This window comes from Bacillus sp. FJAT-26390 (assembly GCF_001682865.1).
GTDB lineage: Bacteria > Bacillota > Bacilli > Paenibacillales > Paenibacillaceae > Pristimantibacillus.
Map to the genome: position 1 here is coordinate 346027 of NZ_MAQX01000032.1, position 57671 is coordinate 403697.

A 57671-nucleotide genomic window follows, 5' to 3' on the forward strand; every position below is an offset into this window, starting at 1 on the left:
AATATCGATTACGTTGCTCGCGCTCTCATTCAGGGAGTTTCTCAGTACGAGAATCTGGTCGAAGTTGGAGTTAAGCACTCCGCTTACAGCAAGAATGAAGAGGATGGAGATCGTCGATTTGATGCTTGGCAAAGTGACATACCACATTTTCTGAAAACGTCCCGCCCCATCTATGGTTGCCGCTTCGTACAATTCCGGCGATACGCTGGCGATAGCCGCTAGATAGATAATCGCGGACCAGCCGAGCTCTTTCCAAATATCCGAAGTAATGATGATGCTCCAGAAGTAGCTTGGCTCTGCCAAATACGAGATCGGCTCTTTAATGAGATTAAGCGCAAGCAGCACATTGTTGATAACGCCTACATCCGCAAGCCAAGTTGTCAGAATGCCGCCGAGGATAACCCATGACAGGAAGTGCGGCAAATAGGATATCGTCTGAATCGCCTTTTTGAACCCGACAGAACGGATTTCGTTAAGAAACAAAGCAAAAATAATAGGCAATGGAAAGCCGATCGCCAGCTTAATCAAGCTGATGCCGAGTGTATTTCGCATTACGTCGATGAAGCTCTCGTCTTGGAAAAACTCCTTGAAATGCGTGAGGCCCACCCAAGGCGCTTCACCGATCGATTTCACAATATTAAATTCTTTGAAAGCGATGATAACGCCGTACATTGGGACATAGTTGAATATAATCATCCATATGACGCCGAGCAGCGCCATAATCTGGACATGCCTTTGGCTGTACAATTTCTTGAACCATTTGCTTCTCGCTGCTTTTGCGTCCGCAGCAGGCAGGGAAGCTGGTGCCGAACTTAGCTGTGTCTTCAAAATAATAACCCCCATGCTGATGAAAATCTGATGTAAGCCTTTGCAAACCCTATACGTTAATTGTAGATTGTTGTCCCTTATCCCGTAAGGCTTTAGATTTCGTATTCGGGTGACCATTTTTCGGTTTTGGGCTGATTCGCCGTTTTTCGGGCACAAAAAAAATGTGATGCCGGCAGAAGCTGCCAAACATCACATGATCGGTTCCATCCTTTATTCCGCGAAGGAAAATGTAATCCAGTCCAAATCCACTTGTCCGTGCAGAACGCGAATGATGACGCGGACCGCACCCTTAGCCGCTTCGACGTTATCCATCAGCAAGCTCTCCTGCCATTCTGCCCCGCTCACCTCGCGGGTTACCGGTTCATGCCCTTCCCATTCAATGGATAGGAGCGCTTCTCCCTCAGCGGCATGCAGCCTGACACGAAGATCGTACTTACGCGCTTCGACGCATAAAGCGTCGTAAGCGAGCCAATCACCTGCATACAGCTCTACGCATACGGTGTTATCCTCGGCCCATGGCTTGCCGCCTTCGGAATGATAGCTTGGCTTCTCCGCCTTGCCCGTAATCATCCGCATAGGAACGCCGTCGCTCGCCCGCAGTTCCAGCTTATTCTCTCTCTTTTGCACGATGCCGAAGCCCTTTCCTTCGCCCTGTCCGTAATACTCGGCAGGAATTTGGAGCGGAAGATGGCGCAGCAGCGAACGGGATATTTCAGGATATGCGTCGCAGTTTTCCAGCTTGAGATTGTCGAGATATTGATTCAAAATCCGCTCCGCAGTCTCCGCGTCCGGCTTAGCGCCGCCTTCCAAATAAGCCGTCAGCAAATGCCAGCCTTCCGGCATACGAATCGAGTACGGCGAATTCTACGTGCTCATCTTCTTCCATGTCCAGAAATTCCACGATATATCGTGGTCCTCGAACATTTGGAAAGCGCCGCTGTACCACTGCGCGTTATTTTCTCCGCCTTCGCCCATAAAGATCGGCACATTCCACTCTTCCCGCTTGTCCAAATACTTCTGGATGCTCTCCGTATCGGGATTGTTCCAGTACTTATGGAATTGCAGCATCAAATTATCATCAAACTTATCCGTAAATATGCTCCAGTCCGTTGACCAGTGCACGCCTTCAATAATAATCATATGGCGCTTGTCCACTTCACGGATCGCTGCCGTAATTTCCTTGTACAGCGGCTCTACCTGATCATTGTATTTGCTGAACCAATCGGGGAGCGGCTCATTAAAGAGGTCGTAGCCGGCGATGATCCAATCATCCTTGTAGCGCTCCGCGAACATTCGCCAAATCGCGATCGTCAGCTCTTGATTTCTGCGGTAGATAAATAGCTCAGGCTGGTCATTTTCGGAATCGTCGATGTTGGCACCCGTCTGCCCGCCCGGCGCTCCGTGCAAATCCAATATGACGTACAGCTTGTAGGTTCTGCACCATTCGATCACTTGGTGAATCCGCGCCAGCCTTTTCTCATTAAAGACCACGCCTTCTCCGTCCTCCAGAATACCGCGCGCATTGATCGGAAGCCGCACCGAGTTATAGCCCTGCCGTGCGACTTCACGGACATCTATCTCATCAACATAACGCTCCACGTACGTATCCCAGAACTGCGATGCCTTCTCTTCTCCGATTAACGCCGTTACCATGGCCTCGATCTTGCGCGGACGGTCGCCGCCTTCCGGGAACTTCCACATATAACCCTCCGGCAGCAGCCAGCTTCCGTAGCCTACGCCTCTCAGCACAATTTCCTTGCCGTCACCATTAATCACCTTTTTCCCGTCCGTTCGAATGAAACCGCTTACGTCATTATTGTCACTATGCACGCTCATAATCGGATTGCCTCCTTATATGTTGGTTTGTTTACTACTTCCAGCATTCCATCAAAATATAGCACAAGACAATAGCTTGCGGTGCGCAATCCGAAATACGGCGAATAAAACCGAAAGCAGAAGCTTTGATCATCCGAATCCTTCTTTGATAATAAGGGAAATTCATGATATATTTTCTAATATTTAGAGGCTGGCAGCTAATCTTATTGCAGTATCCAATCTATTCATGGAAGCGAGTGTTCCTTCTTGAAAAATAAAGCCGTCATACTAGGCTCAAACTTCTATACAGGGCTGAGCATTATTAGAGGTCTAGGCTCGAATGGCATCTATACGGTCGCCATGGATCATTCCAAAGAAAATACATACGGCGCTCAGTCTAAATATTTAAGCGAGCAACTCATTGTCCCTCATTACAAGAAGCAGAAGGAAGAGCTATTGCTTTATTTAATCAACTACGCCAAACAACAGGAAGTGAAGCCCGTCCTGTTCCCAAGCGTCGATCCTTATGTCGAATTTATTGATGCCAATCTCGATGAGCTCAAAAACTACTATCATATCAATATGACCGAGCAGGGCTTTTGGAGCAGCATCATGGATAAAGAATCTCTTCATATGCTCGCAACGAAGCACGGTGTAATAGTACCAGAATCGATTAGTCCAACCGAGGAGCGGTTCGAGGAACGTGTCGTCGCCGAAATTGGATTTCCATGCATCGTGAAGCCAACGGACTCTCCGTCCTTTGTATCCTTATTCCGCGCTAAAATATTTACATGCAACAACTTGGAGGAAATGAGGAGCGCTATCGAGAAGTCGGCTCAGGCCAAGCTTGAGGTTATTGTCCAGCGGATCATTCCCGGCTTCGACGATCATGTTTATACGTTTGACGCATACTTGGATCAAAGCTCCAAAGTAACCCACTGGGTCACCTGCCAAAAGCTAAGGCAGTTCCCGATCAACTTTGGCGCTTCATCCTTTACGAAGCAAAAATACGTAGAGGAGCTTTATCACATTGGAGCACCCTTCCTAGAGGCGATCGGCTACAAAGGCTTCGCAGAAATTGAATTTAAGAAGGATGCCGTGACGGGGAAGTACTACTTGCTCGAAATAAATGCTAGAACGACTACGCTGGATCCTCTTCTCCGAAAATGCGGCGTTGATTTCCCATTGCTCGCTTATAAGGAGCTTACCGGAACGCCGATTGGAAGCCATGCGGTTAGAGAGGACTTCGGCATCGCCTTTTGCTTTCTGTTCGAGGATCTTATCTCCTCTCGCGATTATGTGAAGGCGGGTCAGCTAGGCATCATGCAGATCGTAAAAACCCATTTCACCAAAAAAGCACCGGCGATTTGGAGCATCAGCGACCCTGCCCCTGCCTTCTACTTCTCATCCATCATTGGGAAGAAAATAATGAAGAAGCTGGCAGGCCGCTAGTCTTCCCCTTCTATTCATGAAGCCGACCGCGGAAGCTGCTCGGCGACTCCCCGGTCCAGCGCTTGAACTGCCTGCTGAAGTGAGCCATATTATGATAGCCAAGCTTTGCTGATATCGATTCGACGCTTGCGTCCGGGTCCATCAGCAGCAGCTTGGCTTTTTTAAGTATTAATTGGGATAAATATTGCCGCGGGGATACGCCATAGACATGGGTAAACATCCGATTGACCGACGACATGCTGTAGCCCACCGACGCCGCAATCGACCTAATGGTGTCCATCTCGTTATCCTTCTCCCCGCCGTTTGCCTCGCTCTCTACCGCCTGCTCCAGCTTAGCTGCAATCTGCGAGGCTGCTGCTGACTTGCGCGCTCCGGCAGCATCACGGTTCAGCTCCGATAAGGTACCGCTTAAGCCGGCGAACAGCTCAAACAATGCGGACAAAATACTCATGCGAGATTCAACCCGCCCCGCCGCCTCTTTAGAAGTTAACGCCATAATTTTATCCAGCGCGGGCTTTATCGCAACAGCCAGTTCGCTTCCAGACTCATGAAAGCAGCGGCTGTTACGGACCAGAAGCTCGCGGAAGGACCGTTCATCCACATCAAAATGCAAGCAATAATACGTCATTTCTTCGCCGCCGACCACTTTGCTCCCGTGATTATCCCCCGGGTTGAGCAGCATAAGATCACCTGAGTTTTGCACGTAAGCCACTCCATTGACCGTCATTTCCTGTACGCCTGACAACACAAGATTCACCTCGAAGAGCGGATGCTTATGGAGCGGATACTTCCAGTCAGGGTCAACGGTTCGCCAATGCGCCGCGAATACGCGAAAGGTGGAATCCATATCTGGCAGCATAAATTCCTTTCTTACGGGTTCTAGTTTTGCCGGCATAAACAAGCAGCCTCCTTCGTCATTTGCGAGCTTATATAAGATGATTGATTTGGGTAAATATCAACATGCTATGGATATGGGAACCGATCATTATCATTGCTATCATATTTTTATAATAACGTACATTCGTCTTCCAGAATGCCTTACATCATTTTTCACAAAGGAGAAAACATATGACCGCTATTCAAAATCCGATTTTGACAGGCTTTAATCCCGATCCGTGTATTTGCCGTGCAGGCGAGGACTATTACATTGCGGTTTCAACCTTCGAATGGTTTCCCGGCGTTGGGATCTACCACTCCAAAGACTTGAAAAACTGGAGACTCGCATCACGGCCTCTAAACAGGCTCAGCCAGCTCAATATGATGGGCAATCCGGATTCCGGCGGCATTTGGGCTCCTGCGCTATCATACAGCGACAATAAATTTTGGCTCATCTATACCGATGTTAAAGTAACCGAAGGACAATGGAAGGACTGCCATAACTATTTGGTCACCTGCGACACGATCGATGGCGAGTGGTCGGAGCCGATTCATGTCAACAGCTCGGGTTTTGACCCCTCCTTGTTCCATGATGAGGACGGCAGGAAATATTTTGTAAACATGATGTGGGATCACCGCGCCGGACATCACAATTTCAACGGCATCCTGCTCCAAGAATACAGCGTCAGCGAGCAGAAGCTGGTCGGCCAACCGGAAATTATTTTCAAAGGAACGGATGTTAGACTTACCGAAGCGCCTCACCTGTACAAAATCAATGGCTACTACTACTTGCTTACGGCTGAGGGCGGCACCAAATATGAACATCAAGCCACGATCGCAAGGTCCAAGCAGCTGCGTGGCCCCTATGAAGTTCATCCCGAAAATCCGTTGATCACCTCATTCCATGCACCGCGCATCCCGCTTCAGAAATCCGGTCATGCCTCTATCGTCCAGACGCATACCGATGAGTGGTTTTTGGTGCATTTGGTTGGACGGCCGCTTTCTATAGAAGGTGCACCTCTGCTGGATCCACGCGGCTACTGCCCGCTCGGCAGGGAGACAGCAATTCAGCGGGTTGAATGGCGAGATGAATGGCCATACGTTGTTGGCGGCAATCAGCCTTCGCTGGTTATTGAAGGGCCAAACCTTCCAGAGGTGCAATGGGATCCTGATTATCCGGTCAAAGATGACTTTGACAGCGGCACTTTAAATCCGCATTTCCAAAGCCTCCGCATTCCGCTTGGAAATCAGATCGTATCGCTGAGCGACAACCCTGGTCATCTGCGTCTATACGGCAAAGAATCGCTGACCTCCAAATTCACGCAAGCGTTTATCGCAAGGCGCTGGCAGCATTTTAACTTTACGGCAGAGACGAAGGTTGCTTTCCATCCAACGACCTTCCAGCAATCGGCTGGGCTAGTCAACTACTACAACACGCAAAACTGGACATCATGCCAGATATCGTGGAATGAAGAAAAGGGCAGAATGTTGCAGCTTGTCGCATGCGATAATTTCTCTTTCTCGGAGCCTCTTCGCGGCAATGAAATTGCTCTGCCGGATGATGCCGCTTACGTTTATCTGCGTGTAGATACGGAGAATACGTTGTATTATTACTCGTATTCGCTCGATGGAAATAGCTGGACCCGCCTTCCTGTAAACTTCGAGTCATATAAGCTCTCGGATGATTACATTCAGGGCGGCGGCTTCTTTACAGGCGCGTTCGTCGGCATGCAGTGCCAGGATACGTCCGGCCGCGGCTACCATGCAGACTTCGATTATTTCATCTATGAAAACCATTAATGAATGAAGAAAGTCCTCTTGGAAGGGTTCGGCTCTCCGGAGGACTTTCTTATTTTCTACCGCTTACGAACAAGAAAGAACCTCCGGCAGCACTTAAAATAAGTGATTGGAGGTTCTTTGCGTTACCCTTTAACGGAGCCCGCAGCAATGCCTTCTACGATGCGGTCACTCAGGAATAGGAACGCGACCAGTATTGGCAAAATGCTGATCATAAGCGTCGCGCCGATTGCGCCCTCTCCGAACGCTTGTCGATTGCCATATTCGCTTATTGCAGCATGCTCAATAACCGTTCTTATAAAGCTGCGGAGGCTTGGCTTACGAGCGAAGAAAGCTGATCGGAATCAACCGTGTTCCCTTGGCGCAGCTTGATCGTTTTTCTTTCCGGAGGACCATCGAACAGCCCTTCCGGCAGCGTGAGGTCGCTCGCATTAAAGATCGTAAAGCTTACTGCGTCTTTGGACGTTGAAATAACAGCAGCGTATTTTCCATTTTTCAAAAAATGAGGTTTTTTGTACTGAATGCGCTCCTGAACGTTAGGAATGGCTCCGTGGACAACCTCGCGCAGGCGGGAGCACAGCTCACCCTGCCATGGCTCTTTTACCGCCTCGATAAAATCCGTTACTTCTTGGTTCATGTTTTCTCTCTCCTCTTCGATTGAAATCAAGGAATCATTTTTTTGAGCATATCGATTTGATCGCGCAGATCCGACTCCAAAGCCGTAGTTGCTGATGCATTTAGCAGATTTTCATCGTCCAAAAGCCCGCGAAGCTCAACCTCGCCTTGGCCCGAGCCGCTTGGATTCGGCATTCGCTTCGCCCATTTGATCGCTTCATCCTCCGACTTCACGTCAATCAGCGTAAACCCCGCAACAAGTTCCTTCTCCCTAGCAAAAGGACCGACCGTTACAACCGGCATCTCGCCGTGCAACGAATACGTGAACCGCAGCCCGCTCGAGCTTGGCTGCAGACCCTCGGACGCGATGAGCACGCCCGCTCTTGCCAGCGATTCATGATAAGCAGCCATCGCCTCAATGTGCTCTCGGCTTGGCTTCACGCCCGCTTCAGAATGCTTGGTCGCTTTGACAATCAACATATAACGCATTCATGTTCCCTCCCGGCAGCTTGATTAGTCCGGGCCGCCTTGAGCCCGCCTCTACTTAAACGACGAACGGAAGGAATCATAATCGACAAGGCCGTGCTAACTATTTTTTGAGATCCGAATCCGTTGAAATGCATTCCGCAGCGCGCTTCAGCAGAAGCTCTTGCTCTCGCGTGTTGCGTGTCAGCGATGCCGCACGCTCGAATTCGAAACGGGCTTCGTCGATACGGCCTAATTTGGCCAGAAGATCACCGCGTACGCTCGGCAACAGATGGTACTCCTTCATCGATGGTTCAGCGGTCAATTCATCAACAATTTGAAGGCCAAAAGCAGGACCAAAAGCCATGGCGATCGCCACAGCCCGGTTTAATTCGACGACAGGCGATGGCATTACGCGCGATAAAGCTTCGTAAAGGGCAGCAATCCGGGCCCAATCGGTCTCGGATGCCGTACGAGCCTGAGCATGGCATGCGGAAATCGCAGCTTGAAGCGCATAAGGGCCGAGCGGACGCCCGAGCTTCCTTGCACGCTCTAGAGCGGCCAAGCCGCGGCGGATCAGCAGCTGATCCCATAACGCACGGTTTTGATCCATCAGAAGAATGGGCTCTCCGGCGGCGCTTACCCGCGTTTTGAACCGTGACGATTGGATTTCCATCAAGGCAACCAAGCCATGAACCTCCGGCTCTCCAGCTGCGATTTCCGCTAGAATGCGTCCTAATCTAAGCGCCTCCTGGCAAAGCAGCGGACGTATCCAGCTGCCTCCAGAAGTCGCGGTATAACCCTCATTAAACATTAAATAGATCACTTCGAGAACGGTTGACAGACGTTCTTTAAGTTCCTCGCCTACGGGAACCTCAAAGGCAACCCGAGACGCGCTAAGCGTACGTTTCGCCCGAACGATCCGCTGCGCGATCGTTGATTCACCAATAAGGAAAGCATGTGCAATCTCATCGGTCGTAAGACCCCCAAGCAGGCGCAGCGTCAAAGCGACCCGCGCCTCCTTCGACAAAACCGGATGGCAGGTTGTAAAAATCAGCCGAAGGAGATCATCGCCAACCTCTCCATCCATTGCAAGGTCCACGTCGTCTTCGGCGTACAAGTCATTGCCGCGACCAAACTCTTCATATTTCTGGTCACGCAGCTTGCTCCTGCGCATCATATCGATTGCACGGCGCTTCGCCGCAGTCATGAGCCATGCGCCGGGATTATCGGGAATGCCGGTACTCGGCCACCGCTCCAATGCAATGACCAGCGCATCCTGCGCAAGATCTTCCGCGAGACCAACATCGCGCACCATCCTCGCCAGCCCGGCGATCAGCTTGGCCGATTCGATCCGCCAGATGGCATCAATTGTACGCTGGACCGAGGAACCGTTCACGAGTTTTTAAGCCGGTCCATCTGATCGCGAAGCATCGCCAGCGTTTCCGGGTGCTGCGTCAATTCCGGCGCATCAATAATCTGGCGGAGCTCGATTTGCCCTTCGCCATTTCCGTGCGGATCCGGCATGCGCATCGCCCATTCGATCGCTTCTTCTTTTGATTTGACCTCAATTAGCGTATAGCCGGCAATTATTTCTTTAGCCTCGGTAAATGGACCGTCAATGACTTTCGGTTTGCCGCCAGGTTCAGGATAAGATATCCGTATGCCATTCGAGCTTGCATGCAGACCATCGGCAGCAAGCAGCACACCTGCCTTAGCCAGTTCTTCGTTGTACCTCAGCATCGCTTCAAGAAGCTCTTGGCTTGGCATAACACCTGCCTCGGAATCGTTCGTACCTTTTACAATCATCATAAATCGCATATACATTTCCCTCCTGCGTTCATTATGGAGACCCAGATTATTCGCTCTAAGCTTGCCGTTAATCCCGCTCCTACTTGAACGACGAATCGTAACAATAGAAATCGACATTACGCGCTATAAAAGTTTTATTATTTTCGCCAAGTTGCTTGCTGCATCCGCAGCTCGGTTATTCATTCGTCATTTGCAAGTATAATTCCTTGTACAGGTTCCTTAATCTGTAAAGATTATAATGAGACTAGAAGACCACATATAAATGACATGATATAATAAAAAATGGAAAATAACTTTAGAAGCATCAAAAAAAGGAGTGTTTCATTATTCATTCGCCAGTCCGTACCACTATTATTTATGTGCTCATTTTTATGGTTAGCTTAGTCCTAGCATCGATTGACATTAAGCTCATCTACATCCTCGTTGCCGCTATACTCATTGCAGGCCTATTTCTCAGCCTTCCTGTCTTGCATATGTTCTTGTTTGAAACCAATATAGCGCGGCTGGAAAAATATTTGAGCAAACAAAGAAAAAAATCACATATGTATCTTTATTATGCTATTGCCAACAGAAGAGATGAAGAAATTGAACATCTGTTTCAGCATATGCTTAGCAAATATAAGCAGCCGCAACGCCAAGCGCTATACAAAGTGATGTATGATTTATACCACAAGGATGCCGCTTCCATGAAGAAGCAGCTTCCTCATATCCATTCTGAGAAATACCGCAACTATTATGAAGCCTTTGTTCATCTTGAGGAAGGCAATTTGGAGCTTGCTCGAGCAACTGCGGCTAAAGCAGCAAAGCCATGGATGAGAGACGCATTGCTCTATGAGCTTGAAATGCGTGCCGGGAACCGGCACAAAGCGGCTGCACTGGCAAGGCAATCCTTAGACAGCTGCAAGGGCATACAGAGGTATATCATGTATAAAAACTATGAGCGAGAGCTGCCCGAAGCTCTTACCGGCGCTTAAAGGAATGCAATAACAGCCAAAATAATGTTCTTCATCCGACCTCCGACGGAGAGTAGGCTCAGCCGGAAGCCAGTTGAGGGTCAAACTCCATAATGGTAAATTACTTTTAGTAATAAATGACCGTTAATCATGGGGGCTGGATAAATGAGTGCACGAGGAAAAGCAGGCCGTTCGTGGGCATTAGCAGTATTAGCTTTTTTGGCTTTAGCCGTCGGTGCATACGCCTTGGTGTTTTACGGATCCCCTGATGGCATCGAGGATCAGCCGTTCGTTTCTGAAAAAGGAAGCCTGCCTGATTTGTGGTTCACTGTCCTATGGGCGCATGCCGTCTCTGCCGGGATCGGTCTTGCTATCGGCTGGCTCCAGCTCATTAAGCGGCTTCGCCATAGATCGCCGAACGTTCACCGCTTGATCGGCTACGTCTATTCCATGATGATCGTTATCGGCGGAATTACCGGCCTGTACTTAGCCTTCTATGCAGAAGGCGGCTGGATCGCAAAGCTTGGCTTCGGCGCGCTTTCTCTTGCTTGGTTATACAGCTTGTTCCGCAGCCTAAAAAGCATCATCGTTAACCGTGATCCTGCCGAGCATGGACGGTGGATGATTCGAAATTATGCGCTCACCTGCGCCGCAATCACGCTCCGCATTTATACTGCGCTTGCAGCGGTACTGTTCGGCCTTACCGATACGAACGATACCTTCATCGTTATTGCGTGGCTTTGCTGGGTGCCGAATCTATTGTTCGTAGAGCTTCTCTTCAACAAAAAGAAGCCTAAAAGACGTATGCCGCAGCCGCGCCAGCATGCAAGGCTATAAACAGAATTGCCTTGCGGGATCAATTCGCAAGGCATCCTTTTTGTTTCATTAAACCGTTGGTTTAGAGACCATTACCGCTATTGCATAGATCATTTAAACTGGCTCAACAATTCAAGAACTTGTGCCGCTTCTTCCCCGCCCTGCTGCGCATGAACGATCAATGGAATCCCATGTGCACCCTTTGCATTAACAAGGCCGGGATTATCCGCAAGCATAGCCCGCACAATATCAATCTTCCCTAGCATTGCCGCCGCAAATAGATCAATGCGCGCCCCGTTATCGATAAGAAATTGAGCGATGTCTCTTCTTCCCATATGCGCTGCTGCGCCGATACCTGTCTCCCAATCCCCGCCGCCCCAATCCCAAGCAGCATTTACGAGCCCCGGCTCTTGCTTCAGAAGGTCTTTTACCCGCTCCAAGTCACCGTGTGCATTGCCGACAAACTCTCTTACTAATTCAGGCTGGATCGATGGTTTGTTCTCCATTAAAATATCTCCTTCAACTGTTTTTTATTGTAAAAGAGCAGCGGACGCTTGATGACCCTTTGACCTCGCTAATTCGTAGGGCGTTGCTCCAGCGTCATTGACAACTGATTGATCTGCTCCTGCAAGCAATAACATCGTGATTATCGTTTCTCTCCCAAAATGTCCCGCTACATGCAGAGGGGTATAGCCTAGCCTCCATATTCCTTCACACTTCACGTTCACATCGGCGCCATGCTCAAGCAGCAGCTTCACAATATGCTCAAAATTGCCTGCTATCGCAGCATGGATCGCCATATTGTTCAGATTCCCGTCCTTGTTTCTCGCGTTTATGTCTGCGCCTTGGTCCAGTAGAAACTTCACCGTTTCCTCGTTGCCAAAATGAGCCGCTAAGCCCAGCGGGGTAAAGCCGTCGCCGCTGTAGCTGCTTAACCGTTCAGGAGATTCTGCAAGCAAATCTTTTATCCGCTTTGTATTGCCAACAGCTGCCGCCTCAAAAATAGTAAGCTCCGCGCCATTGTTAAGCAGTAAGTCTTTAATCTCTTTCGATCGGTAATAGGCAGCCATCAATACAGCCGTTTCTCCGTTATTGTTGCTTGCATTAACAAGCGACGAGTCCTTGTTGATTAACTCTGCCACCTTATCCAGATTGTTCAGCTTCACCGCATCAATCATTTCATTTCGCAGCTGTTGCACGTTATCCGCAAGCGATTTGGCCTTCTGGAGCAGCTCCTCTGAGGCTTGTATCCCCATGCTTATCAAGTGTGTGACTGCCCTGGAACGGTTCGATTCAAGCCCGGAATCAACAAGCAAGTCCACTGCTTTCAGCGAAATATCATCTAACCGGATCGAAATAACGACGCTCTGTTTCTTGTTGGACATCAATTTTCTCCCATTGTTTTCTGTAATTTTTATTACACAATTACAATATCCTATTTTACCCAAAATTACCACCACTATTTTTATCCGCTTACATGCGAGTTGAAATCATGCAAAAAACAGAGCATTTGAGGTTATCCCTCACTATGCTCTGTTTTCGTAATAGAGATAGATTAATACCATACTCCATCAGCTTTTAATCTCCCGTAACTTAGGCCACGCAGCTGCTACATTACCGGATATACGTTCCCCGCCTGCAAGCTATTGAACAGAAATAACAGGAAAACCTCCATCTAATTGTTCAAAAAAATAGGCAACAGACCATTTAGCAGGAAAATCTCCCGTTAATAGGAACACTTTTACTCCATATTGATAAAAAACAGTAAATTAACGGGACAAAATCCCTCTAATTCAAGATTTAATTCAAAATCGCCACAAATAACGGGAGTTTTTCCCGTTAAGTCTACTGCGTGGAAAGTCAGCTGCCGACGATAGACGCTGCGTGTGCAATTTTCGCGTAGAAGCATGGTTAGGCGACCAGTTGCGGCTATGCCGATGCCCCAAGCATACGCGCGACCAGCTATCCCTCTATTCAACTATCCAACTACTCCTCAACAACGCCAAGCGCCTTGTTCTTCTCCTTAAAACGCTCGTTGTGCGAGGACACGTACGCCATTCTCGGTGCTTCTGGGTCCATGTACAGCTTCGCGCTGTTAACGGCAAGTGCAGCATCGGTGAACGCACCGGCTATGAGATTGAGCTTACTGTCGTAATATGCAAAATCCCCCGCAGCGAAGACGCCCGGCAGATTGGACTCCAGCTTAGCATTTACGTACACGTTCCAATCGTCCATGCTCAGCCCCCAATCCTTAATCCCGCTGAAATCGGATTTCAGCCCATGGTTAACAATGACCGCATCCACCGCGAGCTGCTCGGATACGCCTGTTTCCAGATGAGTCAGCGTTACGCGATCGATCATCTCGCCATTGCTGCTGTAAAGCTGGCTAACTTCGTAAGGCGTCCGCACGTCAACGGAGGAATCGTTCATCTTGGCAATGTTTTTCTCGTGTCCGCCAAATTGGTCGCGCCGATGCACGACCGTAACGTGCTCCGCAATCGGCTCCAGCTCATTCGCCCAATCAACAGCCGAATTCCCTCCTCCGGATATAAGCACCCGCTTTCCTCGAAACGGCTCAAGCTCCTGTACGGTATAGTGTAAATTAGATACCTCATACCGTTCCGCTCCCTCAAGCTCCAGCTTAGCCATCTTCAAAATGCCCCGGCCTATCGCCAAAATAACGGTACGCGTCCAATGCTTCTCTCCTGTAACCGTCTCTAATAGATAGGTGCCGTCATCCTGTTTCTCCAAATCGCGTATTTGCTGGCCCAGCAAAATAGTCGGTTCAAAGGTTTGTGCCTGCTGTTCCAGCTGAGTGATCAGCTTCTCGCATAATACCGGCGTAACGCCTCCAACATCCCAAATCATCTTCTCGGGATAGATTAACATCCGCCCGCCAAGCTTCTCGTTCGCATCGATCAGCTTTGTTTTCAAATCCCTCATTCCGCTATAGAAAGCAGCATACATCCCCGCAGGGCCACCGCCAATAATCGTTACATCATAGAGTTGCAGTTGTTCCGTCAACAGTATATCCTCCTGCACAAGTATTTGAGATTCATTCTCACTACTCATTGTAGAATTGGAACACACGCAAGAGCAATGGACAAACAAAACGGGAAATTTGCACAAACTCAACTCATGCATGGTCACCCCCTCATCCGCCAGCAACCCCGATTTCCTTCCAACGAAGAGCATATATGCCAAACTTGCATGCAAGATCCGCTAACCTTTGGGGCATATTAAGACCTCACTGCAACTCCCTGCTTCAAAACTTTGTCATCACTTTAACGAAAGACTTTATTAGCTACGCGAGCCAAAAATAGGTTTGAACATTTGTTCATCAATTGGTTTACATATGTTCATGACCATGATATTATAATCTTGCATTTGAGGAATCGTATAAGGGGAAGGTGAACTGGCTATGTTAAATTTGTCCGGAATGATCGATCATACGCTTTTGCGCGCTGATGCAACAAAAGCTGAAATTACAAAATTAACGGAAGAAGCGAAAAAATATAGTTTTGCTTCCGTTTGCGTCAACCCAACCTGGGTAGCTTATTCTGCTGAGCAGTTGGCAAGCAGCACGGTTAAGGTTTGTACCGTAATCGGATTTCCGCTTGGAGCGTCAACTACTGAGACTAAAGCTTTTGAAGCTGCGAATGCCATTGCAAACGGAGCGACTGAGGTTGATATGGTTATTAACATAAGCGCCTTAAAAGATGGCAATGATGCATTGGTGGAAAAAGATATTAAAGCCGTTGTTGATGCAGCAGCCGGCAAAGCGCTTGTGAAAGTTATTATCGAAGCATCGCTTCTTACGGATGAAGAAAAGGTCCGCGCTTCCCAGTTGTCAGCTAAAGCTGGAGCGGATTTCGTGAAAACATCAACGGGCTTCTCCACTGGCGGAGCAACTCCCGAGGACGTTGCGCTTATGAGAAAAACGGTCGGGGACAAGCTTGGCGTTAAAGCTTCCGGCGGCATTCGCAGCCTTGAGGATATGGAAAAAATGATCGCAGCAGGCGCCTCCAGAATCGGTGCCAGCTCAGGCGTGAAGATTATGGAAGGCGAGCAATCGACCTCTTCTTACTAAAATAAATTGTGCTGCTCCTTAACGGAGCAGCTTTCCAGGGGGAAAGAAAGATGAAGGAGCAATTGATTCAAGAAGCGATTGACGCGCGTAAGCATGCTCATATTCCCTACTCGCATTTTGCTGTCGGCGCTGCGTTATTGACTAGCAACAAGCGTATTTACAAGGGCTGCAACATTGAGAATGCCTCGTTCGGATTAACGAATTGCGCAGAGCGGACAGCTATTTTCAAAGCGGTATCGGAAGGCGATCACATTATTGAAGCAATCGCCGTAGTAGCAGACACCGAGGGTCCTGTCTCTCCGTGCGGAGCATGCCGGCAGGTATTAGCAGAATTTTGCGATGAGAATACAAAGATTTATTTGACGAATCTCCATGGCAATACCGAAGAGTGGACGATGGCACAACTCCTTCCGGGTGCTTTTCAAGCGACTGACATGAAAAAGTAAGCGGCGGCTCAGTTGTAAGCGCTTTATAGTAATGCAGCATGACGTACTATACTAACTTACTAGGAGAATGAACAATGAAATTTTTAATCGCTATATTGGGCTTGCTTGTTGTTCTTGGGCTTTCTTACGTTGCCAGCAATAACAAAAAGAACATCAAGTACAAACCGCTAATCATCATGGTCCTCCTTCAGGTGGTTTTGGCCTATGCATTATTAAATACAGCCATAGGAGAAATTCTGATTAAAGGCTTCTCCGGCATGTTCGAGAAATTGCTAGGCTTTGCCCATGAGGGAATCGATTTTGTGTTTGGCGGTCTTCTTAACGAAGGACAATTCTCGTTCTTCTTTAGCGCGCTGCTGCCAATCGTGTTTATCTCGGCGCTCATCGGTATTTTGCAATATATCAAGGTGCTGCCGTTTATCATCAAATATATCGGTCTTGTCTTGAGCAAAATAAACGGAATGGGAAAACTGGAATCCTATAATGCGGTTGCATCCGCTATATTGGGACAATCCGAAGTGTTCATTTCGGTCAAAAAACAAATCGGATTGCTGCCTAAGCAGCGTTTATATACGCTTTGCGCCTCGGCGATGTCCACCGTTTCGATGTCGATCGTTGGCTCATACATGCAAATACTCGACCCTAAATACGTGGTAACCGCGCTCGTCCTTAATTTGTTTGGCGGATTTATCATTGCTTCCATCCTCAACCCTTATAAGGTTGAGCCGGAGGACGATATTCTGGAGGTTCAGGAAGAAGAGAAACAAACGTTTTTCGAAGTGCTCGGCGAATATATTTTAGACGGCTTCAAGGTCGCTATCATAGTCGCTGCGATGCTGATCGGTTTTATCGCGATGATCGCTTTGGTCAACGGGCTATTCAGCGGCATTATCGGCATTTCGTTCCAACAAATATTAGGCTATATTTTTGCTCCGATCGCTTTTATAATGGGTATTCCATGGAAAGACGCTGTCGATGCAGGAAGCATTATGGCGACAAAAATGGTGTCCAACGAGTTTGTAGCGATGCTTGAGCTTGCAAAATATCCTGATTTGTCCGCTCGCGCTGTCGGTATCGTATCCGTGTTCCTCGTTTCATTTGCCAACTTCTCGTCAATCGGCATTATCGCCGGCGCCGTAAAAGGACTGCACGAGAAACAAGGCAACGCCGTTGCACGTTTCGGATTAAAATTGCTTTACGGGGCCACTTTGGTTAGCGTCTTGTCTGCCATCATCGCAGGACTGTTTATTAAATAACGGAAGGAGCCTAATACAATGAACAAATTTCAAAGAATTCACCTGATCGTTTTGGACTCGGTCGGCATTGGCGAATCGCCTGATGCGGCAAGCTTCGGAGACGTCGATGTTGATACGCTTGGCCATATTGCGAGTGAGCTTGGAGGCTTGAAGATGCCTCATATGGGCGTCCTCGGATTATCCAACATCAAGGAAATTAAAGGGATTCCGGTTGCAGACAAGCCTCTTGCCTATTATACGAAGATGCAGGAAGCGTCGAACGGCAAGGATACAATGACCGGTCACTGGGAGATCATGGGGCTTCATATCGCCGTACCTTTCCGCGTGTTCGCGGATGGTTTTCCGCCGGAGCTAATTAACCGGATTGAAGAGAAAACAGGCCGTAAGGTAATTGGCAACAAACCAGCCAGCGGCACGGAAATTATTGACGAGCTTGGCGAAGAGCATATGCGGACAGGCGCATTGATCGTCTATACCTCTGCGGATTCCGTATTGCAGATCGCTGCCCATGAAGATGTGGTACCATTGAAGGAACTCTATGAAATCTGCGAGTTCTGCCGTGAAATTACGCTGGAGGATCCCTACATGCTGGGGAGAATCATCGCTCGTCCCTTCGTCGGAGAGCCGGGACATTTTAAGCGGACATCCAATCGTCATGACTACGCGCTGAAACCATTTGGGTCTACTGTGATGAATGAACTAAAAAATGCCAGCTTCGACGTAATCGCACTCGGTAAAATATCCGATATATATGATGGAGAAGGCGTTACAAAGGCCGTGCGCACCGTATCCAATTCGGATGGCATGGATCAATTCATTTCAGTGCTGGATGAATCGTTTACGGGTATTAGCTTCTTGAACCTTGTCGACTTTGATGCGCTCTATGGGCATCGCCGCGATCCTAAAGGGTACGGACAAGCGTTGGAGGAGTACGATACCCGTCTGCCGGAGGTTTTTGCGAAAATGACCGAGCAGGATTTGCTTATAATCACTGCGGATCACGGTAATGACCCGACCTATCACGGAACGGATCACACGCGCGAATACGTGCCTTTATTGGTTTATTCCCCACGTTTTAAGCATGGCGGACATGCCCTTCCATTGAGGGAGACCTTCGCGGACATTGGAGCGACGATCGCAGACAACTTCGGAGTGACGATGCCGGCGCACGGCACTAGCTTTTTGGGAGAACTAAAATAACAAAGTTGAAGGAGCATGACTATGAGCATTCATATTGGAGCCGAGCAAGGCCAGATTGCAGAAACGATTTTATTGCCAGGAGATCCGCTGAGAGCCAAGTATATCGCTGAAACGTATTTGGAGGATGTCATCTGCTACAACGAGGTCAGAGGCATGCTGGGCTTTACAGGTACTTATAAAGGTCAGCGCATATCCGTGCAGGGAACAGGAATGGGCGTCCCTTCTATTAGTATTTATGTGAATGAATTGATTCGTGATTACGGCGTAAAAAACTTGGTTCGCGTCGGCACTTGCGGCGCTATGCAAGAAAGCGTGCACGTTCGCGAAGTTATTTTGGCACAAGCAGCTTGTACGGATTCCAGCGTTAACCGCCATGTTTTTGGCGGCTATGATTTCTCGCCAATCGGCAGCTTCCCTTTGCTAAAGGCTGCTTACGAGCGCGGTGTCGAAAAAGGCTTAAAGCTGCATGTGGGCAATATTTTCTGCTCCGACTCCTTCTATCGGGACGATAAAGCGATTGTGCAAAAGCTGATGGATCATGGCGTTCTAGGCGTGGAAATGGAAACGACTGCCCTTTATACGCTTGCTGCGAAATACGGCGTTAATGCTTTAACTATTTTAACGGTGAGCGATCATCTGCTGACAGGTGAAGAAACAACCTCCGCAGAGCGTCAAAGCACCTTTAACGATATGATGGAAGTTGCACTCGAAACGGTTATTTCCATATAAATACGGAATCATAAATAGATATTAGGCGAGGAGAGAAACATATGAGAATGGTTGATCTGATTGAGAAAAAACGTGACGGTGAAGAGCTAACAACAGAGGAAATCAACTTTATTATCGATGGTTATACGAAGGATGAAATTCCGGACTATCAAGTTAGCGCTTTGGCTATGGCGATCTTCTTCAAGGATATGACAGAACGCGAGCGCGCTGATTTGACGATGGCAATCGTGAATTCCGGCGATACGATTGACCTCTCCGCGATTGAAGGCGTAAAGGTTGATAAACACTCCACAGGCGGTGTTGGCGATACGACTACATTGGTGCTTGCTCCTCTTGTGGCGGCGCTCGATATTCCGGTTGCCAAAATGTCCGGCCGCGGCCTTGGACATACCGGCGGTACAATCGATAAGCTGGAAGCCATCGCTGGATTCCATGTAGAGATCGATAAGGATGAATTCGTACAATTGGTGAATAAGGATAAAATTGCGGTCATCGGCCAATCCGGCAACCTGACGCCAGCCGATAAGAAGCTCTATGCCCTGCGCGATGTTACGGCAACGGTTAACTCGATCCCTCTCATCGCAAGCTCCATTATGAGTAAAAAAATTGCAGCCGGCTCGGATGCAATCGTGCTGGACGTGAAGACTGGCTCCGGCGCATTCATGAAAACTGTGGAGGATGCCAAAGAGCTTGCACACGCTATGGTTAGCATCGGCAACAACGTCGGCCGCAAGACGATGGCGGTTATCTCGGATATGAGCCAGCCGCTCGGCCTTGCAATCGGCAACGCGCTGGAAGTAAAAGAAGCAATCGACACGCTGCAAGGAAAAGGACCTAAGGATTTGGAGGAGCTTTGTCTTGCGCTAGGCAGCCAAATGGTGTTTTTGGCGAATAAAGCCAGCTCGCTAGAAGAAGCCGAAGAGCTGTTGAAGGAAGTTATCCGCAACGGCAAAGCGCTGGAAAAATTCAAAGCCTTCATTGCCAATCAAGGCGGCGATCCGTCTGTCGTAGATCACCCAGAGAAATTGCCGCAAGCCGCTTATCTCATCGAAGTGCCTGCTAAAGCAGACGGCGTTGTAACTGAGATTGTAGCGGATGAGATCGGCACGGCAGCTATGCTGCTTGGAGCTGGACGCGCGACTAAGGAATCCGAAATTGATTTGGCCGTAGGACTCATGCTGAACAAAAAAATCGGGGATGCAGTAAAAGCAGGCGAATCGCTCGTTACGATTCACTCGAATCGCGAAAATGTGGATGATGTGCTGAGCATCATTTACGACAATATTCGCATTGGCAGTGAGGTAACCCCTCCTGTACTCGTCTACGGTATCGTAACCGAGTAGGCTAAGAAGGAGATAAGCAAATGTTTTATGCGATTATCATTTTGTTTCTGGGATTTCTCCTTATTAACGGAGTCTTCGCCTTTCAAACAAAATTTATCGGCGCTTCAATAGGAGACACGTTAAAGTTCCAAGTCTATATGATTCCCATTTTGTTTCTCGCCAACGTATTGCTTGGACTAGGTTTCAAATATGGTTATAAATATTTAGGCAGCAATACACTGGTCGTTTCCAGCTCCAAATTCCTTGATATTGCCGCCCTGCTTGTCGTTTCCTTCTTCTTCTTCTCAGAAGTTCCAAGCTGGAAAACGTTCGTAGGCCTTGGTTTGGTTATAGCTGGAATTATTGTGACTAAGCTTTAGAAATAATAAATCCCCTTTAGACAGGCAGTGAACGACCCGCTGCTGACTAAAGGGGATTTTTTTATTGAGCGCATCTATTTTCGCTTGCCATATGCACCTCTCAGTCAACGTTGCTCTTTACGCTGTAATAGCGCATAGCACGCGGAACTCCCTTGATTTTGAGACGGCCGCTATAGATCAATTCACGAACCCGGTATTCAAAATATTCATCTCCCACGTACTGCTCGCAATAGCCTAACGCTTCGCCAACGACCCTAGCTGATTTTATGAAATCCCGGTCGCCTCTTCCACTATGCAGCTTCTCCACTGTCTCCATCAAATACGCATCAAAATAATCCTCGCCTACAGGAAGAACATTTCCGTCTATGCATATGCGAAGCACCTCAGGCTGCTGGGCAAGCTCCAGCCATTCGTTCTCTAAAACCTTTCTCGAATCGCCGTTCAATCGTATGCTCACACTGTCTTCGCCGAGGATAACCTGCAGCTTGTCTGATGGTATTTCCCCAGAGTGATTATACGGAACGCTCAGGTCTGGGCGGTTAAATAACCGGCTGCTTACATCCGAAACAGGGATGGTGGCTATGGGATTCAACATATTTCTCAATAAATACGCGGCATAACGCAATCCTACCTGCTCACCTGCATTCATGCTGCTCCATATCGTTACGGCTGCCCCAGGAGGAATGAGCGAGATTTGCCGCATCAAGCTCTGATGCTCTTCTTCGAAGTCCTCCTCTTCTTCATTATTGTTAATATGGTCAAAAAACCATTGCTGTCTCTTCATCCGTCCTGTCTCTTCGTGCAGCTGCCATATCGGTCCAATGGAGTAGCGGTCGCGAAAAGTGATCACTTTATCGCTATCCTCCCTCCCAAGCTTCTTAATAGCCAATTTCAAGCTGCCCGCAAAAGAATCGCCAAACGCCATATGCACTTGGTTGCAGCTATCGCTAGGCTCCCATTGCTGCTGCTTTTTTGGCGTTAAAACGGCTTTATACATCTCTAATAAATCGTCGTAAAGCTTCTCTTTTGGATAATGCTCATTCTCCACTCCGTCTATCATGAGCATGATGTGCATGATTATTGATTGGGCTTCCCGTTCAGATAAATCGTTGATCCTATTACTTATTTGAGTAATTTTCATATGTAGGTCCTCTCTCTCCAATGTCATCCTCTGGCAAGCAATGCCCCGAATCCCAACCCTACTTATGCAGTTTAATGTCCAGTATTCTAAAGGCCTCTAACACCGCTGCTTTGGGAGCCAAACCATACCTATCGCCAGTATTAACCTCAAAGTAGGAGCCGCCATCCTCTCTATCGCGTACCGATTGTGCCAAGCCGACACCTGTTTCCAAAGCAATAGCGATGAAAATCGGTTCAAGCTGTTCCTTGCTCGCTTCCGAGTGTACATGAAACATATTGGAAACAGGCGTCTCCGGGATCGTTTTCATCGTTTGGCATCCATTGTATAATTCAGCAAGCTCCTGCGCTTCCCTATAGTACTTCTCCATTTGCGGCAGCCGCCGCTCCATATAGTAGTCTGCGGAGATAATATAAGGATAAAGGCTGATCAGATCGCCGCCGTGACGTCTTTTCCAAATCTTCGATTGTTCCGTAAAATCGCGATCTCCGGCCAAGATGGCTCCGGCAATGCCGCCAATTCCTTTATAAAATGAGATATACACGCTGTCAAAGAGCGCGCAGACCTCCTCCGCTGACTTTTCATAATAGGGAAGGATCTCGAACAGCCTAGCGCCGTCAAGATGAAGCCTAATGCCTCTTTCTCGGCAAAATGCCGACATGGCTTCAAGCTCCGCGTATGCCGGCAACTGTCCGCCAATTTCCCTCTGAGGCAATTCCAGCAGCAAGCAGGCGATGTCTTCCCTCATGCCAAGCAGATCCTTCAGAAGGACTGGCCTTTCATTATCCGCCAGCAATAGGGGCTCAAGATGATGCAGCTCTTTCATCCCGTCTTTCTCATGGATTTCCAAATGGCTTAAGGGATGATAGCCTACTTTCTTATTTCCTTTCTCATCGCACCATATTCGGAGCGCAATTTGCTGTGCCATCGTGCCGCTAGGGAAGAAAACTGCCGACTCCTTGCCAAGCAGGCGTGCCATTCGCATTTCAAAATCCTCGATCAGCTCTCCCTTGCCGTACATATCGCTATCCTGCTCATCCTCCCATTGCTCGAGCGCTTCTTTCAGCACCTTCACGTTCCGCCTGCCATGGCCGATCAACGGATAGCTGGATTGATTATATGCTTCGATTAATGATTTCGTTTGTTCCATCCTATATGTCCCCTTTTACGTTCATTCTTTTGGCAATATGGTCCGGTTCATTACCGGAGAAGAGAGAATGACCGACGTGTTGACATTGCCGAATGGCATGAGCCGCTCCACGAGCTCGCTAAGCGCATCCATCCCCGTTACTGCCGCCTTCAAAATATAACTGACCGTTCCCGTTACCCGGTGGCATTCTATAATATCCTCATCATTCATAATCCGCTTTTCAAACTCCATCGGAAATACTTTTAATTCGCTCATTTGGATAATCAGCTGAATGTTTCTTCCTACCGCTGCCGCCGATACTCGGGCGCCGAAGCCAGTAATAATACCTCTCTCTTGGAGACGCAGCAGACGCTCGGATATGCTGGGACGGCTCAAAGCCAGTCGTTTGGACAGCTCGCTTACGGTCATTCGCCCATCCTCCTGTAGCCATCGGAGAAGCGCTCGATCCAATTGATCCATCCTCGCAAGCCCCCCTTCATTTTGCAGCAAAAACGTGTTCATTTGATTCAATGTTACATAATTTCACATCAATTTCATTCCGTTTATCATATATACGAATCACGCTGTTTTGTATCCTTATATTAACAAACTTAAGCAGGCGGTGCATGCGGGATGATAAGGAAATCAGACAACAAAGTGAAGGAAAATATGCGCAAATGGCTCCATTTTGCAATAGGCTGCTTCGTTACTACCGGCGGATTGGTCATTCTGAAGCATTCGGGTATCGTTACCGGAGGCACAGCAGGACTATCATTAAGCTTATCGCCCTTGCTGCAAGTCCCATTCCACTATTTGTTCGTGCTGCTCAACCTTCCATTTTTTATTTTCTCCTACTTTTACATGGGTAAATCCTTCACTTTCAAAACCGTGCTGGCGATCGCGCTTCTTTCCTTGTTTAGCGCCTTAAATGGCTTATTGCCTGCCTTTGCGATTCCATCGCTCATCGGGGCAATCGTTGGAGGCGTATTTATCGGGGTGGGCATCACCGCCTTGTTCCGTAACGGCGCTTCACTCGGAGGCGCGACGATACTGGCGGTTTATTTGCACAGGGAGCACGACATCAATCCCGGGATTACTAACTTCGGATTTGATCTTCTAGTCGTGCTTACCAGCTTGTCCATATTTTCGCTTACGAGCGGGTTGTATTCTGCGATTTCGATAGCCGTTACATCAGCCATTTTATCGTTCTATAAGAGAAGAAAGACGAAAACCAAGCAGGAGAAAGCGGATGCTCTGCCCCGTGTTACGACATCTGCCTGAATGATCATTTATGCCATAAAAAAAGCAAAGGAGGCGTGTCCTCCTTTGCTCATTAAAAACAAATAGACTTTCTGCAGCTTGATCTTTTTTTCTTTTTCTTCTTCTTGGTGAACCCAACCTCAACGGCAATGATAGAAGAAACACTAATATAGTTTACGGAGCCTTTGATATTGATAACCACACAATCATCGACAATGCCTAGATAAATGCCGGAACGTACTTTACCGCCAAAAAAAATTCGAATATTCGTAGAACCTACGCCAAGCTTGAGCAGCATGCTAAGCACACGTTCATTTTTGCCGCAGCTTTTTTCCTTTGATCCGTTATTGCCCTGACTATGGTTCTCTGTTTGTTTGTTTCCATGACTCTGGTTTACTGGCTTCCCATGACTTCTCTTCCCAGAGCTTTTGCATCCTCCTCGCTTAGTCATACCTACCATCTCCCTTATATTAAGAATTGCTATTATTATATGGAGATTGATAGATTTCGGTGTGTATATTTTACTAGATTACGAATGGATAAGCCGGGTTGTTATTTCTGCGTCAACAGCTGCACCGTCCACAAGATGACAAAAAGGCTGTAACGGAAGGCCAATGCCTCCTGTTACAGCCCTGCTAATTGCGCACATGATTAGAATAATTCGAGTTCAATAACGGTATCCATCTCATCAGGCAGCACGGCGCCCTTTAGCGTAATAAATGCTCCGCCTTCAATATCCGAATATTCCTCCGCCATCCACGGTACCTCGATTTTGAGCTCGGTGCCGTCCCGCAGCAATCTGGCCTTCTTGATTTTTCCCTTCAAGCCTTGGAAATAGATAGGGCCGATGCCTCTGTCATAGACATGGGCATATAGCTTGTTGCCCTTTTGCGTGTAACGGCCCCACTCCGGCTTCGGCAGCGTCGAATGGCCGCAGCCGTAAATGCTGTCTCCATTCAAACGCATCCATTCGCCGACCTCGCTTAATACAACAAGCGACTCCCTTGTCATTTCACCTTTCGCATCCGGTCCCACATTAAGCAGCAGGTTGCCATTTTTACTGATGCATTCCACCATTGTGCGGATAACCTGCTTCGTTGATTTGTAATTTTTATCTTCGGAGCAATAACCCCAGTTGTCGTTAAGCGTAATGCATGCTTCCCATGGGATTGATTGGCCGTTCACGTCAACGATGCCGCCAGGCGGTATAATTTGTTCCGGCGAGAAGAAGTCACCCGCGTATTCTTCCGGCTCTGCCGCCCGGATGTTGCCGCCCAAGCGATTGTCGATAATAATATCCGGCTGAATGGAGCGAATCATCCGAACAAGTTCTGTCGCTTTCCATTTCTCGCCGGTCATGTTGTCATAGGAGAAGTCGAACCACATGATGTCGATTTTGCCGTAATTGGTAAGCAGCTCCTTCACTTGCCCGTGCATATACGAGAGGTATCGATCAAAGTCAATCGGCTTATCCTTCGCCGCTTCATTGCTGCGGTCGGGATGCGCCTTATCCCCGTAGCCCGGATAATCGTCATGATCCCAATCGATAATGGAGTAGTATAAACCGACGGCGATTCCCTCAGCGCGGAACGCATCCACATACTCACGAACGAGGTCGCGCCCGGCTGGCGTGTTCGTCGCTTTGAAGTCTGTTAGGTTACTGTCGAACAAGCAAAAACCGTCATGATGCTTGGTCGTCAGCACAGCGTACTTCTGTCCGGCAGCCTTAGCCGCTTTCGCCCATGCCTTCGGATCATAACGGGAAGCGTCAAACTCATCGAAATAGGTCATATAATGCTCTTTGCTCATCCGTTCGTTGCCGCGTATCCATTCGCCTCTGGCTGGAATCGAATAAAGTCCCCAATGAATAAACAAACCGAATCTGTCCTGCAAAAACCATTCCGTTCTTTGTTCCCTCGTTCCCATTCCTGAATCCCTCCGTTTATAAAATGGATCATAAATTCGCTATTCTGCTTCGAATGTATGAAATAATGCCGCAGCGCCGATGAGGCCGACATCGTCTTTTAGGCCGGCAGATATGAGGCTGTACGTTCCTCTGTACGGCGCCATCACAAGCTCATCTGTCTTTTTCCGCAGCGCAGGAAACAATAGATCCCCCGCTTTGCTTACGCCGCCGCCGATCACGATACGATCGGGATTGAACGTATGGACGGCATTTGCCAATCCTTGCGCCATATAATGAATCGTCCGGTCAATAACTTCAACAGCTACCGGATCGTTTAATTTCATAGCTTGAAAAACATGCTGAGACGTCACCTTACCTTCGCTAGCGCTTGCCAGCTCGGCAATGAGCGACGCTCTATCCTCCATATATCTCAGCGCCGTATCGCGGATTGCTGTGCCTGACGCGAACACTTCCCAGCAGCCGTATCTTCCGCAGCTGCATATCGGTCCGCTCGGGTCAATCATATTGTGGCCCAGCTCACCCGCGAAGGAATGTGATCCTAGCAGCAGCTTGCCGTCTAAGACGATTCCCGCTCCAATGCCGGTGCTGAACGTAACGTAAACCATATTTTCTGCACCTTTGCCCGCGCCTCGAACATATTCGCCCCAGGCTGCAGCATTAGCATCATTAACTACCTGCACCTGAATGCCAAGCTCCGCTTCCATCCACTTCTTTAACGGGACGTTGTCCCACTCGGGAAGGTTAGTGCCATTAATTACGATACCGTCCCGGCTGTTCACCGCTCCTGGAGATGCTAATCCGATGCCGATTAATGGCCGTCCTTCGGAGACGGAGCGAATCATTCCGATCATCCGCTGAACCACCTCTTCGGCAGTTCGGGCACCGGCTGTCTCCATCTGCTCCCGTCCCAGCAGCGTACCGTTCGAGTCAAACAGCGCTGCCGCAATCTTCGTTCCACCCAAGTCGATTCCGACTACATAGCTTTGAGACTTATGCATGGCCAATCACCTTTTCACTTTCTAGTATCAGTCGACGCCGTGCAGACTGTCAGCAAGCGCCCGCAAGACCACTGGATCAATTGGAGACAGAGAGTCATTGCCGCAGCGGACAGCTGAGCCAAAATGCACTTCCGTCACTCCGGTCTGCTCGATAAACGTTTTGATGCCTTGCGGTTTCAAACCGCTTCCAGCTAATATTTTTAAAGACCCGCTTTGCGATGCCTCGACAAGACTGCGCATGGCCGGAACAGCATCGATCGCTGGACCCGGTCCAGCAGAGGTGAGCACCCGTTTAATTTGCGGGTAATGGCTCAGCGTACGCAAACCGGCAATTTGGTCTTCCAACTCGTCAAACGCGCGGTGGAATGTTACTTGCAGCCCATTCGTTAATGGCAGCAAGGTTTCCAGCGCCCGCTCATCGATGCGTCCTTCCGGCGTTAGCGCTCCAACAACAATGCCTGCCGCACCACTTTCTGCAATAGCTCTCGTCTCCGCCGCCATCGTTAAAAGGTCGTTTTCCGAATAGACAAATGTGCGGCTATGCGGACGAACCATAACAAAAACAGGTATGCTCACCGCTTTTGCAACCTGCTGAATTAATCCGATTCCCGGCGTCAAGCCGCCTTCTGTAATTGCGGTAATCAGCTCGAGGCGGTCAGCGCCATTCGCTTCTGCGGTTAGCGCATCATCAATACACGTCGCGATGACTTCCAAAATCATAACGAAGCCCCCTCTCTATCCATTCTTTTATTGCTGTTCCTTCTTCATCGCATAATCGGCAAGAAGCCGCGCCCCGTATCCGGTCGCTCCCGCTTCCGAGTAACTCATGTCTTGCTTGTATTGAACCGTACCCGCCATATCGATATGAATCCATTTCATGGATTCAGCTACGAAGCGGCGAATAAAGAGCGCCGCCGTAATGGCACCTGCAAACGGAGAGGTGCTGACATTACGAAGATCAGCGTAATGGCTCTTGAGATCCGCTTCGTATTCATCCATAAGCGGCATCGGCCAGAGCCTCTCCCCGTTGCGCTCGCCAATCTCGACGAGGCTTTGCGTCATGTCCGCATCGCCCCAAATGCCGGCGATGCCAAGACCTAGCGCAGCCCCGACATTCCCAGTCAACGTTGCAATATCAATCGCTTCCGCTGCACCGATATTCGCAGCATGAATGAGTGCATCCGCGAGAATGAGCCTGCCTTCGCCATCGGTATTAGCCACTTGCACAGTCAACCCGTTCGGGAAGCGAACAACCGACGATGGCAAGATCGCCTCCGCGTCCGGCACGTTGTCAACGACCGGTATTAGTGCGGTCACATTCACATTAGCCTTCTTGCGGAGCAAGATGTCCATCGCGCCAACGACAGCAGCGGCACCGCCCATATCCATGCGGGCATCGCTAATATCGCTGGCCGTCTTCACGTTCATGCCGCCCATATCGAACGTAACGCCCTTGCCGACCAAAGCCAGCATCGGCAGCCTCGGATTTCCTTCATAGCGGATTTCAACAAGCGCCGGCGCATGCTTGCTTCCTGCGCCTACCGCCAGGAGACCGTTCATTTGAAGGTCAACAAGCTCCTGTCCGCGGTAAACACGAACCTTTACCGGGCTATCATCGCGGTCGAAATACCCTTCCATCCACTTTGCAAATGTATCTGGATTCAGTGTATCCGGCGATTCATTCACCCGGTCCCGAGCAAGCATGGCGCCATCTGCACGGATTCGCGCATTAACAAGCACAGCGTCCATTTCTACCGCTTTCAGCTCCGCCCAATCTGACGAAGAAAGCAATAAATCAACAGAATCGTTAATTCTCGTCGCTTCCCTGTAGGTTTGGAAACGGTATAAACCGAGCAGCCAGCCTTCTGCCCACGCTTGCAGCCAATCGGCGGCAGCCACTTCCCTATCGCCATCGGCCGCACTGCCTTCTTCATTGGCTATACGGACAAGCAAAGCACGGCTTTTCCCTTCACGCTGCGCCATACGGGCCGCATACCCGCCTGCCCGGCGGATCTTCTCCAGCGTCAAATCACGCCGCTTGCCCATTCCTACTGCAAGCACGTCAAGCTCTTCTTCCGTTCGGCTGTACAACCATGTCGCACTGCCGCTCCGTTTATGCGCTTCCCCCAGCTTGAGCGGAAAAGCCTCCTCTTCAAAAGCCAGATAGACGAGAATATCCGCCGAATCGGCGGAATCGATTACAATATTCATCGCTGTCCCTTCTTTGCCTTAAAGTGTATACACAAGTTCAATTAACGCTCTAATTTCAACATCTCTTCATCGAATAAATGGCATGCAACCTCATGGCCGGGCTCAACCTCCCGGAATACCGGCACATGCTGCTTGCAGATTTCCATGCAGGAAGGACATCTCGTATGAAACCGACAGCCGGATGGCGGATCAACGGGGCTTGGAAGATCCCCCTTCAAAATAATGCGCTCCTTCTTAAGGCTTGGATCCGGCACAGGAACCGAAGAGAGCAGCGCTTGCGTATAAGGATGCAGAGGCTTGTCATACAGCGTGTCCTTATCCGCCGTCTCCACCAGCGAACCTAAATACATAACGCCAATGCGGTCGCTGATATGCTCAACAACGCTAAGGTCATGCGAGATGAACAAATACGTCAGCCCATACTCCTCTTGCAAATCCTGAAGCAAATTCAGCACTTGGGACTGAATGGACACGTCCAGCGCCGACACCGGCTCATCCGCCACAATTAAGCTCGGACGAACGGACAACGCCCGGGCAATGCCGATCCGCTGCCGCTGCCCGCCGCTGAATTCATGCGCGTAACGCTCCGCATGAAAGCTGCTAAGCCCAACCGTTTCAAGCAGTTCGTTAGCCAGCTTATCCCGCTCCTTGGGTGAGAGCTTCGTATGAATAAGCAACGGCTCGGCGACCAAATCTTTCACCTTCATCCGCGGGTTAAGCGAAGCGTAAGGATCTTGGAATACCATCTGCATATCCTTGCGAAGCGGACGCATTTGGTTGTCGGAAATATGGCTGATGTTCTGGCCCTTAAACCACACTTCGCCATCGTTTGGCGTAAGCAACCGTGTCACCAGCCTGCCTGTAGTCGACTTGCCGCAGCCGCTCTCGCCAACGAGGCTGAACGTTTCGCCTTTGCGTATAGCGAATGAAATGCCATCAACCGCCCGCAAATATTTAGTCGTTCCGAGAAAGCCCTTTTTTACCGCAAAAGACTTCTTCAAACCTTTTACTTCAATTAACGGCGTCTCTTTCATGCGCGTCCCACTCCTTCCGTATTCTCCTGCTGCGTAAGCAGGCAGCGGCTCTTGCGATCCGCAAGCCCCTCTACCGGAAGTAATTCCGGTTCACTCACCTTGCAGCTCTCCATGACGAAGGAGCAGCGCGGCGCGAACTTACAGCCTTGCGGCATTTGCGAAAGGTCGGGAACATTGCCTTTAATGGAATCAAGGCGGCGTACATTTTGCCTCAGCTTCGGAACCGATTGGATCAAGCCCTTCGTATAAGGGTGCTGGGGATTTGCGAACAGCTCATGGACGGAAGCTTCCTCCACCACGCGGCCCGCGTACATAACGACAACCCGGTCGCATAGCTCAGCTACAACGCCGAGATCATGCGTTATGAGCAGCATGCCCATATCCTGTTCTTCCTTCAGCCGTTTCATTAGATCAAGAATTTGCGCTTGTATCGTCACATCGAGCGCCGTCGTCGGTTCATCTGCGATAAGCAGCTTCGGATTGCAGGACATAGCCATGGCAATCATCACCCGCTGCCTCATTCCGCCTGACAGCTGATGCGGATAGTCATCTACCAGCTCCTCCGCGCGAGGAATGCCAACCAGCTTCAGCATATGAATCGCATGCTCGCGTGCCTTCTTGCGATTGTAGCCCAAATGCAGCATAATCGGTTCTGCCAGCTGCAAGCCGATCCGCAGCACAGGATTAAGCGATGTCATCGGCTCTTGGAAAATCATCGCCATCTCGTTTCCCCGAATACGGCGCATGTCCTTCTCTGAAAGGCCCGTTAAATCCGTTCCTTCGAAACGGACAGCCCCTCCGGCGATTTTGCCCGGCGTGTCCTTAAGCAGGCGCATAATCGACAAGGAAGTTACGCTTTTCCCACAGCCGGATTCGCCGACAAGACCAAGCACTTCGCCTTTCTTTATATGAAAATCAACGCCTGCGACCGCCGTTATGCTGCCGCCGCCCCGTTTGAACTCCGTTTTCAACCCTTGTACTTCCAGCAAATGTTGAGTCATGTCTTGTCCCTCCTTAGTTTTTCATCTTGGGATCAAGAGCATCGCGCAGTCCGTCCCCGACCAGGTTAAAAGCAAGCACAGTCAAAAAGATAGCTATGCCCGGAAAATAAACGATATGCGGTGCAATACTCAAATAATCGCGCCCCATACTTAACATGGCGCCCCAATCGGGCTCCGTTGTCTTTGCGCCCATTCCGAGGAAGCTGAGTGATGCGGCCGCCAAAATAGCGCCGCCGATTTTCATCGATACATTTACGATAATGCTGGAAATCGTTTCGGGAAAAATATGCCGCCAAATAATCCGGTTATTTTTCGCTCCCATCGAGCGAGCAGCCTCAACGAACAACGTCTCCTTCGCGGACAACGTCACGCTTCGAATAATTCGAGCAAACGAAGGCGTGCCGAATACGGCAACCGCGATTACGACGTTCGATAATCCAGGGCCGAGAATAGCGACGATACCAATAGCAAGCAGCAGATCAGGGAATGAGAACAAAACGTCGCTGCCCCGCATAATAATCCGGTCCCACCAACCGCCGAAAAATCCGCTTAGCAGGCCAAGGATGGTACCGAGCACCGCCGCAATCGTTACGGCACTAAGGCTGACGGCTAACGTCAACCGCGTTCCATCGATGAGCCGGCTCAAAATGTCGCGTCCATATTCATCCGTACCCGCCCAGTGAGCAGCGGAAGGTCCCGTCATCAAGGCATCATAGTTAGGTTCATCAGGATTGTAAGGCGCCAGGAACGGCCCAAAGATGCCGACGATAAATAGCAATATAATAAAGCAGGCAGCCACGACAGCCATCCGTTGTTTGCAAAACTTGCGAATAAACTCTCCAAATCGCCCCTTCGTTTTAGCCGGGGCCTGCACCTCATCCGATAACGGTGAGCCGCTTCCCATTACCGCCGAATTGTTGCTCATGATATTCCTCCTAACGCTAAATAAACACTGTAAGCAACATCATCTGTCGCATGAATAACCAAACGTATCCTTACATGTCTTCATCGTTCAAACTACGATGAATACCTAATTTTTGGATTGAGTACGCCATACAGCAAATCTACAATTAAGTTGATTAGAATAAATTGCGTGGCGAAAAGCAGCAGCAAGGCTTGAATGACCGTATAATCACGGAAAAGAATAGAATCAACCAGCAACCTGCCGAGTCCCGGAATACTGAACACCGTCTCGACCATAACCGAACCGCCAAGCAGAAAACCGAATTGAAGACCTGCTACAGTTACAACCTGAATAAGTGAATTCCGAAGCGCATGTCTGCCGATAACGACGGACTCACGCAAGCCTTTGGCACGGCCCGTACGGATATAATCCTCTCGCATCGTCTCCAGCATCGAGGATCGCGAATACCTGGCTAGCATAGACATAATACCGGCCCCAAGGGTAATGGAAGGTAAAATATAAGATTTCCAAGAATCAACGCCGCCCGTTGGAAACCAACCAAGCTCTACCGAGAAAATTTGAATAAGAACGAGCCCAAGCCAGAACCCGGGAATGGACATACCCGAAATGGCTGTCAATGTACCTGCGTAATCCGGCCATTTGTTGCGGTATACCGCAGATACAACGCCAATCAGAAGACCGATAACAAGCGCCCACGCCATACTGAGGAATGTCAGCCATAAGGTAGGCATTATTCTGCTCTCCAGCATATCGGTAACCGGCATGCCCGAACGAATCGAATTGCCCAGATTGCCGCTAAGCAGATCACCCATATAGTTAATGTATTGCTTCCATAGCGGAAGATTAAGGCCAAGCTGCTCCTGAATGCCTTGAATTTCTTCAAGCGTAGCGTCCTTGCCCGCAATAAGCCTCGCCGGATCTCCGGGAATTAAGTGAATAAACATAAAGACAAGCACGGATACAACAAACAGCAACGGAATAACCCCGAGGAGTCTTTGCAAAGCATATCTACCCAACTTATAAGCCTCCTTCAGTTTCGACAGATGATATAATAGGGCCGCTTCCCGTTAATCTATAGAAGCGGCCCCGTTCATTTCATGTGATACTAAGCCTAACGTTTGTCATGCAAGCTTATTACTTTACTTCTGCATTCAGGACATTGATGGAACCGTCCGGATAAACTTTAACGCCTTCGAGGTATGATCTTTTGCCTGAGATAATTTGGTCAACGCCCATGAATGCCCATGGCGCTTCTTCCCAAATTGTTTTTTGGATATTAGCGTAAATGCCTTTTGCTTCTTCTGGATCAGTTGATTTATTCGCTTCCGCGATCCATTTGTCTACATTGTCATTTTTGTAATAAGCCGTATTGGAGCCTGCAGGCGGGAACATCTCGCTGCTGAACAAACCTCTTGTCGCACCATCTGCATCACCTGAAGACGGGGACCAGCTTACATACCACATTTGGATTTTTGCTTCTTCAGGCGTTTTAGCGGAGTTGATTTGATCGGAAAGCGTACCGCCCTCCATCGACTTCACTTCCAGCTTAATGCCTACAAGCGCTAGCTGTTGTTGAATGAATTGCATGCCTTTGATCGTTTCGGATTCATTCTCGCCCCAGATTTCAGCTTCGAAACCATCCGGGTAGCCTGCTTCAGCAAGCAGCTGCTTTGCTTTGTCTAAATCGTAGTCGTAGCCCGATTGCTGTGAATAGTACTGTGTCTTCGAAGACATGGTGGAATCAAGCTTTGCACCAAGGCCCGATTTTACAACTTTAATGTAAGCTTCTTTGTTGATTGCATAGTTTATCGCTTGACGCACTTTCACATCATCGTAAGGCTTCTTCATCGTGTTCAGTGTCACATAACGAACGATGGTCGAATCAATCGTATCGATCGTCATGCCTTCTTGTCCTTCAACTTCTTTCACTTGCTCCGTTGGCATCGGATAGATGAAATCAGCCTCGCCTGTTTTCAACATCGCAATTCGCGAACCGTTCTCTGGTACCGGTCTGAATGTGATGCTGTCCACTTTCGGCAGCCCTTGCTGCCAGTACTCAGCATTTTTCTCCACGACCAAACGATCGCCTTGAACCCACTCTTTGAATTTGAAAGGACCTGTACCTACTGGCTTCTTCGCAATATCAGCCCCGCTCTCCTCGAGCGCTTTCGGGCTAATGATTCCCGCCATAGCTACTTTATTTAGAAATGCGTTATAAGGCTCGCTAAGTGTAATGACTACTGTCTTCGCATCGGGAGTCTCTACTTTAGCAACTTTAGCGAAGCTTTTGCGCAATCTTAGGTTGTTTTTCTCATCTTGAATACGGGCGATATTCACCTTAACAGCCTCTGCGTTGAAGTCAGTGCCATCATGGAATTTAACATTTTCCTTCAAGTGGAACGTGTACACGAGTCCGTCTGCGCTTATTTCGTGGCTTGTAGCAAGCACAGGAATGAGCTGCATATTTTCATCAAAGCCCATCAAGCCTTCATACATTGTTCTGCCGCCGCTGATCGAATGGGTGTCACTCGCATTGTGCGGGTCAAGCGTAATAAAGTTAGCATTAATGGCAATAACGATATCCTTATCGTTCTTCGTTGCCGTATTCGTTGCTTCCGGCTTACTCGTCGCGTCGCCGCCAGTGTTGCCTGTGCCTCCGTTATTGTTCGCTTTGCCGCAGCCTGCAGCAACTACAGCTAGGATGAGCAACAGCATGAACATCGAACTTACTTTTCCTTTTGCTTTCATCTTCTACACTCCCCTATAGAAATGATGTATTAGAACAGCTCCTAAACCGGTAGTACTCGACTTGGAGATTATTCTTGCCTTTAAATCAGACTTGCCACTGGAAAACAGCTCGACGTTCGCCAACCGGCGTTCCGCCGTCATTCACAATCTCATTAGACACAAGCGCATACAGACGGTCAATCGTATCTTGATTGCTGTAGCCGATACGCTCTAGTATCGATGCGATAATGCAAGGCCAAACCTGCTCGGAACCGTCGGATACTTTCAGCGAGATGCCGATTCTCTCCTTGCGGAGTCCAATGCCGTATACGCCTTTAGCCCCGCCTTTAGCCGTCAGGTTGTCATCCTTCAGCAATGCCGAACAGACAAACTTCGTATCGGCGATCATATCGGGATTATCATTCATCAGCTTTGCGGTGGCGGCAGCAGCATTTCGTATATCGATATCCTCGATCAAGTCGGGACAGGCAAGCTTCAGGTAGGAATAAGCAATCTTGTGAAGCGGAAGCGCGAAGATCGGCAATCCGCAGCCGTCAATGCCTTGCGGAATGGACTCTTTTGGCACCTCGGCAATGTAAGCCGTCATCTCCATAATCTCTTGCTGCACAGGGTGATTGGGATCGTAATAGGTTTGTTCATCCCAGCCCATATGCTTGCTGAGGCCCAACAATCCCGCATGCTTGCCTGAGCAGTTGTGGAAAATTTTGCGCTTCGGCTCGTTAGCCCGGTGACGGTCTGCTTTCGCATCCTCGTTAAGCGGATACGTAGCGCAGCAATGAAGACCTTCTTCCTTTAGCCCCATTTTCTGAAACATGGATTCCAGCGCTTCGATGTGGAAAGCCTCTCCCCGGTGCGAAGCGGTGAAAAGCGAAGCCTCCTTGCTCGTCAATCCGTATACCTCATCGATTCTTCGCTTCATCACCGGCAGCGCCTGGAACGGCTTCGCGGCAGAGCGGAGATACGTCATATGCTCCGGATTGCCTGCCTTATACAGGATGTTGCCTTTCTCATCGACCACGCTAACGGCACCGTAATGCACATTTTCAAGTACGCCGCCGCGATATTCTTCTACTAGTGTTGCAAAGCCCATCCTTGCGACCTCCCCGTTCGAATAAAGTTATTCCAATGCGAAAAAACGATTTTGTGACAACAGTCCCGATCCGATCATGACGCCCCGCTCGTTCAGCATCGAACGATGGAATGCGAATGAATCGCGGAGCGGTTCCCATAAGAAACGCGAGAGATAGATCTTCTCGACTTCATCGTGAATATCAGGGAACTTATCGACCAGCTCGCCGCTTAAAATCACGCTGTCAGGATTGTACATGCATACGACGTTGTTGATCGTGATGGCCATATACATAAGCGCGCGATCGATCAGATGAACGGCCCAGTGCTCCCCCGCACGCTTTGCTTCAAATAATTCTTCGATCGTGCCTACTGGGCGAATGCGATTGGCTTCCGATAACAACGAACTAATGTTGATGTAGGTCTGCAGGCAGCCTGCTTTGCCGCATTCGCACATCATCCCGCTTGGATCTACTGTCGTATGGCCAATTTCACCGGCACTATTCATAACCCCTCGATAAATCTCGCCTTCGAGAATAATCGCGGAACCAACGCCATGACCAAAGCCGAGCAGCGCGGTACGTCTAGAACCGAGCGCTGCCCCTTTCAAATGCTCGGCAAGCGCCCGCACCTTGAGCTCATTGTCAACCGCAATTTCAAAGCCGGTCAGCTCCTTCAGTCTCTCGGCCAGCTTCACATTTTTCCAGCCAAGCTGAACGGAGAATACGACGATGCCCTCTTCATTGTTCACGATGCCGGGAAGCCCGATACCGATGCCAACGATGCGCGTACGGTCAAGCTCCTGCTCTTGCAGCAATTGTTCGATCGCTTCACTTATGCGCAAAAGCGTCGTTTCCGGGCTCTCGTCCGGCACACGCGGGTACTTGCTGCCGCAAACAAGCTTACCTTGCAAATCCACGATACCAATGCTCATTAAGCTGCGATCCAGATCAACGCCAACCGATAACACCGAAGCATTAACCATGCCGAGGAGCGTGGACTTCCTGCCTAGCCCCGCCGATACTTGATCGGAGTTCAAAAGATAACCCTGCTCCGTCAATTCACCGACAATTCTACTGACTGTAGTCGGGCTCATTCCCGTCTGTTTGGCAATAGAAGCGCGGGATATGGGATGTTGGTTTTTAATGATCTCAAAGACGGTAAGGCGATTTTGCCTCTTCATAAAATCCTGATCATGCTTTTTCACGGACGTCTCTCCCATTATTTTCTCCACTGAATTAAATACATATATTTTCCACTGATAAGACGTATTAATCGCATTAAATACCGTTAAAAACCGTCGTTTCATCGATTTATCAATTTAGTTTCTCCACTGCTGGTATTAATGATAAACGCTCAACGCAACGGTGTCAATATCAATGACATCATTTATCGTTATATTATTTTATCTCGGAAATGAAAGCGATTAACTCGGAATATATATCTGCATTTCATCGCACACATCACACATACCTAACATCAAATGAACGTTTTTCTATCTTCCCTTCTATTTAATAGCACCGCTTTCATTTTGGAATTCGCTCCATTTGCCTGTAAAAGCAACAAAAAATCGCCTTCACTCCAGACGACTCGTAAGAATCGACGGATTGAAGACGATTTTTGACGCAGCTTACGCGTTCTTCTTGCGGATTTGCTTGTCTCGGTTCTCGCCCCACTCCTTCGCCTGGGACGTTGCAATCGCTATCGCTCTACCCTCTTCATAGCCATCCTCCAGCAAAGCATTCGCAATTTCAATCGCTTTGTTGCGAACGGGAGCCATAAAGTTTTTGAGCGATTCCGGGTAATCCTCTTTTGTCCATGGCATCATGTTGCCCTCCTCTCGGAATGAATCGCAAGCTTCTAGTCCATAGAGCCGCCTGCAGCAAGCTAACAACTATTACCCTTCATGCAGACGAGATTAAACAGGCAGAGCATGAAGCATGGGTAAGAGTGCCCCCATACAACCGATAAAGCTGCAATTAATTCATGAACTTTTGCAAAAGCTGATACATAATAACCGCCGCTTGGGCTCTGCTTGCTGAATCATTTGGAGCAAAGCTTCCGTTGCCCATGCCACTTACGATGCCTGCTTTCTGCAGTGATGTCACAGCCTCTTTGGCATAATCCGCAATTGCCGCATGGTCATTAAACGCAGCTTCATCATTCACACCTTCTAAAGAAATGCCGATTTTCTGAATAGCTCTATACGCCATTGCCGCCATATCCTGACGGCTGATTTTGTCATTTATTCCGAATGAGCCATCTGCCAATCCCGTTACAATACCTAATTGCTGAGCGGAAGCAACGGCATCGTAATACCAAGCGCCTTCCTTTGCATCCAGGAACGAACTGCTCGCGTTTGCTTGCCCAAGATCAAGCGTTTGCATCAGCATTTGAACAAACTCTGCTCTCGTTACCGCACGACTCGGTGCAAAAGCATCTTCCGATACACCTTTAACGATGCCGCGTGCCGCAAGGCCGAGAATGCTGTCATTAGCCCAAGCGATGGATGCCACGTCGTTAAACCTCACATCAACGGAAACGGCAGCGTATTGGCTGAAGTGCGTCGTTTTAAACTCAACCCTACCTGTTAATGAGTTATAATTCCCATTTTTAATAACCTCATGTTTCCCATCATCCGCAAGGTACAAAACTACAATTTGATTCGTATTTTCGCCGTTTTGCAACGTGTAAGGTAGCGATAGAGCTGCAGATAAACCATCGCCAAACTGGCTGATTGCTTTACCGCCAATCGTTAGCTTGAAGTCGTATACGGAACTCGCGCCTACTTGCGCACGAACCTCATCAGACAATGTCTCCGCAGCAACCTTACTGATGTTAAGTACAACGTTATCCGAACTGCCAGCACCTTCAAGCAGCGCAACCGGCATTTGAGCGACTGCAAGTCCCGCATTAATTTCGATCGTCTTGATGCCTGCTTGTTTTGCAGCTTGAACTTGAGCAGCCGAAAGCGCAACCGAGATTTGCTTCGCCTTATCCGTACCGTTCGCATGCAATTTCAGCAAACCGGATTTGGACTCTGCAAACGCCTTGTTCAAGTCGGCATCCGTAATGGAGGCTTTCGCATATCCATTCGCATCTACAGTCACATTGAGCTCGCCGGGCTTCAACGGAGCCGGCGAAACATTTCCTGAGCTGCCGCTTTCAACAGCTCCGCTGCCAGGCTTGCCTGCCAATACAATCACGCCTAGCCTTGAGGTGTTCTCATATGACTTGCCCGTCGGATCATTCCACATCCATACGCTGTCTCTTTTGCCCGCCCCGTTATCATCATTATTGACTTGGAGGTCGAATCCGATCACGGTTCCGTTACCAGGCGTAATCATATCCAGCTGTATGGCAGCCTCGACAATGTATCCCGTAGCGAGATCATCCGATCCATATACGTTTTTGGTTACAGAATGATAGTTGTCATGCGAGGCATGGCCACCAACTGTACGGACATTTTCGTAATTAATCCGATATTGGCCGTCATCTGCTTCATAAGAGCTCGTTTTTCCGTTATTTTGATCCACGAATACTTCAATGGAATCATGCTCCCAAGGATTTGGACTGGCTGCGGACAGCTTCTTATCCGTTACCCATGCATATACGTAAAGATGAGTATCATCCCACATCGTGTAAAATTCAGCCTTGGAGCCCTCGCCGCCTTCTACTTTAACGGCTGTAGCAAGCTTATTCGCACTAGCCCATATGGCGTCCATCTCCCCATCAAGAATAGGTGTTCCATAATTCGCGCTGGCTATGAGCGTTCCCGGAATAAGCGTCAGCTCGCCATAGTTATTGCTATTCGTATCTTGGCTGTTGCCCAGATCGCTCCAAGAGATGATGCTGCCATTTTTGCCATGCTCCGTACCGTCATCCGCTCCGGAATCCGTCACGCGGATATCGAAAGAAACCTTGCCGCCAACCGTGCTGCCGCCAAGCGGAATTGCCGCAACGATGGTATAGCCTTTCTCCGTTTCCACGGAGCCGGCTGCTCCCCGCGATATTTGTACCGCTTTTATTTGGCCGCCTTCCTTCACGAACAAATCAACCTTATCACCGGCTAGCTTTGATTTGTCGGACACGTCGACTCTCACGTACAACTGCTCCTCATCCCATAAAACCTTCATTCCAGCTTCCAAGACGCCGCTTTTCTCCAGTGGAATGACCGGCACTGTGTTCCAAACGAGATCATTCAAGCCGCTTAGGCTCGGGCTTCCATGAACAGCATTTGCTGTTTTCTTAATCGCCGTTAGCTTCGATGGGTCAACCATCCCCCAATAAGCGGGCTTGGCTTGAAAATTATTATCAAAAGCAAATGGAGCATCTTGACGGGTAACTGGGCGATTATGAAGCCATGTATGGTCATCGGCAATTCCCCAAAAGGTGACATTGCTTATCCAACCCTCTGGATTGCCAGCCGTCCTGCCCATATCATCCAATCTTTTCAATTCATCGAACAATTCTTTATAACGGTAGCCTTGCTTCGCAAGCAGCTCCTGAGGCACAGTTTGGTAGGCATCCGTGTTATTCGTATAAGCAGAAACGTCAAACTCCGTTAATTGGTTATCGAAGCCAGCCTCGCCGAACATTTTGATGGAGTCCGAAATCTGCTGTATGGAAGGCCCGCTAATATTAATGTGAGTCTGGTGGCCAATGCCATCAATCGGCACGCCTTGTTCCTTTAATCTTGTAACCAGATTAAGAAGAAACTTCGCTTTTTGCGGATTATGTGTCCCGTAGTCATTGATAATTAGCTTAGAATCTTTGGCAATTGCATATTTCACCGGGTCCTGCGCATACATCTCATCGAGCAATCTGCGCGTTTCGGTAAATGCCACTTTAATAAAGTCCTCGCCCGTTAGCTGATACCATAGGCTGTCGCGCATCCCATTTGGTCTGCCTTCGTCAATGACCTCATTTACAACGTCCCAATCCGTCGCAATGTCCGCATATCTGGGTACGACTACCCCTAGATAATCCTTAAGCCGCTGAAGGACGAGCTCTTTATTCTCCGCGCTAGGCGTTAACGCTGAGCCATCATCAGCCAAGAACATCCAGTCTGCCGCTTGCGAATGCCACACGAGCGTATGGAAGCGCATGTTCACTTTATAGTCTCGGGCGAACTTAGCAAGCCTGTCCGCGCTCTCAAAGTTATAGGTTCCTTTTACCGAATTAATCGAGCCTGGTTTCATCGCATTCTCTGCCACGACGGAGTTAAAGTGCAGATCCAGAAGCTCTCTGCTCTTTCCTTCCAGCTGGTTCGGCTCCAAGGCCGCCCCGATTTTGAAATAACTATCGTAAACCTCCCGCAGCTTTGCAAGATCCGTTTGAACCGGCGGGATCGTTACCGGAAGCTCCGTCATTTTCACGAGCACATCGTCAATATAGTAGGAATCCATTACGTTCGCGCTTTCAATATAAAAGCTTAAATCCGTAAGATTCGAGTTGAAGCTAAACGTACCCTTGAGCTCTACCCAATCTGCCGTCGATACCGCCGCCGAAGCAACGCTCACCCAGCTTTTGGAGCCGCTTGCGTCCAGCTCCGCTGAAATTTTAAAGGAATGGGACGATGTTGGCGCATCCACAAGTTTGACAAAAGCGCTAACCTCGTACTTCGCGTTTTTCGTCAGCTTATTAAACACGCTTACCGTTGGCCCATGCCAATCACTCGATCGTCCTGTCGTTTTCAAGCTATACTCGCCTGATCTTTTCTGTTCGCCGGATACCGCTACAACAACGCCGTCTCCCCTAGGTCCCCAGCCTTCTGCTGTGCCGCCATCAAATTTATAGCCAAATTCCGATGGCCCTACCGGAGGCGTTCCCGGTTCATCCGTTCCACCCGAAGGCGTATTATCAACGATCAGCACATCGTCGATGAAGACGTCGGCAGTTGACGCTGCCGTCTCCAAATACATCGTCAGCGAGGCAGTGCCCGCCGGCCTTGTATACGAGGTATTCGAAAAGGTGGTCCACTCTTGATCGTTAATCGCTTGGTTGCCAATAATCCAAGCATAGTTGTTGCTTTGACCCGTCATCCGCATCGTGACATGCGCTTGGTCGGAGCCTGCACCCAGCCTTGCCTTAAACGAAATATCATAGCTGTGCCCTTCCTTAAGCAAAGCGTTCAGCTCAATGCTCGGGCTGCAGCTTACGCTGCTTCGAGCGGATAACTGCAAGGACTTGCCGCCTGTTGCCGCTTGGTCTGAAGAAACCGCTGCTTGCGCTGTCCCCCCGCTGCAGTTAAAAGGCTTCCAGCTCCCAACAAGGCCATCCTCATATCCGTTCTGAAGCACGGCAGCTGATGCCGCCTGCGCGGTGTTCCCGTACCTTCCAAGCGGCAATAACAATCCGAACAAAAGTATAAAAGCTAACATTAGGCTTAACTTACTACGCATATCCATCCTCCTTAAATCTTATAAAATGATAACGCTTACAAATGTATTCTAGCAAGACGACAAGGAATTAAATACCTATGGAAATATAGATTTTACTCTAAAAACAATAGATGATTATCAAATCGGTTTTACAAGGTCACACATCGCCCAGTTAATGGTATACTCACGATACAACCAAAATAAGGGATGGTCACTGCAAAATGAACTATCATTTCTCGGTCTGCGCAACGGCTAACTATCAAGAGAAATATATCGAGTTTCTTCTGCTAAATTACGAGCATTTGAAGCTGGGTTACTCCTTTCCCGTGTCTCTCAGCTATCTCTCAAGCCCTATCTTTATGGAACGGGAAGCGATTTTAGTGTTAGATGATGAACAAAATGTGATTGGGGCAGTCGGATACATACACGGAACGGGAGAGCAGCATTACGAGGATATTCATATCGTGCAGATTCAAGTTCTGTTTCTATTAGAAAAATATCGCCGGAGCCGGCTATTTTTGCACGTGCTTCAGTTTCTGGCGCAACATCTTGCGCAATTAAAAGAGCCCCCGCTGGAGCTCCGGTTTTGGGCAACGGATCGCACCGGATTAGAGAAAATAATTGCCCGGTTTGCGATGAAAATGTCAGCAACGCACACCGACTACGGAATAAACACACAATATCAAGCCGATTTTAAAAGCTTCTACGCCTTCGCCATGGCCTATCCGCATGAACGCTATTATTAATTACTCAGGAGGTAGCTAGCTACATGCTTGCACAGCACTTGATATGCAGGACAGATGCCGATTTTGCCCGATATGCCCTGTTTTTCATCAAAAACCGGCATGATTTTCGCAATCATATTACTCTGCCTGATGCGCTTATAAATATTTTGCACACACTGCCGGAATCAAGCATTATGCTAACCCTTGATTCTAGCAATAAGCCCATAGGCTGGGTGAATTTTCGCTATGTAACGACAGGTTACGAGCATGATCCTAACGGGGAAATCGCTTTTGTTGACTCCGTTATCGTCGACGAAAAATATCGCAGCAGCAGGTTGTTTCTAGATGGCTTTTACCACCTTGCCCAGCATATCGCAAACGATAATCCGCAGGTGCTTTGGATGGAATTCAACGTATTGGCAAGCCATAGCTACCTTAATCGGCTGTACGCCAAATTTGCAACTAAAGTTAGCGAACAAGAAGGCGCACATGAACGGGAATACCGGTATAGAGGAAGCTTCCAAGAGGTAAAAAAGTATCTTTCTTCTATCCGCAAAAAACGATAAATATTACAATTGACCCTACTTTCTTCCATATGCTATTGTTACATAAAAGTAGTAAAGGAGGCCTATCACAATGGTTCCAATGATACCTAGATTAAAATCCGACAAAAAAAGCCCGCTTTCTTTTTCCTTATTGCTCCAAAAAAATGAGCAGGTTCGCGTAACGGCTGCGAAGTAGTTACATTAAAAAAATGGACAACCATCTGCTAGTTTAGCTTTTGGTTATCCATTTTTTATTTTTACTTTGCGTGCCTCGCCAGCAACCTCTAACTTCTTATTTCTGCGAAAGGGCTACCTGTTCGATCAACGCATCTACAGCTTCCTCCGCCAGAATTGGACCATAATTCCATTTGTCACGGGAAACGTTAATGATACGATTGTTTTTCACAGCGGGAATAGCTTGATAGAGGGGTTCCTTGAACAGCTCCGTCATATGAACCATTTCCTCATCCGTCATTTGAGTGAAAAAATAGTCGGCTGGCCGATTTGCGAGCTCTTCCATCGATAAAACGCCGCCGCCATCCGCATATTTTTTGAATTGCTCCGGCATTTGGAAGCCATAATCCTTGTAGATCAGTTTCCCCAACGTACCGCCTTCGCCTCCCAAAAGCACTTCTCCCTTATAAAGAATAAAGGTGATTGCGGTAGCCCCTGGATCGATATGAATATCGATTTGATCGCGAATTCGCTGCAGCTTCTCCTCGAACTTGGCAATCCAAGCTTCCGCTTCCTGCTTACGGTCCATAATATCGCCAATCGTACGCAGCGTATTGATTACATCGGGATCCCCGCCCCATGCCACGGCTACCGTTGGGGCAATTTTCTCATAGGTCGCATAAACCTCTGTATCAAAATAGTCGGGCAGTATGATGATGTCCGGCTCCAAAGCGGAGATCGCCTCAACGTTGCCTACCCCTTCGCCAATGCTTTCGACTTCGGCCATTTCATCCGGATAATGATCGCGTACAGCCTGATCAACGCCAAGCGGTTTTATGCCGAGTGGAAGCAAATACCCTCCGTATGTAATAATGACAGCCTTCTTTGGTTGCGCCGGAATTTCCACCTGTCGCCCTAAGTCATCCTTATACGTTCTTGTCTCTGCTTTTACATCAGTGACAGTCTCATTCTTTGGCTGGTTATTGCCTTGGGCAGCTTCCTTTGTTTCCGTACCCGCACCGCCGCAAGCAGCAAGCAGCAGAGAAAGGCTAAACAAGAGCGCCACTGCAAAGGTAGGTTTAAAACTAATATTCATTTCATTCACTCTCCAAGCTTCTTGTTGATAATGATTATCTTTATTAACAATATAGCCTTCTCCTGCTTGGGGAGCAATGAACGATTCGGGCATAATATTCGTACGAATTGAACCTTTTAGCCCAGGTCTATGCATTTTAAATTGCGCTGGAGTTGCCCCGGTCAATTTCTTAAAAAGCCGGCTAAAATAATAAATATCCTTATACCCTACACTCTCGGCAATGTCGCGAATAGATGCATCCGTCTCCGACAGCAAAAATTGAGCTCGTTTCATGCGAGTCTGAATGAGATATTCGATCGGACTGCATCCATACTTGCGCTTAAATACCCTGGAGAGATAATGCGTACTATAATGAAAGAGACTAGCCATCGTCTCCATGGAAATCGTCTTGGAATAGTTTTCGTGCATATATTGCGCGATCTGTGCTGCCAAATCTGGTGCTGAGTCCTCGGTCTCTGCTAATTGCAGCTGACGAAACTGCTCATGTACAAATTGATAGAACAGCCCTGTTGCTTGAAGCTTGTCCAGTTCATCGCCGCAGGTCCAATGCTGGTGCATACGCTCAAGAAGAGAAAGCAAAGCCAACGGATTTTTTGCTTCAAAAGCATACCGTCTCCCAAATGGCAAATGCCGCTCCCCTCGCCTATGCGCGGATGGACTGATTGAACTATCAATTGGCTTGTATAAGACCAAATAATAGTCCAACCTGCGATTTAAACAGCGAATATTAACATTTGCGCCCTTTCCCCCGTGGAGTACTTGAAACTGAGCTGACGAAACCTCAACCCCATCAAGCATCACCCCAGCCTCTCCTTGGTTAGTGAACAGAAAAGCGCTGGAAGGAAAACGATAGGACTGCAGTACCTCTCCCGGATTCATCACAAAATGTCGAATGTCCAGTACTTTGATCGGCGTTTGGTTCCATACTCTGATCGTTTCTGGCCATTCCATAAAATCACCCCGTAAAGAATATAGGTCAAGATGGAAGCAAACGGCATTCCGTTATCGAATTCTTGTCTCCAGCATACTGTGATAACGGCTGGAAAGATAGGCAAGGTAAATTTTTAAATATTTCCAGCTAACGTATGCGATGCTGCCGATTATTCCACCGACGACAAGCGCATAGAGCATGCTCCATGCAGTTGGAACAGAGTAGTTGGGCCCAAGGTCCATGCTGATCCATGTGACACCGAAAGTACGAATAATGCCACCTAATAACGTAAGCACCGTGCAAAAACCGAAGCCATAAGCAAGCGTTGCTAAGATCGGCACGACAAAAACACTAAGCAATCCAGTTGTACAGTAAAAACTTATCATGGCCAAAATATCTTTGATGGATCTTGGTTTCATCTGCACGATAAATTCGCTGCGGTATGCTTTCGCGAGCTGCCGGGGGGCACCAAGCTTAGCCAAAATCGCGCCTTCCGCTTCACCGCTCCGAATGCCATCCGTGATATGGCTTTCAATTTCACGAACAGCATCGAGCCTATCCTCTTCCGGCAATTTCCGAAGGTTGTTGTATAACTGATCCAAGTAAGCTTTTCCTTGTGGACTTATCAATGCTCCTCACCCCTAGACAATTCGATTTGATTTACGGCCCCAGCAATTTTATTCCATTCATATGACATCGTATGCAGTAATTGCTGCCCGCTTGTGGTCAAGCTGTAATACTTGCGCGGCGGTCCCGATTCAGACTCCTGCCAGAACGATTCCAGATGTTTGTCTTTAACTAGCCGCCGCAAAAGCGGATAAAGCGTTCCTTCTGTTATGGCAAGCGGCTCCCATTGGTTTAGCAGCGTGACCAATTCATAACCATAGCAAGGCTTCCCGCCAATCAACAGGAGTACGCAATACTCCAATATTCCCCGGCGTGCCTGAGTCGTCCATTCCGACATATCCATTAAATCGCCGCCCCTTCTACGTTTATGTTATCACACAGTACTGTGTGATTCAAGGTACCGAATTGAAAATTATAGTTTTTTCTATGCAACCCAATGCTCTCTACGACAAACGCAAAAAACAGAGCACAAAGGGTCATCCCCTTCCATGCTCTGCCGTGTACAACTGTCGATATGTCCTTACTTAAACCTATTTAACAGCCTGAAAAATAGGTTATGTTTAATTTCCTTAACGTCCTTAACTTCTACGCTTCCCGTTAGACTAATAATGCCTTCCTTCGGATTACCTTTCATATAAGTCTTAAATAGTTCAATTGCATTTTTGTAACGCTGTCTAGACTCCGAATCTTTTGCTTTCTTTTTTCGTGTTTTTAGTTCATTAATTAAATGGGAAAAATCATAATCGAACAATTCCATCATTCTACTCGAGCAATACGTGTCAAAGCTAGTGAAAGCACCTTCTAAAAAATCATCAATATATGGCATGCCCCCATACCTAATCAGCTTTTCTCCGATTACATGAAAGTTCTGATAGACGCACCAAGCCTCTCTCGCCCAAAGTGCCTCCGCTAAAAATAAATCCCTTAACAGCTCCATTGGGATGTCTGCCTGATCTATTTCAAAAATATAGTTCAATATTGTTCTTCTGAACGATTGATTGTAGTCCTCAAAGTTACTGCTATGTTTCCCATTCCAGTTAAAACAAATTAGTTTTTTCGAATCGGCGTTATATCCTGAAACAAAGGCTATGAGCTCCATTTATTTCTTCCTTTGCTGTGGATTCATTTAACGTTTTGGTTTTCTATCGAAATGTTATTGGATAATATTTGTATGCATTAAAGCTGACTATAGCACGGCATTTAACTCACGTATAGATAAAATGCTGTGCGCCAATGGTGTGCGCCCGACATCAATTGCGGCGAGAATCATTGTGGGCTAAAATGTTCCTTAGCTAGTCATAAGGACGGTGAGCTTGCTTGTCTGATAGAGAGAAAAACATTAAAAATACGGAATACGCTTCACTCGAAGGCATGAGCTTCAAGCTTCGGAAAATGGAACATATCCAGAACCAACGAAATCATTGGGAGCTGCGCCTTCAATTTATGGAGTCCCACATGATTCTTGTTGCAGCAAGCGGTCAAGGCTGGCTGACCATCGACGGGAAATTCACCGAGCTCCGACAAGGCAGCGTGTACGTTTGTTTGCCCGGACAACTCGTGGAAGCAGCTGCGCATTCCTTTGATGAACGCGGGTTTTATCATATGCGATTCGATGTGATGGAGGATGACGGATCGTCAGTCCATACGATGCAGATCATTAATCGGAATAGTCCGTTTCCGGTAAAAGGGGAATTAGTCGTTACATCTCCGGTTTCCATTAATGCTTTGTGCGAAAGCATTTGCCAATGCTTGCTGGACGAGAATCATTTAAATCGGTTTCGAGGCCAAATTCTCTTTCAAGAGATGCTGCATACCATATTGCAAAATGCTCTTCATGCACAAGGAAACGATTCCGAAGCGGCGCTTGAATACGTAAAAGGTTATATGGAGCAGCATTATCAGCAAGAGCTGACAATCGATCATTTGGCCAAAGTGGCTGGAATGAGCACTCGTCATTTTATGCGGTTATTTAAAAAGAGGCATGGCTGCGGCGCGATCGACTATTTGGCAATTTTTCGAATTAAGCAGGCGCAGCAGCTTATGAGGATAGGCGGGCAAAATCGTCTCCGGGATATTGCGCGTCATGTAGGTTATCATGACGATATTTATTTTCGACGGAAATTCAAACAAATATCGGGCGTTCCTCCAGCGGCATTTATGAAGAACAGCAGCCAAAAAATAGTTGCTTACAATGCCTCCAACATCGGACAACTGATTGCGCTTCAAGTTAATCCTTCCGCCGCACCAGCCGATCACCCTTGGACCGATTATTACAAACGAAAGTACCATATGAACGCACTCCTGCCGCTAAGCTCGAATGTGTTAATAAAACGGGAAGAGATTCGGCTTGCTAGCCCTGATTTCATCATTGGCGTCGATACTCTTGTGCCTGCGGATGAACAGGCCATGCTCAAGGAAATCGCACCCGCGTATTTTGTGCCATGGAAGGATAACGATTGGCGTATCCATTTGCGCTTAGTTGCGCAGTTTCTGGACAAGACAGCCGCTGCGGAAGCGTGGCTGGAGGCTTATGATCGAAAAGCCCTCTTTGTAAGCGAACAGGTGAAACCTGCTTTCAAGAATGACAGTCTCCTCATACTTAGAATTACCGGAGAACGATACCATGCGTTGGGCAGCAGGAGCTTGGGCACCGTGTTTTATGACGACCTGCAGCTTACCCCGCCGCGCGGCGTCGATCGATTGAAGGAGGATCAGCAGTTGACCCAAGCTCAGTTAGCGGATTTTGATGCGGATCGTCTATTGCTCATCGTGGACGAGGATAGCCTATCTCAAGCGAGCTGGCGCACACTCATGAACTCTGAGCAATGGCGCAGCCTGAAGGCCGTCCGGAACAACCGTGTAGATTTCCTCCCTTCGTATCCTTGGGTTGAATATTCAGCTTTCATCCATGAGCTTATGCTCGATGAAGCACTGAAGCTTTGGCGGGATCGTGCATAAAAATTTGTCGTTATCGTCACTATTCCAAAGTCGCAAATTCATCTATACTCCTGATATATGATAATGATAATCAATTTAAATGGAAGATTGTCATTGATAAATTAGATTTTCAGGAGGGTCACCAGAGAATGAAGCAGCGTGGACGTTGGATTGCAGGAATCGCTATCGCATTGTTAGTTATGTTAAGTACTGCCTGTGGAGCTGATAAAACCGAGCCAAATAAGGTGGGAACTACAGCTGGTAATGCTGGTAACACAAACACAGAAGCAACCGATACACAGCGTGTAACTACAACTTTAAAAGGAGACATCAGTATCCCCGCTGATCCCAAGAGGGTCATCGGACTTTCTGTCGTCTACCCGGAGTTATTGTACGCGCTTGGCGTTACGCCTATTGCCGTACAAAACTATCATCAGGATGTCCCGGCCTATCTGAAGGAGCCTTTTAAGGATACGCTGAAGATGGGAATTGCCCAAACGCCTAATTTCGAAGCTATTCTGGCCTCCGAGCCGGATTTAATAATTGCCCCTACATGGTGGTCCGATAAGGATTATGATCAGCTTTCTAAAATCGCGCCAACCGTGCTTCTTCCACAGCGGGACAATTGGCGTGATGAATTGCGCGATATTGGCGGGGTTTTTGGCAAGGTAGATCAGGCTGAAAAGGTCATTCAAGATTTGCAAATTAAAGAAGGCGAAGCCAAAACGAAGCTTGATTCGCTTGTTGGCGACGAGACCGTCATGTATATGATGATTATGGCGAAGGAAATCGTTATTTACGGAGAAAATATCGATCGGGGCAAATTCATTCATAAGACGTTAGGATTAACGCCGGTTAAAGAATTTCCGCAGAGCGAGCTAAGCCTTTCGATTTCACTTGAAAAAATACCGGAATATAATCCTGACCATATCATTCTGCAGCTAGATGATGAGTCCAGCGAAGAAGTAAAGAGCAGATACGAGGAAATGATGAGCAGCTCGTTGTGGAAAAACATGACGGCCGTAAAGAAAAAGCAGGTTTACATGATGGGCGGCAAGGAATGGTTTAGTCTGGGCATGTCTCCCCTAGCGGATATTCATGCCATTGACGACGTCGTTCACGCTTTTGGAAACGAACAACAATAATGGGAGGGCATGCAGTGGGCACGGTTGATTTCCGGAAATTGGAAGAGAGATTTGCTCTTACGTTGAACAAGCTCGAAAACACTGTGCTCACCCTCCCGGCTTCCGATCTATTAATAGAAGAAAATATGGGGCTCTTAATCCACACTTACGGCCCGCTTATCAAAGCTAGAGAACGCTCGGCTGCGGCAGCTTTTTTTATGAGTTGGTATGCGGGAGTATGCGGTGCGATGCAGCATATGCTCTCTAGCGGCGATGACCAGCTCTTGGATTTGTCATTATCAAATTTATCTGTTCAATTATATGCCGGGGACCACTATCCCCTCTTTTCCTTTCAAATAAACGAAGCGCGCTTTAGCAGCATTCCGATAATAGACCGTGATAGCTGGTGCAAGAAAACGCTCGACACCTTTTATACGGATAATGTAACGCCCTTCATTCATATTTTGTCCAGGCTTACTCAGATGAACGCCATACCACTATGGGGACAGATCGTTAATGCACTGTACGCTCAAATGGAAGAAGACCTAGCCGCAGTGCCGGATGAAGTTCGCAGAACAAGCATCATTTATCATTTTAAAATGCTTACTCATGGCGTTAAGGGCCGAGCGTTCGGGCTTCGCAAAAACCCGTTTGATATTAAACTGAACTTCACTCGGCACCCTAACAACCCTCCCCATAAAGTGCTAGTGAAAACAGCCTGCTGCCTCGCTTATTGTTTGGATAGCGAATTTGGCTACTGTTACGAATGCCCGCGATTGAAAGAAAAAGATCGGGCATTGATGAGAGCACAGCAACAGTAAACGTCAGCTTCAGAAGATAATCAAAAACAACCTTCGTTATCCTATGGATGGCGAAGGTTGTTTTTCGTTACAAATTGATATATTGCAAATATTGAAGCATGCGTTTCAGTATTACAGCGCTTTGCGCCCGGGAGGCATTCGCTTTGGGTACAAACGTCGTGTCGGTTAACCCCTGAATGATCTTCATTTCGACCAGCTGCTCCGTCGCAACGATGGCCCAGTCTGAGATATCTGATCCGTCAGTGAATAGCTGCAACGCGCCTGCACTCTCAGCTTGCTGTGTTTTGCCGGCGAATGACAACGCTCTTGCGATCATTACAGTCATCTGCTCGCGCGTGATGCTCGCATTGGGCCGGAAGGAGCCGTCCTCAAAGCCGCCGATCAAGCCCGCTTGCTCTGCCGCTCCTACCGCTCCGGCGTACCAGCTCGACTCCTTCACGTCCGTAAATAATTCGCCCGCGTTTGCCTCTTGCAGCCCAAGCGCCCGTACGAGCAGCGCTGCAAATTCGGCTCTAGTAATCGTATGATTCGGAGCGAAGCTTCCATCTGGCTGACCGTCAACAATGAGCTTGCTCGCTAGCAGCTCAATATCCCCTTGCGCCCAATGCCCTTGTAAATCCGCAAACGTTCGATTCAATTGAATAACCGCATACACGCCATCATGCGGCGATTGGATCGTTACAGTCCCATTGCTAGCAATTAAAGAAGGCGCAAAATGCAGCTTGTTATTCGCATCCATCCATACTGCCGTCGCTTTGCCTTGGGCAACCGCCGCAGGCAAGGTGATCGTGCGCTGAGCATTAATCGGCTTACCGTCAACATCCAGCGTGATTATGATCGGATGCTCAAGCAACGAAACGGCGCCTTGCTTGGCGATTGCTTGCTTTATGGCGTTGCCTGATGTATCCGAAGCTTGCGCAATCGTGGCCGTAACTATCCCTTCTCCTTGAATTTCTTCGGCTCCGCTGAGCGGAATCTGCAGGCTGTTCCCGTTCACATTTACCCTTGCGATGGCGTTCGGATGACTTTCACGCAGCTTTAGGATAGATGCAGCCGGTAAACTCACCTTAACCGCGGAACCTAGCCCCTCCACGGTAATAAGCAAATCCGCTTGACCAGCGGCAACCGACTTCGCCACTTGCTCGGGTGTCAGGTGCAGCCTCTTCACAGGCTGTCCATCAGCGGCTATTTCCGTCGTCATGCGTACCTCTGTGCGAACCCCGCCAAGCATAATGCTCGCCATGTTTGCAGGAACCGTGTCCGGACTTCCTGAGCCGTTCCCGCCTGGCCCCGAAGATACGGCACCGATCCCGGTGATGGAAATCTCCTTCACCGATTCATTGCCTGCCGCATCTCTGGCATAGACAGTGTAGATGCCGTTTGCGGTGACGCTGAATTTCTGCGCTGCCAAAATATCGGTACCGGCACCGCCCGCATAATCAGCGACGTTATGGCTTCCCGGCAGCCAGGCTAGCTTCGCTAGCGTGTTGCCCGCCGTAGTCCCCTGTACGGTTGCATTCACTGTCACTTCCGCCGCTGAACCGTTATTTGTTCCAGCGACAAGAGCAACAACCGGCGGAATCGACACGATCCGAAGTCCGATCGTATTTTGTGCCGCGAACGCAACCGAAGCTGCCGAACCGTTCGCGCGCCTGATGCTCGCACCGCTTTGGAGATCCAACTGCGGGTTAATGGCAATACCATCCTCGTCCTCAAGCCCTTCCGGAATTTCGTAAGCAAAGGAAAGCTCGGTTAACGCTACACCCTGCGTGCCAGAATAAGAGGCATAAACAACCTCGGTCGCACTGCCCGTGCCGATGACTAGCGGAATTCTCGGCGTTCCGGTCACGGTCACCTCATACCCGTAATTCACCGTAAAATGCAAAATTTCGTTTTTACCATATAAATCATCGGCTGGCGTTTTTAGCACCAATTCAACCCAAGAGTCTTCAAATAGCTTCAAAGCGTTATTTAATGCGGTGATGGCTGCATCCAGCTGATTCTGCGTTTGATTTGCTGAATCGTCAACAACTGCCTGCGCGGTTCCGATCGCTGCCTGCATGGCAGTACGCGCAGCACCGGACGTCTCGCCTACGCCCGTACCTTCTGGATGATCTATCAGCTTCTGATTCGCCTCTACGAGTAACGTGCCTAGTGCTGCGGCGTCTCCGGCTTTTATAATACCGCCTTCGAACGCAGTAATCGCCGCTCGTAAATTGGCTGTCGCGGCATCCAGCTGATTCTGCGTTTGATTCGCTGCATCGTCAGCAACTGACTGCGCGATTCCAATCGCAGCCTGCAAAGCAGTACGCACTACAGCGGAAGTCTCGCCTACGCCCGTACCTTCTGGATGATCTATCAGCTTCTGATTCGCCTCTACGAGTAACGTGCCTAGTGCTGCGGCGTCTCCGGCTTTTATAATACCGCCTTCGAACGCAGTAATCGCCGCTCGTAAATTGGCTGTCGCGGCATCCAGCTGATTCTGCGTTTGATTCGCTGCATCGTCAGCAACTGACTGCGCGATTCCAATCGCAGCCTGCAAAGCAGTACGCACTACAGCGGAAGTCTCGCCTACGCCCGTACCTTCTGGATGATCTATCAGCTTCTGATTCGCCTCTACGAGTAACGTGCCTAGTGCTGCGGCGTCTCCGGCTTTTATAATACCGCCTTCGAACGCAGTAATCGCCGCTCGTAAATTGGCTGTCGCGGCATCCAGCTGATTCTGCGTTTGATTCGCTGCATCGTCAGCAACTGACTGCGCGATTCCAATCGCAGCCTGCAAAGCAGTACGCACTACAGCGGAAGTCTCGCCTACGCCCGTACCTTCTGGATGATCTATCAGCTTCTGATTCGCCTCTACGAGTAACGTGCCTAGTGCTGCGGCGTCTCCGGCTTTTATAATACCGCCTTCGAACGCAGTAATCGCCGCTCGTAAATTGGCTGTCGCGGCATCCAGCTGATTCTGCGTTTGATTCGCTGCATCGTCAGCAACTGACTGCGCGATTCCAATCGCAGCCTGCAAAGCAGTACGCACCACGGCGGAAGCCTCGCCTACGCCCGTCCCTTCAGGATGATCCGTCAGCTTCTGATTCGCCTCTACGAGTAACGTGCTTAGTGCAGCGGCGTCTCCAGCTTTTATAATACCGCCTTCGAACGTCGCAATCGCCGCTCGTAAATTGGCTGTCGCGGCATCCAGCTGATTCTGCGTTTGATTCGCTGCATCGTCAGCCACTGCCTGCGCGATACCGACTGCAGCCTGCAAAGCAGTACGCACCACAGCGGAAGTTTCGCCTACGCCCGTCCCTTCAGGATGATCCGTCAGCTTCTGATTCGCCTCTACGAGTAACGTACTTAGTGCGGCGGCGTCTCCAGCTTTTATAATACCGCCTTCGAACGTCGCAATCGCCGCTCGTAAATTGGCTGTCGCGGCATCCAGCTGATTCTGCGTTTGATTCGCTGCATCGTCAGCCACTGCCTGCGCGATACCGACTGCAGCCTGCAAAGCAGTACGCACCACAGCGGAAGTTTCGCCTACGCCCGTCCCTTCAGGATGATCCGTCAGCTTCTGATTCGCCTCTACGAGTAACGTGCTTAGTGCAGCGGCGTCTCCGGCTTTTATAATACCGCCTTCGAACGCAGCAATCGCCGCTCGTAAATTGGCTGTCGCGGCATCCAGCTGATTCTGCGTTTGATTCGCTGCATCGTCAGCAACTGACTGCGCGATTCCAATCGCAGCCTGCAAAGCAGTACGCACCACGGCGGAAGCCTCGCCTACGCCCGTCCCTTCGGGATGATCTGTCAGCTTCTGATTCGCCTCTGCCAATGATGCTTCCAGTGCCGTCGCGTCGGCTGAAACAATCGCGTCATTGAACGACTGAATGACCGCCTTCAAATCCGAAGCCGCGTTATTTAAATCTGAGGCTGCTGTTGCATTTGTGATCGCGTCGACAAATTGCTTAGCGCTGTCAAGCGCACCGCTCAAATCAGCATGTTGATTGGCTGGCACCTGTCCAATATCCGTGCCCGGCAAATGATTTTTCAACAGCTGCTTGGCTGTACGCATCGCTCCGAACAACGACGACCCATCAACGAATGTAAAACCTTTGCTTCTCGCATACGTTTGTACAATGGAGCCTGCGTATCCGAACATTTTCAAATTGGCTGGCGTCGCTTGATTGTTGTTGAATGAAATGGGATCGATAACTGTCGATTCGCTCAGCACCGTCACACTGGACAAATTATTGTAGCGGAAAGAGTATCCCCCTATGCTCGCTACGCTTTCCGGAATAACCACGCTGGTGAGCTGGTTGCCTCTAAAGGCAAAGTCGCTAATGCTCGTCAAATTGTCCGAGATATCCACGCTAGTGAGCAAATTATCTTTGAATACCTCCTGCCCCATGCTTGTAACGCTGTCTGGGATGACGACCCTAGTAAGCTTGTTGTTTTGAAATGCTCTCACGCCAATACTCGTTACGCCGTAAGGGATGTCCAAGCTAGTCAAAAAATTATAGCCGAATGCGCCATCTCCAATACTCGTCAAGCTGTTCGGGAAAACTACGCTAGTGAGATCCGTAATATAAAAAGCCGTTTCTCCAATAGCGGTGACCGGTACCCCTCCAAGTGTGTCTGGAATCGTAATATCTACCCCCGCTCCTCTGGGGAAGTCCGTAATCGTTGCACGATTGTCTACAATGGTAAACGTATAATCACCCTCCTCGTCCGCATAAGCGTACTGGGTATGCGTTAAAGAGGAGCAAAATGTAACCAAAGCAAGCAATAGGCATAAAGCTGATTTTCTCATGTTTTTATCCTTTCTGTAAAAATAGATGGGCGGTTCGCGCTAGCACGCTTTGGCCCAATGGTTGACGCCTCGACAGGCAAATAACCATCGCTATTCATTGTAGCAACGAGCAATAAAAGAATAATGAAAGATTGTTGCTGCAAAACCAAAAAAACCGCGAGGCATCAAGCCTTCGCGGTTTTTTTTGGGACGAAACTATATAATGCAGCGCCACAGCATTTACCTACCTTTTTCAGGCGGCAGGAGCTGCGCCCTTGGAGAGGGCCGCAACGATCTGATCGGTCGGCTGCGTAAGCAGGGCGAATAGGATAGCTGCCTGCTCCTGCTGATTCAACGCCTTCCGGGACTGGTAATCGGCCGATCCGTTTGCACTTAATTTGACCTCCGGTCCATGGATGCCGAGAGCGATCATCATTTTAACGGCTGGAATCGCCCAAGCGTCCGTTTTCCCTTCAAGCTTTACATTCGCGAACAGCTCCGCCGGGTACTGAGCGCTCAGCAAGCGCCACAGCATGACCGCCGCTTCTTGACGCGTAATGACCCGGTCCGGCTCGAACTTCCCGGAGCCGCTCCCCTTCACCATGCCAAGCTCATAAGCTGCCTGGACGAAAGCTGCGGAAGGATGGTCCGCCAAATCGCTGAATGCGAGCTCGGTCGTTTTGCTGCCTTTCAAATTGCTCGTTTCCAAAATAAATTTCACATATCCTCCCCTAGTCACCTGACGTTCCGGCTGGAACGCTTGGCCGCCGTCGTTCGCAAAATATCCAAGCGACTGCAAGGTTAAAATTTGCTCGGCAAAAGCATTCTCCTTCGTCACATCCGTGAAGCCAGCTGCTTTTGCGCCTTTGCTTGCATAACCAAGTGGATTGAGATACGGCTCTTTCATATAAAGAACATTTCCGTTTTCGTCCAGCTTGAATCCGGTAAATTGTTTCGTCAACTCATCAACAAACAAATTTGTGTCCACTTGATGCAGCTTGCGTGGACCAATGAAGACGTCGCTAATCAAAAGGCCAGCTTTATCCGTCTTCAAGTTCGATACGATGCTCCTGATTCGAAGATCCGCATAGTAGCCGGCGAACTTTTCAAGCTGGTCGCTTGATGCTGCTTTGTAATCAGGCAGCACCGCAGGAGCCGCATATTGCGGGAAAAAGGTCTGGATGAACTGCGGATAAAATAGGTGGTGGAGCGCTCCTTGCTGATTATACGTTAAAAA

At 48.7% G+C, this 57671-nt stretch carries 52 protein-coding genes and 1 pseudogene (2 of these 53 only partly in view); 17 read left to right on the forward strand and 36 right to left on the reverse strand.

Features of this window, described 5'->3' with window-relative positions; translation table 11 throughout:
• From A7975_RS22370 to A7975_RS35070, 3 genes are all read right to left on the reverse strand, one after another.
• A protein-coding gene (locus tag A7975_RS22370; protein ID WP_231637579.1) for an ABC transporter permease crosses the window boundary here: on the reverse strand, positions 1-795 show its 5' portion. The gene continues 141 nt to the left of window position 1, outside the view; 795 of the gene's 936 nt are visible here — the first part of the coding sequence; its start codon is at positions 793-795; the stop codon falls past the left edge of the window.
• 243 nt (positions 796-1038) lie between these two features.
• The gene (locus tag A7975_RS35065; protein WP_255314443.1) at positions 1039-1653 is read right to left on the reverse strand and encodes a carbohydrate-binding protein; all 615 of its coding nucleotides are present in this window, start codon (positions 1651-1653) and stop codon (positions 1039-1041) included.
• Between the two features lie 39 nt (positions 1654-1692).
• Positions 1693-2664 (reverse strand): glycoside hydrolase family 5 protein, encoded by a 972-nt coding sequence (locus tag A7975_RS35070; RefSeq protein ID WP_255314444.1) that lies wholly within the window; start codon positions 2662-2664, stop codon positions 1693-1695.
• 246 nt (positions 2665-2910) lie between these two features.
• Between A7975_RS35070 and A7975_RS22380 the strand changes: the two genes are divergently transcribed.
• Positions 2911-4095 carry a carboxylate--amine ligase gene (locus A7975_RS22380; RefSeq protein WP_065386585.1) on the forward strand — a complete coding sequence of 395 codons (1185 nt, stop codon included), beginning with the start codon at positions 2911-2913 and terminating at the stop codon, positions 4093-4095.
• Positions 4096-4105: 10 nt separating this feature from the next.
• On the opposite strand, the gene A7975_RS22385 is transcribed toward A7975_RS22380, so the two are convergent.
• Positions 4106-4990, reverse strand: a complete 885-nt coding sequence (locus tag A7975_RS22385; protein WP_065386586.1) for an AraC family transcriptional regulator — start codon at positions 4988-4990, stop codon at positions 4106-4108.
• A gap of 173 nt (positions 4991-5163) precedes the next feature.
• Here A7975_RS22385 and A7975_RS22390 point away from each other — a divergent pair, with 173 nt between their 5' ends.
• The gene (locus A7975_RS22390) at positions 5164-6771 is read left to right on the forward strand and encodes a glycoside hydrolase family 43 protein (protein ID WP_065386587.1); all 1608 of its coding nucleotides are present in this window, start codon (positions 5164-5166) and stop codon (positions 6769-6771) included.
• Positions 6772-6893: 122 nt separating this feature from the next.
• Here A7975_RS22390 and A7975_RS35075 read toward each other — a convergent pair.
• The 5 genes and pseudogenes from A7975_RS35075 to A7975_RS22410 form a co-directional block, all read right to left on the reverse strand.
• Positions 6894-7004 (reverse strand): annotated as a pseudogene (locus tag A7975_RS35075) (carbohydrate ABC transporter permease); the annotation flags it as partial.
• A gap of 59 nt (positions 7005-7063) precedes the next feature.
• Positions 7064-7405 carry a DUF1801 domain-containing protein gene (locus A7975_RS22395; protein ID WP_065386588.1) on the reverse strand — a complete coding sequence of 114 codons (342 nt, stop codon included), beginning with the start codon at positions 7403-7405 and terminating at the stop codon, positions 7064-7066.
• Between the two features lie 26 nt (positions 7406-7431).
• Positions 7432-7872: a YciI family protein gene (locus A7975_RS22400; RefSeq protein WP_053372848.1), complete on the reverse strand. Its 441-nt coding sequence runs from the start codon at positions 7870-7872 to the stop codon at positions 7432-7434.
• A gap of 100 nt (positions 7873-7972) precedes the next feature.
• The gene (locus A7975_RS22405) at positions 7973-9247 is read right to left on the reverse strand and encodes an RNA polymerase sigma factor (protein WP_065386589.1); all 1275 of its coding nucleotides are present in this window, start codon (positions 9245-9247) and stop codon (positions 7973-7975) included.
• Positions 9244-9669 (reverse strand): YciI family protein, encoded by a 426-nt coding sequence (locus tag A7975_RS22410; RefSeq protein WP_053372850.1) that lies wholly within the window; start codon positions 9667-9669, stop codon positions 9244-9246. Before A7975_RS22410 ends, A7975_RS22405 begins: the two co-directional genes overlap by 4 nt.
• 362 nt (positions 9670-10031) lie before the next feature.
• Between A7975_RS22410 and A7975_RS22415 the strand changes: the two genes are divergently transcribed.
• Positions 10032-10634: a hypothetical protein gene (locus A7975_RS22415; protein WP_065386590.1), complete on the forward strand. Its 603-nt coding sequence runs from the start codon at positions 10032-10034 to the stop codon at positions 10632-10634.
• Positions 10635-10778: 144 nt separating this feature from the next.
• Positions 10779-11450 (forward strand): DUF2306 domain-containing protein, encoded by a 672-nt coding sequence (locus A7975_RS22420; protein ID WP_082198383.1) that lies wholly within the window; start codon positions 10779-10781, stop codon positions 11448-11450.
• Between the two features lie 89 nt (positions 11451-11539).
• Here the strand turns inward: A7975_RS22420 and A7975_RS22425 are convergent, their stop codons facing one another.
• The 4 genes from A7975_RS22425 to A7975_RS22440 form a co-directional block, all read right to left on the reverse strand.
• Positions 11540-11935 (reverse strand): ankyrin repeat domain-containing protein, encoded by a 396-nt coding sequence (locus A7975_RS22425; protein ID WP_053372853.1) that lies wholly within the window; start codon positions 11933-11935, stop codon positions 11540-11542.
• Positions 11936-11959: 24 nt separating this feature from the next.
• Entirely contained in the window at positions 11960-12814 is an 855-nt protein-coding gene (locus tag A7975_RS22430; RefSeq protein WP_065386591.1) for an ankyrin repeat domain-containing protein, read from the reverse strand.
• A gap of 356 nt (positions 12815-13170) precedes the next feature.
• Positions 13171-13407, reverse strand: a complete 237-nt coding sequence (locus A7975_RS22435) for a hypothetical protein (RefSeq protein WP_065386592.1) — start codon at positions 13405-13407, stop codon at positions 13171-13173.
• 8 nt (positions 13408-13415) lie between these two features.
• A complete protein-coding gene (locus tag A7975_RS22440) occupies positions 13416-14453 on the reverse strand; it encodes an NAD(P)/FAD-dependent oxidoreductase (RefSeq protein WP_065386593.1) in 1038 nt (345 codons plus the stop codon).
• Positions 14454-14850: 397 nt separating this feature from the next.
• On the opposite strand from A7975_RS22440, the gene deoC reads away from it, so the two are divergent.
• From deoC to A7975_RS22475, 7 genes are all read left to right on the forward strand, one after another.
• Positions 14851-15519 (forward strand): deoxyribose-phosphate aldolase, encoded by a 669-nt coding sequence (deoC, locus tag A7975_RS22445; RefSeq protein WP_065386594.1) that lies wholly within the window; start codon positions 14851-14853, stop codon positions 15517-15519.
• 50 nt (positions 15520-15569) lie between these two features.
• Positions 15570-15965 carry a cytidine deaminase gene (locus tag A7975_RS22450; protein WP_065386595.1) on the forward strand — a complete coding sequence of 132 codons (396 nt, stop codon included), beginning with the start codon at positions 15570-15572 and terminating at the stop codon, positions 15963-15965.
• A gap of 74 nt (positions 15966-16039) precedes the next feature.
• Positions 16040-17221, forward strand: coding sequence for a NupC/NupG family nucleoside CNT transporter (locus tag A7975_RS22455; RefSeq protein WP_053372859.1), 1182 nt, complete (start codon positions 16040-16042; stop codon positions 17219-17221).
• Between the two features lie 18 nt (positions 17222-17239).
• Complete coding sequence (deoB, locus tag A7975_RS22460) at positions 17240-18421, forward strand: phosphopentomutase (protein WP_065386596.1); 1182 nt, start codon at positions 17240-17242, stop codon at positions 18419-18421.
• 21 nt (positions 18422-18442) lie between these two features.
• Positions 18443-19150 carry a purine-nucleoside phosphorylase gene (gene deoD, locus A7975_RS22465; protein ID WP_065386597.1) on the forward strand — a complete coding sequence of 236 codons (708 nt, stop codon included), beginning with the start codon at positions 18443-18445 and terminating at the stop codon, positions 19148-19150.
• A 41-nt stretch (positions 19151-19191) separates the two neighbouring features.
• Entirely contained in the window at positions 19192-20493 is a 1302-nt protein-coding gene (locus A7975_RS22470; RefSeq protein WP_065386598.1) for a pyrimidine-nucleoside phosphorylase, read from the forward strand.
• 20 nt (positions 20494-20513) lie between these two features.
• Positions 20514-20852: a hypothetical protein gene (locus A7975_RS22475; protein WP_053372863.1), complete on the forward strand. Its 339-nt coding sequence runs from the start codon at positions 20514-20516 to the stop codon at positions 20850-20852.
• A gap of 100 nt (positions 20853-20952) precedes the next feature.
• On the opposite strand, the gene A7975_RS22480 is transcribed toward A7975_RS22475, so the two are convergent.
• Genes A7975_RS22480 through A7975_RS22490 form a run of 3 tightly spaced genes read right to left on the reverse strand, consistent with a single transcriptional unit; the run spans position 20953 to position 23599 of the window.
• Positions 20953-21993: a DUF1835 domain-containing protein gene (locus tag A7975_RS22480; protein WP_176707784.1), complete on the reverse strand. Its 1041-nt coding sequence runs from the start codon at positions 21991-21993 to the stop codon at positions 20953-20955.
• Positions 21994-22051: 58 nt separating this feature from the next.
• Positions 22052-23140: a threonine aldolase family protein gene (locus A7975_RS22485; protein ID WP_065386599.1), complete on the reverse strand. Its 1089-nt coding sequence runs from the start codon at positions 23138-23140 to the stop codon at positions 22052-22054.
• Positions 23141-23161: 21 nt separating this feature from the next.
• On the reverse strand, positions 23162-23599 hold the full coding sequence (locus A7975_RS22490; protein WP_065386600.1) for an Lrp/AsnC family transcriptional regulator: 438 nt from the start codon (positions 23597-23599) through the stop codon (positions 23162-23164).
• Between the two features lie 153 nt (positions 23600-23752).
• On the opposite strand from A7975_RS22490, the gene A7975_RS22495 reads away from it, so the two are divergent.
• On the forward strand, positions 23753-24400 hold the full coding sequence (locus A7975_RS22495) for a YitT family protein (RefSeq protein WP_082198385.1): 648 nt from the start codon (positions 23753-23755) through the stop codon (positions 24398-24400).
• Positions 24401-24452: 52 nt separating this feature from the next.
• On the opposite strand, the gene A7975_RS22500 is transcribed toward A7975_RS22495, so the two are convergent.
• From A7975_RS22500 to A7975_RS22565, 14 genes are all read right to left on the reverse strand, one after another.
• The gene (locus A7975_RS22500) at positions 24453-24830 is read right to left on the reverse strand and encodes a hypothetical protein (RefSeq protein ID WP_053372868.1); all 378 of its coding nucleotides are present in this window, start codon (positions 24828-24830) and stop codon (positions 24453-24455) included.
• Between the two features lie 200 nt (positions 24831-25030).
• Positions 25031-26305 carry an alpha-L-fucosidase gene (locus tag A7975_RS22505; RefSeq protein WP_065386601.1) on the reverse strand — a complete coding sequence of 425 codons (1275 nt, stop codon included), beginning with the start codon at positions 26303-26305 and terminating at the stop codon, positions 25031-25033.
• A gap of 39 nt (positions 26306-26344) precedes the next feature.
• A complete protein-coding gene (locus A7975_RS22510) occupies positions 26345-27304 on the reverse strand; it encodes an ROK family protein (protein ID WP_065386602.1) in 960 nt (319 codons plus the stop codon).
• Positions 27305-27331: 27 nt separating this feature from the next.
• Positions 27332-28024: a copper homeostasis protein CutC gene (locus A7975_RS22515; RefSeq protein WP_065386603.1), complete on the reverse strand. Its 693-nt coding sequence runs from the start codon at positions 28022-28024 to the stop codon at positions 27332-27334.
• A 27-nt stretch (positions 28025-28051) separates the two neighbouring features.
• Entirely contained in the window at positions 28052-29515 is a 1464-nt protein-coding gene (locus A7975_RS22520) for a leucyl aminopeptidase family protein (protein WP_065386604.1), read from the reverse strand.
• A 41-nt stretch (positions 29516-29556) separates the two neighbouring features.
• A complete protein-coding gene (locus A7975_RS22525; RefSeq protein WP_053372873.1) occupies positions 29557-30549 on the reverse strand; it encodes an ABC transporter ATP-binding protein in 993 nt (330 codons plus the stop codon).
• A complete protein-coding gene (locus A7975_RS22530; RefSeq protein WP_053372874.1) occupies positions 30546-31550 on the reverse strand; it encodes an ABC transporter ATP-binding protein in 1005 nt (334 codons plus the stop codon). The genes A7975_RS22525 and A7975_RS22530 overlap by 4 nt, the downstream gene beginning before the upstream one ends.
• Before the next feature lie 13 nt (positions 31551-31563).
• A complete protein-coding gene (locus tag A7975_RS22535; RefSeq protein ID WP_053372875.1) occupies positions 31564-32475 on the reverse strand; it encodes an ABC transporter permease in 912 nt (303 codons plus the stop codon).
• A gap of 92 nt (positions 32476-32567) precedes the next feature.
• On the reverse strand, positions 32568-33491 hold the full coding sequence (locus tag A7975_RS22540; RefSeq protein ID WP_053372876.1) for an ABC transporter permease subunit: 924 nt from the start codon (positions 33489-33491) through the stop codon (positions 32568-32570).
• A 118-nt stretch (positions 33492-33609) separates the two neighbouring features.
• Complete coding sequence (locus A7975_RS22545) at positions 33610-35223, reverse strand: glutathione ABC transporter substrate-binding protein (protein ID WP_053372877.1); 1614 nt, start codon at positions 35221-35223, stop codon at positions 33610-33612.
• Positions 35224-35308: 85 nt separating this feature from the next.
• Positions 35309-36313 (reverse strand): asparaginase, encoded by a 1005-nt coding sequence (locus A7975_RS22550; RefSeq protein ID WP_065386605.1) that lies wholly within the window; start codon positions 36311-36313, stop codon positions 35309-35311.
• A gap of 27 nt (positions 36314-36340) precedes the next feature.
• Positions 36341-37498: an ROK family transcriptional regulator gene (locus A7975_RS22555; RefSeq protein ID WP_053377484.1), complete on the reverse strand. Its 1158-nt coding sequence runs from the start codon at positions 37496-37498 to the stop codon at positions 36341-36343.
• 423 nt (positions 37499-37921) lie between these two features.
• Positions 37922-38119, reverse strand: coding sequence for a DUF2188 domain-containing protein (locus A7975_RS22560; protein ID WP_231637322.1), 198 nt, complete (start codon positions 38117-38119; stop codon positions 37922-37924).
• Positions 38120-38270: 151 nt separating this feature from the next.
• Positions 38271-42695 (reverse strand): endo-1,4-beta-xylanase, encoded by a 4425-nt coding sequence (locus A7975_RS22565; protein ID WP_176707785.1) that lies wholly within the window; start codon positions 42693-42695, stop codon positions 38271-38273.
• A 200-nt stretch (positions 42696-42895) separates the two neighbouring features.
• On the opposite strand from A7975_RS22565, the gene A7975_RS22570 reads away from it, so the two are divergent.
• Complete coding sequence (locus tag A7975_RS22570; RefSeq protein ID WP_065386607.1) at positions 42896-43420, forward strand: hypothetical protein; 525 nt, start codon at positions 42896-42898, stop codon at positions 43418-43420.
• 23 nt (positions 43421-43443) lie between these two features.
• A complete protein-coding gene (locus tag A7975_RS22575; protein WP_065386608.1) occupies positions 43444-43965 on the forward strand; it encodes a hypothetical protein in 522 nt (173 codons plus the stop codon).
• 271 nt (positions 43966-44236) lie between these two features.
• On the opposite strand, the gene A7975_RS22580 is transcribed toward A7975_RS22575, so the two are convergent.
• The 4 genes from A7975_RS22580 to A7975_RS22595 form a co-directional block, all read right to left on the reverse strand.
• Positions 44237-46165 carry an AraC family transcriptional regulator gene (locus A7975_RS22580; protein ID WP_065386609.1) on the reverse strand — a complete coding sequence of 643 codons (1929 nt, stop codon included), beginning with the start codon at positions 46163-46165 and terminating at the stop codon, positions 44237-44239.
• Positions 46166-46216: 51 nt separating this feature from the next.
• The gene (locus tag A7975_RS22585) at positions 46217-46774 is read right to left on the reverse strand and encodes a DUF1700 domain-containing protein (protein WP_255314454.1); all 558 of its coding nucleotides are present in this window, start codon (positions 46772-46774) and stop codon (positions 46217-46219) included.
• Entirely contained in the window at positions 46771-47115 is a 345-nt protein-coding gene (locus tag A7975_RS22590) for a PadR family transcriptional regulator (RefSeq protein ID WP_053372884.1), read from the reverse strand. The genes A7975_RS22585 and A7975_RS22590 overlap by 4 nt, the downstream gene beginning before the upstream one ends.
• 177 nt (positions 47116-47292) lie before the next feature.
• Positions 47293-47871: a hypothetical protein gene (locus A7975_RS22595; RefSeq protein WP_065386610.1), complete on the reverse strand. Its 579-nt coding sequence runs from the start codon at positions 47869-47871 to the stop codon at positions 47293-47295.
• Between the two features lie 218 nt (positions 47872-48089).
• Here A7975_RS22595 and A7975_RS22600 point away from each other — a divergent pair, with 218 nt between their 5' ends.
• The 3 genes from A7975_RS22600 to A7975_RS22610 all read left to right on the forward strand — a co-directional run bounded on the left by A7975_RS22600 (position 48090) and on the right by A7975_RS22610 (position 51654).
• Positions 48090-49730: an AraC family transcriptional regulator gene (locus A7975_RS22600; RefSeq protein WP_065386611.1), complete on the forward strand. Its 1641-nt coding sequence runs from the start codon at positions 48090-48092 to the stop codon at positions 49728-49730.
• A gap of 128 nt (positions 49731-49858) precedes the next feature.
• Positions 49859-50854 carry an ABC transporter substrate-binding protein gene (locus A7975_RS22605; RefSeq protein WP_065386612.1) on the forward strand — a complete coding sequence of 332 codons (996 nt, stop codon included), beginning with the start codon at positions 49859-49861 and terminating at the stop codon, positions 50852-50854.
• A 14-nt stretch (positions 50855-50868) separates the two neighbouring features.
• Positions 50869-51654: a hypothetical protein gene (locus A7975_RS22610; protein WP_065386613.1), complete on the forward strand. Its 786-nt coding sequence runs from the start codon at positions 50869-50871 to the stop codon at positions 51652-51654.
• Positions 51655-51721: 67 nt separating this feature from the next.
• Here the strand turns inward: A7975_RS22610 and A7975_RS22615 are convergent, their stop codons facing one another.
• Together A7975_RS22615 and A7975_RS22620 are read right to left on the reverse strand one after the other, a co-directional pair.
• Positions 51722-56455: an S-layer homology domain-containing protein gene (locus tag A7975_RS22615; protein ID WP_065386614.1), complete on the reverse strand. Its 4734-nt coding sequence runs from the start codon at positions 56453-56455 to the stop codon at positions 51722-51724.
• A gap of 232 nt (positions 56456-56687) precedes the next feature.
• Positions 56688-57671 carry the final stretch of a serine hydrolase domain-containing protein gene (locus A7975_RS22620; RefSeq protein ID WP_065386615.1) on the reverse strand. It continues 1113 nt past the right edge of the window, so 984 of the gene's 2097 nt are visible here — the last part of the coding sequence; its start codon lies beyond the right edge, outside the window — the gene reads right to left on this strand; its stop codon occupies positions 56688-56690.

Bases quoted from the DNA above. Each gene is read 5' to 3' on its own strand.
- deoD (WP_065386597.1), top strand. From the start codon at position 18,443: ATGAGCATTCATATTGGAGCCGAGCAAGGCCAGATTGCAGAAACGATT.
- A7975_RS22485 (WP_065386599.1), bottom strand. From the start codon at position 23,140: ATGGAACAAACGAAATCATTAATCGAAGCATATAATCAATCCAGCTAT.
- A7975_RS22550 (WP_065386605.1), bottom strand. From the start codon at position 36,313: ATGGGCTTTGCAACACTAGTAGAAGAATATCGCGGCGGCGTACTTGAA.
- A7975_RS22430 (WP_065386591.1), bottom strand. From the start codon at position 12,814: ATGTCCAACAAGAAACAGAGCGTCGTTATTTCGATCCGGTTAGATGAT.
- A7975_RS22575 (WP_065386608.1), top strand. From the start codon at position 43,444: ATGCTTGCACAGCACTTGATATGCAGGACAGATGCCGATTTTGCCCGA.
- A7975_RS22615 (WP_065386614.1), bottom strand. From the start codon at position 56,455: ATGAGAAAATCAGCTTTATGCCTATTGCTTGCTTTGGTTACATTTTGC.
- A7975_RS22570 (WP_065386607.1), top strand. From the start codon at position 42,896: ATGAACTATCATTTCTCGGTCTGCGCAACGGCTAACTATCAAGAGAAA.
- A7975_RS22525 (WP_053372873.1), bottom strand. From the start codon at position 30,549: ATGAAAGAGACGCCGTTAATTGAAGTAAAAGGTTTGAAGAAGTCTTTT.
- A7975_RS22535 (WP_053372875.1), bottom strand. From the start codon at position 32,475: ATGAGCAACAATTCGGCGGTAATGGGAAGCGGCTCACCGTTATCGGAT.
- A7975_RS22480 (WP_176707784.1), bottom strand. From the start codon at position 21,993: ATGAAAATTACTCAAATAAGTAATAGGATCAACGATTTATCTGAACGG.
- A7975_RS22390 (WP_065386587.1), top strand. From the start codon at position 5,164: ATGACCGCTATTCAAAATCCGATTTTGACAGGCTTTAATCCCGATCCG.
- A7975_RS22420 (WP_082198383.1), top strand. From the start codon at position 10,779: ATGAGTGCACGAGGAAAAGCAGGCCGTTCGTGGGCATTAGCAGTATTA.
- A7975_RS22590 (WP_053372884.1), bottom strand. From the start codon at position 47,115: ATGGATATGTCGGAATGGACGACTCAGGCACGCCGGGGAATATTGGAG.
- A7975_RS22595 (WP_065386610.1), bottom strand. From the start codon at position 47,871: ATGGAGCTCATAGCCTTTGTTTCAGGATATAACGCCGATTCGAAAAAA.
- A7975_RS22520 (WP_065386604.1), bottom strand. From the start codon at position 29,515: ATGAATATTGTAATCGATTCCGCCGATTCGGCGGATATTCTCGTCTAT.
- A7975_RS22425 (WP_053372853.1), bottom strand. From the start codon at position 11,935: ATGGAGAACAAACCATCGATCCAGCCTGAATTAGTAAGAGAGTTTGTC.
- A7975_RS22560 (WP_231637322.1), bottom strand. From the start codon at position 38,119: ATGATGCCATGGACAAAAGAGGATTACCCGGAATCGCTCAAAAACTTT.
- A7975_RS22395 (WP_065386588.1), bottom strand. From the start codon at position 7,405: ATGAACCAAGAAGTAACGGATTTTATCGAGGCGGTAAAAGAGCCATGG.
- A7975_RS22565 (WP_176707785.1), bottom strand. From the start codon at position 42,695: ATGCGTAGTAAGTTAAGCCTAATGTTAGCTTTTATACTTTTGTTCGGA.
- A7975_RS22605 (WP_065386612.1), top strand. From the start codon at position 49,859: ATGAAGCAGCGTGGACGTTGGATTGCAGGAATCGCTATCGCATTGTTA.
- A7975_RS22450 (WP_065386595.1), top strand. From the start codon at position 15,570: ATGAAGGAGCAATTGATTCAAGAAGCGATTGACGCGCGTAAGCATGCT.
- A7975_RS22545 (WP_053372877.1), bottom strand. From the start codon at position 35,223: ATGAAAGCAAAAGGAAAAGTAAGTTCGATGTTCATGCTGTTGCTCATC.
- A7975_RS22415 (WP_065386590.1), top strand. From the start codon at position 10,032: ATGGTTAGCTTAGTCCTAGCATCGATTGACATTAAGCTCATCTACATC.
- A7975_RS35070 (WP_255314444.1), bottom strand. From the start codon at position 2,664: ATGAGCGTGCATAGTGACAATAATGACGTAAGCGGTTTCATTCGAACG.
- deoC (WP_065386594.1), top strand. From the start codon at position 14,851: ATGTTAAATTTGTCCGGAATGATCGATCATACGCTTTTGCGCGCTGAT.
- A7975_RS22510 (WP_065386602.1), bottom strand. From the start codon at position 27,304: ATGCATAAGTCTCAAAGCTATGTAGTCGGAATCGACTTGGGTGGAACG.
- A7975_RS22470 (WP_065386598.1), top strand. From the start codon at position 19,192: ATGAGAATGGTTGATCTGATTGAGAAAAAACGTGACGGTGAAGAGCTA.
- A7975_RS22530 (WP_053372874.1), bottom strand. From the start codon at position 31,550: ATGACTCAACATTTGCTGGAAGTACAAGGGTTGAAAACGGAGTTCAAA.
- A7975_RS22410 (WP_053372850.1), bottom strand. From the start codon at position 9,669: ATGCGATTTATGATGATTGTAAAAGGTACGAACGATTCCGAGGCAGGT.
- A7975_RS22580 (WP_065386609.1), bottom strand. From the start codon at position 46,165: ATGGAATGGCCAGAAACGATCAGAGTATGGAACCAAACGCCGATCAAA.
- A7975_RS22385 (WP_065386586.1), bottom strand. From the start codon at position 4,990: ATGCCGGCAAAACTAGAACCCGTAAGAAAGGAATTTATGCTGCCAGAT.
- deoB (WP_065386596.1), top strand. From the start codon at position 17,240: ATGAACAAATTTCAAAGAATTCACCTGATCGTTTTGGACTCGGTCGGC.
- A7975_RS22495 (WP_082198385.1), top strand. From the start codon at position 23,753: ATGATAAGGAAATCAGACAACAAAGTGAAGGAAAATATGCGCAAATGG.
- A7975_RS22400 (WP_053372848.1), bottom strand. From the start codon at position 7,872: ATGCGTTATATGTTGATTGTCAAAGCGACCAAGCATTCTGAAGCGGGC.
- A7975_RS22505 (WP_065386601.1), bottom strand. From the start codon at position 26,305: ATGGGAACGAGGGAACAAAGAACGGAATGGTTTTTGCAGGACAGATTC.
- A7975_RS22475 (WP_053372863.1), top strand. From the start codon at position 20,514: ATGTTTTATGCGATTATCATTTTGTTTCTGGGATTTCTCCTTATTAAC.
- A7975_RS22500 (WP_053372868.1), bottom strand. From the start codon at position 24,830: ATGACTAAGCGAGGAGGATGCAAAAGCTCTGGGAAGAGAAGTCATGGG.
- A7975_RS22455 (WP_053372859.1), top strand. From the start codon at position 16,040: ATGAAATTTTTAATCGCTATATTGGGCTTGCTTGTTGTTCTTGGGCTT.
- A7975_RS22490 (WP_065386600.1), bottom strand. From the start codon at position 23,599: ATGGATCAATTGGATCGAGCGCTTCTCCGATGGCTACAGGAGGATGGG.
- A7975_RS22515 (WP_065386603.1), bottom strand. From the start codon at position 28,024: ATGATTTTGGAAGTCATCGCGACGTGTATTGATGATGCGCTAACCGCA.